A 57,671-nucleotide genomic window follows, 5' to 3' on the forward strand; every position below is an offset into this window, starting at 1 on the left:
TATCCTAAAAAAATATTCAATTACAAAACGCCTAGAGAATTATTTTTATGTGGCTAATTTATTCTTGCAATTTAGTATTACAAAGAAAAAAGAGATAAATTTTAATTTTTTAAAATAAAGTATTTATTTAAAATCAAAAATGTAGTATAATAGATATAATTGAAAAAATAAAAGGAGGAAATTTGTATGCATCCAATGTTACAAAAACATGTAGACTCAGGTTATATGAAAGAAGAACATGGTCTATATATCGAAGAAGCTATTGCTAAAGGAGAAACTTTAATTATTTCAGGTCATAGATCTGCTGGAATAAGACCATTTATGGCAGCTGTTATGGCTGTTGCTAAAGGTTCACATAAGACTGTTCAAGTTAAAGATGAAGCTGGTATCGAAGCTGCAAGTGATGTAGATTATATTTTAATTCCTGCACTTACAGAAGAAAACTGTGAATCAATGGTTCAAGCTGCTTTCAATAAAAAAGGAATGAGCACTATAACTTTCAAAGAAACTGAACTTAAGTACTCAATGATGAAAATCATGAAAACTCAAGCTAAAGAAGTTGGAGATTTAAGCAAAGTTGTTCATTTAATTGAATGTAGAAAGATTAATATGATACCTCACTTAATTAACTTCAGTAAAATGACTTACGATGAAAAAGGTAAAGTTAAGAGAGAAGATTTACTAAGCTGTGAAGATTACGAATAATATTTAAAAAGCAAGATTTAATTCTTGCTTTTTTTGTGCAATAAATATAACTTTCTTTAATTGAAAAAATATGTGTTTTATGTTATTATAAGGGGTAGTATTGGAGGATTTTTTGTGATTATTTTTGGATTAGACCCTGGGATTGCAATCGTTGGTTATGGAATTATTGAAGCGATTGGTAATAGAGTTAGACTTATTGATTATGGTGTTATTGAAACTAAGGCAGGAGTTCCACTTCCTGATAGACTTAAGATTATTGATGAAGAATTGAATAAATTGATTGATTTACATAATGTTGATGAACTTGCGATTGAGGAACTGTTTTTTAACAAGAATGTTAAGACGGTAATAAATGTTGCACAAGCTCGTGGTGTTGAAATTTTATCTTTTATAAAGAAAAATATTTTAGCTTATGAATATACTCCTTTACAAGTTAAACAAGCTATTACCGGCTATGGTAGGGCTGATAAAAAGCAAATGCAAGAGAGCGTTAAGATGATTTTTAAACTTAAAGAGATTCCAAAACCTGATGATGCGGCAGATGCCTTGGCTATTGCTCTTTGCCATTTTTTTAGTTTGAAATTTAAAGAAGAATTTAGAATGAAATAGGTGTTTTATGTACGAATATATTAGTGGTGAACTTAAATTTATTTATAATGACTATATTGTTATAGATAATAACGGAATAGGTTATAAGATTTTTACTTCCAACAATACAATTTTTAATGTAAATGTTGGGGATTTTTATACGATTTTTACAGACTATATTGTAAAGGAAGATTATGTCGCTCTTTTTGGTTTTAAAACTCTTGATGAGCTTGAGATGTTTAAAATGCTTGTTAGTGTAAATAGTATAGGCCCTAAGGTTGCCTGTGGCATTTTATCGTCAATGTCTGTTGACAGTTTGAAACTTACTATTGTAAATGGAGATGCTGTTTCTCTTTCAACTGCAAAGGGAGTTGGCAAAAAAACTGCTCAAAAAATCATTTTGGAATTAAAAGACAAGATTTCAATCGACAGTATCAGTAGTAAAGATATTTCAACCGGAGAAATGGAAATCACAACAAGTGGTAAAGATTTTGAAAAGAGAGAGCTTGTCTTAGATGCTTTGGTTAATTTAGGGTTTATGAAAAATGATATTGAAAAATTCCTTTCAAGCATTAATATTGATGAAATGGAAATTGAAGATATTATTAAACTTAGTATGAAAAAATTATAGGTGTTATTATGTTTGAAGATTTTGAAGATAGAATTATCGGAACTGGTTTTTCGAGGGAAGATGTTGATATAGAAACAAGTTTAAGACCGAAGTGGATTGATGAGTACATAGGTCAAGAAAAAGCAAAAGAGAGATTAAAGATTTTTATAGAGGCTGCTAAGACTAGAAACGAGCCTTTAGATCATTGTCTTTTGTATGGGCCTCCGGGACTTGGAAAGACAACTCTTGCAAATATTATTGCTAATGAAATGGGAGTTAATATTAGAGTTACTTCAGGTCCTGCTATTGAAAAGCCGAGCGACCTTGCAAGTATTTTGACTAATTTAAGTAAAGATGATGTCTTATTTATAGATGAAATTCATAGAATAAATAAAAGTGTTGAGGAAATTTTATATCCTGCTATGGAAGATTATGCTTTGGATATAATAATCGGTAAAGGTCCAAGTGCCAGAAGTCTTAGAATCGACCTTGAAAAATTTACTTTGATAGGGGCAACTACAAGGACGGGACAACTTACAGGACCTCTTAGAGATAGATTTGGGATTATGCTTAATCTTGAATTGTATAGCATTGAAAATTTACAAAAAATTATTACTCGTTCAGCAGGTATTTTAGGTGTTGAAATTGATGCTGATGGGGCTATAGAAATTGCAAGACGTTCTCGTGGAACGCCAAGAATTGCAAATAGACTTTTAAAAAGGGTTAGAGATTTTGCACAGGTTAAAAGAGATGGAAAGATTGATTTGCAAACGAGTAAAGACGGACTTGATATTTTAGAAGTAGATGCTTTAGGTCTTGATACGATAGATAGAAAAATAATTACTACAATAATAGATAATTTTTCAGGTGGGCCTGTTGGAATTGATACAATCGCTGCTTCCACAGGCGAGGAGAGAATAACAATAGAAGATGTTTATGAGCCATATTTATTGCAAATAGGATTTTTAAGTAGAACAAGTAGAGGAAGAATTGTAACGGATAAAGCATATAAACATTTTGGTAGAATAAAAAAGTAACGATTATTTAACCGTTACTTTTTTTGTTGTGGAACAACAAGGTTCCCGGGGACCCAACCGATGCAAAGAATCGGAGAATGGTTCGCTCTATACTATTAAGTTAGTTCCAATTATTGTTAGTATTAAGGTTACAATTATAGTTATAATTATATCATTTTTATTGTATTTATAATTCTTGTTTTGTATAAAATTTAATACTACAATCGTTGAAAATATAGTAATTAGTGTTGATATAAAAGTTATTTTCACTGTTAAAATCAATCCGACTTTAAAATAAATTACAGGAAACATAAAAATCGTTGAAATAAGATGAAGTTTTATATTATCTGTTATTTTAAGTTTGTTTATATTTTTTAATGAATTTTTATCATATATAAAATTAAAACGATTATGTTCTATTTTGAAAATAGCAAATAAATTTGAAATTCCATTTAAAACAACTGAAATAGTAAAAGCAATTATTGCATTTTCAATTGTTTCTCTATAAATCGTCAAAATTGATATTGTATAAAATAAGGATATGTTCCTTAGAAAATTTCCATTTCTTATAACATATAAAAAATTATATCCAAAATATTTTTCTGAATTTGTTAAAAATTTTGAAAAATTATGTTTTTTAATATAATTTGACTTTATAGAATTTAATATTTTTATTGATATATGGACAAAGGCAAAAAATACTAAAAAGTAAATAAAAAAAGAAATTTTATTTGCAAAATTTTTTATAATCTCTCCAGTTCCTTTTTTTACAAATACTAAAAGCAAAAACATTATACTAAATCTAATCAATAGTAAAAATGACTGAAAATCAACTTTATTGAATATTTTTCTAAGTCCTATAACAACTAAAAATAGCAATGATACAATTGTCATATAGAATAGGCTTACATTTATCAAATCTAATCTGTATGGAATAAACACAAAAAAACCTATTATCAAAGATCTAATTAAACTTTTTGAAGAATAGTATCTTTCTATTTCTTCAGTTTTTAATTTTCCAAAAAATGATTTTAGTTTTAATTTATTGTTTAAATTATAGTTTGGGAAGACAAACTCAATAATTATTGTAAAAAAGAATAAACTTTTTAGAAGATACATATCTTCATACTTGCCAAATAGAATAAATCCAATATGTATTAATGAAATCATAAATAGTATTGATACAAAGAATTCTATTAGGTTAAAAATATTTTTTATTTTAAATCTTTTCCTAAAAACTTCAAAATTTATCTTAAATACATTCAAGAATTTCACTCTCCAAATTTTCTGTACTTTTATCTAAAATTTTTACAATTTTTCCATCTTTCATTATAAAAAATTCATCACATATATCTGAAAGAGTATCTAAAATATGTGAAGAAATCAAAATAGCACAATCTTTAGAAATCTCTTTTAGATAGATTTTAAGCTCAAATATATAGTTTATATCTATACTGTTAAATGGTTCATCCAGAATTAAAAAATCAAAATTTCGTATAAATATAGGAGATAGAGCGATTTTTTTACTCATTCCCTGTGAAAGATTTGCAATTAATTCATTTTCTTTGTTTTTTAAATTTAATTTTTCTATAACATAATCGTAATTTGAGTTTGTATCATTATGTTTTAACAAAAGATTTATAAACTCTTTTACAGTTAAAAACTCATAGGCGTTAAGTTCAGTTGGAATATAAAGAATTTTATCTTCATCAATATCCATTTCAATATTTCCGTTTAAATTTAAATTTTTTGTTATTGCATTCATTAATGTCGTTTTACCTGCACCATTTTTTCCAATGAGTGCATAAATTTTTCCCTTATCAAAATTTATATTTTCAACATAAATTGAAAAATTTTCAAAAGAATGGCTTAATTTTTTTAAAATCATAAAACTCTCCTAATAAAATATGTAAGAGGATACAGTTAATGTAGCCTTGTTGTTTAGCCAAACATTTGACTCAATAGAACAAATGCAGCTGCTCCCATTTGAATTAGCATAGGACCATTTGCTATAACCCATGCTACAGCTTGAGGACCATAAACCCATGCTGCTGCTATCAATGCTGACATAAAAACTCATATCCTTTTTTAAAAGATATTCTATCTGCAGACACAAATATAGAAAGCACACTTCCTATCAACCTGATGGTAGCACAAAAAAATTTTTTTGTCAATAATTTTTATAATTATAATCTATTGATATAAAAAACAATTTAAAAAATTTGAAAAATATTGAAAAACAATATATAATATAATCTTGTAGATGTATTTTATATTTTATATAGAAGGAAGAGAGTTAATGAAAAGTTTAAAAACGGATGATTTTGATTTTGAGCTTGATGAGTCTTTGATTGCTCAGTTTCCGCTTAAGGATAGATCAAGTTCAAAACTTTTAGTTGTAAATAGAGAAAATTTCGATTTAGAACATAAAGTTTTTAAGGATATAGTAGAATATATAAATTCAGGTGATGTACTTGTAATAAATGATACGAAAGTAATTCCTGCAAGACTTTTCGGTTCAAGACCGAATAAGGAAGAGGTAATCGAAGTTTTACTTTTGAAAAAACATGAGGATAATACTTGGGAAACTTTGGTAAAACCGGGTAAGAAAATGAAAATCGGCTCAAAGGTAGAATTTGGAAATGGAAAATTAGTCGGAGAAGTTGTTGGAATAAGCATTGATGGAGAGAGATTTGTTAAATTTTCTTATGATGGAATTTTCGAGGAGATTTTAGATGAACTTGGAACAATGCCACTACCACCTTATATTCACGAAAAATTGGAAGAAAAAAATAGGTATCAAACCGTTTATGCAAAACATAATGGTTCTGCTGCTGCACCAACTGCAGGACTTCATTTTACAGATGAACTTTTGGAAAAATTAAAGGAAAAAGGTGTTAAGATTGCAAGAGTAACACTTCATGTTGGACTTGGCACTTTTAGACCTGTAAAGGTTGATAATGTTTTGGAACATAAAATGCATGAAGAATATTATGAAATTTCTAAAGAAAGTGTTGAAATTATAAATTCTGCAAAAGAAAATGGAAATAGAGTTTTTGCTGTTGGAACTACAAGTGTTAGAACTTTGGAAACAGTTTATAAAAAATATGGGAAATTAGTTGCTTGTAACGGAGATACCGATATTTTTATCTATCCCGGATTTGAATTTGGAGTTGTAGATTGTTTGATTACAAACTTTCATTTGCCAAAGTCAACTTTAATAATGCTTGTTAGCGCTTTTGCATCAAAAGAAATAATAATGAATGCTTATAACGAGGCAACAAAAAATAGATATAGATTTTTTAGCTTTGGAGATGCAATGCTAATTAAAAAGGAGAAATAATGGAATTAAAATATGAATTAATAAAAAAGTCTAAGGATTGTAATGCAAGACTTGGAAAGATTTATACAAATAGAGGAGTTATTGAAACTCCAATCTTTATGCCGGTTGGAACTCGTGCAACTGTAAAGGCTATGAATGTTGATGAACTTAAAGACATTGGCTCACAAATAATACTTGGAAATACTTACCATTTATATTTAAAGCCCGGTCAAGAGATTATAAGAATGGCAGGAGGACTTCACAAATTTATGAATTGGGATAAGCCGATTTTAACAGATAGTGGCGGTTTTCAAGTTTTTAGTCTTGGAGATATTAGAAAAATAACTGAAGAGGGTGTTGAATTTAGGTCACATATTGACGGTTCAAAACATTTTATTTCTCCTGAAAAATCAATGGAAATTCAAAATGATTTAGGCTCAGATATTATGATGGCTTTTGATGAATGTGCTCCATATCCTGCTAGCTATGATTATGTTAAAAATTCTATGGAGAGAACTTTACGTTGGCTAAAGAGATGTAAAGATTATCATAAAAATACGGATAAACAAGCTCTTTTTGGAATTATTCAAGGGGGAATGTTTAAAGATTTGAGAAGAGAATCTGCTCTTGCTACTATTGATATGGATTTACCGGGTTATGCAATCGGTGGACTTAGTGTTGGAGAACCTAAGGAAATTATGGTTGAATATTTGAACTACACAGCACAATTTATGCCGGAAAATAAGCCAAGATACTTAATGGGTGTTGGAACGCCTGATTATTTATTTGAGGCGGTTGAGGCAGGAATTGATATGGCTGACTGTGTTCTTCCAACTAGAATTGCAAGAAATGGAACTGCGATGACTTCAAAAGGAAAACTTGTTATAAAGAATGCAAAATATGCAAAAGACTTTTCTCCACTTGATGATGAATGTGATTGTTATGCTTGTAAAAATCATACAAGAGCATATATTAGACATTTAATAAATGTTGATGAAATTTTAGGAGCAAGACTTTTATCAATCCATAATTTGAGATTTTTACTTAAAACTATGGAAAATATTAGACAAGCGATTAGAGAAGACAGATTTTTAGAATACAAAAAAGAATTTTACCAAAAATATGGATATGAGGATTAATATATGAATAAATTTTTAAAACTATTATTAATTTTAGCAATAACTCCAATAATACTTGCAACAGCAGGATTTATTGTATTGCCAGCATCTGTTTTGGCTTTTATTAAAAATGGAAAAGAAGTTTTTATCGGCTCATATATGATTTACACATTTGCAATCATAAATGTCGTTTTATCATTCTTTGGAATAACTTATTTAAAAAGAGTAAAGAAAAAATTTTCTGATGAAAATTATCCTACGGGAGTAACTGTTGTTGCCTTTGTAAATTTACTTATTTCCATTATGTGTAACTATTTTACTTTTTCAGTTTTAAAACTTATGTTAAAAAATTCAAAAATGGAAATTCCTTTTTTTGTAATTAGAATAGTTTTTTCTTTGATGGCTGTACTAATTGTATTTTATGGAATTTATCTTAGAAGAGTTAAAAAAGAAAGTGAATTTGCAATAAGGAACAAATGGACAATGAATAACGATATAGTTTTTAACTATGCAAATAAATTTTCAGGAGTTGTCTTTATTGCAGGAGGAATTTTTGTTTTGATTGTATCATGGATAATAGGAAATCAAAACCAGTTATATATTACAACATTGTTTACTCTAATAATTTGTGCAATATCTTCAAATTATATAAGCAGAACAATTGGAATGAAATACAAAACAATGTATAAAGGAAAAAATAAATAAATTAAATTTTAAAAGAAGTCGTTTAAGCGACTTCTTTTAATTTGTATCTTTTTATGAATATTCCTAGTAGTGTATAAAATACTATGAATATAACTTGTGATGCAACAAATAGTAAAAATTTTTCAAAATTTATTTCTTCTAAAAACTTTACAAAATAATATTGTGGCATAAATTTAGAAACATTTATTAATCCTTGTGGTAAGAATTTCATTGGTAAAAATACTCCTGATGAAAATGCCATTATTAATGTGAAAGCAGAATTTACACCATTTACAACTTTTACATCCTTTGAAATTGATACAAGTAGTTGTCCTAGTGAAATTGCAGTAAATGAAAATATAAATACTGCTAAACTCATATATATTAAATCAATTTTAGCTATTGATTTATTCACTCTTGATATTGAAACAGCTAAATAAAAACTTGATATTAATATAGATATTATTACCTGAGCTAAAAATTGTTGTAAAGTTTGTGATTTTTGACTATAAGGGGATAAAGCCATTCTTTTTAAAAGACTTTCTTTTTTAAATTCAGCATCAATATTTATAATTATTGAAATTATACTCGTAAAAACTATATAACTTAAGATTAAAAAAGTAGTGTTAAAGGCTTCTTGTCCTTGTTCTTGATTATATAATTTAGTATCTATTATCTTTACATCAATCTCTTTCTTTAATGTATTTATTACCTCTTGTTGATCAACATTTGAATTTATTGCAGACAATGTGTAATTGAGATAACTTTTTAAATCTATTTTTAAAAAGGTTATATATGAAGTTTTTGTTGGTGCTAAAATCGAAATTGCTTTTTTATTATTTAACAAATTTTGTTTAAAATCTTTATTAATTACCATATAAGCTATAATTTTATCCTCAACAATTTGTTTTCTTGCTTCGCTTTCCGTAATTTTTTCTTCTTTTACATTATGTTTTTCTTTTAAATAATTTATTAAGGCTTTTGACTCTTCGCTTTTATCTTCATCATTTATCATTAAGTTCAGCTTCATAGGTTTAAATTCAACGTCATTATTTTTTGAACTGGTAAATACAATCAACATAACCATAAAAATTATGAAAGAAACTAAAACGGCTTTTATATTTTTAATAAATATTTTCATATAATTTTTAAATATCATTATACTTATGCCTCCTCAAATATACTAATGCAATTCCAAATAAAACTAGAGTAAATGGAATTACATACTTAGCCATTGAAATCAAGTAGCTATTGTCATTTGCGATATTTACACCTAATAAGGCATTTTCCATATATATTGTAGGATTTATCTTTTTTATTATAGGGAAAGCTGAAGTTATAGCATTTGTTACACTTGAGCCCATCATTCCTGAAGTATAATTCATTAGAAGAATACATCCAAGTCCAACCATAGATTTAGTTTCTGTTTTAGTTTTTAGTGTAACGGCAAGGAACATTCCTAATGTAATTCCAAAAATCATAATAATAATTATTGTAATTATTGAAGCCAAATAGTTTGTTATCAGGGTTATCCCAAATACAAGTTTTAAATAAATAATCAATAATGTAGAATTAAAACCTGTAAGTATAAGTGCAGATATTATTCCGTTTAGCAAATAAGTTGATTTTTTTATTGGAGAAACTAACATTCTTACTGCAAAATCAGACGAATCATATAATATATTATCTATGTAGATAACGCCATCAAACATAGTATATAGACTTGCCATAATAATTATTGAAAAAAGTATGGGTTCAACACCTGTAACACCATGGTTTTTGTCCTCTATAAAATCTTTATCAATATTTTTTATAATTTCTTCCTGATTAATTTTAGTTTCATACATTTGTTTTATTTGGTCAAGGATATTTTTAACAACCATAACTTCTGAATTAGATGATATAATTTTTAAAGATAAATCATCTTCTATAAATGCTTTATATTCTTTATTTTTTAGATCTGTTTGAACATCTTCTTTTACTTCTTTAAGATTAAGATATGGAATTTGTTTTAAAATGTATTCATGTGGATTGTTTTTGTTAATTCCAACATTTACTTTATCAAAATTTTTGCCAATATTAGGAATTATAAGACAAAAAAACGTAGCTAAAATTATAGGGAAAAAAGTATTCCAAAATAAAGTTAGTTTATCTCTAGTTAAATGTAGCAAATTTACTTTTAAAGCAGATAAAATTCCCATTATTCTCTAAGCTCCTTTCCTGTCATTTCTAAGAAAATATCTTCCAGTTTAGGTTTCTTTGAAAAAATTTCTTCATAAACTACATTGTTTTCATCAAGTAAATGAATTAATTTTTTAATGTTTCCTGTATCACTAGAATAATTAAAAGTTACTTGATTTTCCTTCGCTTCAACATCAATTACTTCATCTTGTTTTTCTAAGATTGAAATAATTTCAGGTTTTATAAAACCTACAACTGTAATCTTTTCTTTTACACTTACTCCATTAATCAAAGTTTGCATATCTCCGGTTAAGATATTTTTTCCATTATCCATAATAGAAATTTTATTGCAAAGATATTCAGCTTCATCTAAATAGTGAGTAGTATAAAGAATTGATGATCCATTTTCAGCTAAATTTTTAATTCCATCTAAGATAAACTTTCTGCTTTGAGCATCTACTGCAACTGTTGGCTCGTCTAAAATTACAAGTTCAGGCTTATGTGAAATACCACAAGCGATATTTAAACGTCTTTTAAGCCCACCTGATAGCTTCTTTTCCAACATTTTTTCATGACTTTGAAGTCCTGTAAATTCAATAGCTTCATTTACAAGCCTTTTTCTTTCATTTTTATTAGATATATATAGACCACAAAAATAGTCGATATTTTCTTTTACAGTTAAATTATTAAAAACAGCAAGTTCTTGAGGAACAATTCCAATTTTTTTCTTAATTTCATATTCACTAGAAATATCTTTTTTTCCAAAAACTTCAATATTTCCACTGTCATATTTCAAAAGAGAAAGCATACACATTATTGAAGTCGTCTTTCCACAACCGTTTGGACCTATAAGTCCAAGTACATCTCCTTTTTCAAGAGATAAATTAAAATGGTCTAAAACAATTTTTTCTTTAAAACTTTTAATTAAATCTTCTATTTTTATAATCATAATTATCACCTCACCAATATTATATCAACAAATTTTTTAAAAAATTAGTGTATTATGTAATTTTATCAATATGACAAATGTAATTTTTTGAAAAATATGGTAAAATATATTTGGTGATGATATGGTATTTTTAAAATATTTTTTATTAAGTTTAATGTTTTTGTTTTCAGATAGCATAGGAGCAATTAATATTGCAATTTTTAGTTTAGTTTCTTTGAGTTTTATGCTCATTGTAGAAATTGAAGAAAATATTTATTACAGCTTTGTTTTGTCTGTGATTTTTTCTATTTTAATGTATTTTTTTCCGGAATTTAGATTTTTTAGCTTTGTTTTAATATACGCTTTGTATAAAAAATCGATATACAATGTTCCGATATTTTTGGTATTTTTAATTACCGGAGAATTTGATTTTTTAGCACTTTCTTTGCTTATAATTTGTCTATCTCAATATGATAGAGAACTTTATGAGAGAAAAATTTTCTATCATAGAGAATTTTTGAATTTTCATAAAGAAAAATATAAACTTCAAAAGAATTTAAAAAATTTATATCTTGAAGAAGAAAGAAAAAATTATGAAAATATTTTAAAAGAAAGAGAAAAAATTTCAAAAGAATTGCACAATTCGATAGGACATACAATTTCAGCGTCTATTTTAGAGCTTAGAGCTTTAGAATTTATAGTTGAAGACAAAGAGGTTAAAACTTCTATTGAAAGAATTAGAGAAAATTTATCCATCGGAATGGTTGATATAAGAAAAATAATTCACAATATGTATAAATCGTCTTTTGACTTGGAAAGTTATATTGGAAAATTAATTGATATTCCTAATGTTAAAACAAAATTGATTTATAAAGTAAAAACGAAAATGAATGAAAATTTGAGTTTTGATATTTTAAGTATTGTTAAAGAGGCTTTTGCTAATTTTACAAAACATTCAAATGGAGATAGCTTTACAGTTAAAATTATTGAAAATGAAAAGGCATATATTATCACAATTTTTGATAATGGAAAGGATATAAAATTTGAAAAGAGCGATGGACTTGGGATTTTGTCGATGGAGGAAATTGCAAGAAAGTACAGAGGACTTTTCAATGTAATTACAGATAATGGATTTAAGATAAATATTGCGATAGATAAGGGTGAAAAGTAATGAAAATTTTAATGGTTGATGACGATTCTTTGGTGTTAAACGCTTTAAGTACCATACTTGGAAAAAGTGGGTATGAGATTGTACTTGCAACAACAGATTCAAAAAAAGCGATTGAAACATACAAAGAAAATAAAATTGACGTAGTAATTTTGGATATAAGAATGAAAGAAGTAAATGGAGTTGATGTTGCAATAGAAATTTTAGAATTTGACAAAGATGCCAAAATAATGCTCTTAACAACTTTCAATGATAGAGATGATATAATTAGAGCTTTAAACAAAGGTGTTTTAGGAGTTATTTTAAAGGATAATGTTGCATCACTAATTCCTGCGATAGAAAGTGTAAGTCTTGGAAATAAAATTTTAGATAATGAACTGAATTTAAAAAATCTTTTTAATACTACAAAAAAAGATTTTAATCTTTTAACTCAAAAAGAGATTGAAATATTAGAACAAATTGCTAAGGGATTATCTAATAAAGAAATCTCTGAAAAATTATTTTTAAGTGAGGGAACTGTTAGAAATTATATTTCAGGAATTTTAGAAAAGTTAGAACTTAGAGATAGAACGCAACTTGCAATATATTATTATACGAAGTAATTGAAAGGAGAATATGGTGTTTAAAGAAAAATATTCTAAATTCTTTGAAAAAATCGGAAGAAGTAAATTTATGGTGTTATCAACTTCAAAAGATGACTTTGTAACATCAAGAATGATGAGTATAATTGTGATTGATGAAAAATTTTATTTTCAAACGGATAAAAACTTTAAAAAATATAATCAGATAATTGCAAATCCTAATGTATCTTTGTGTATTGATAATATTCAGATTAATGGGATATGTTGTGATGTCGGGAAACCTATTGAAAATAAAACATTTTGTGAAATATTTAAAGAAAAATATCCAAGTTCATACAAAAATTATTCACTTTTAGAAAATGAACGTTTATTGGAAATTGAACCTATATATATTGAATGTTGGAATTATATTGAAGGAGTGCCTTATATAGAAGTATTTGATGTTAAAAATAAAAAATATACTATGAAAAAATATGTAAGATAAAAAGCCAACATTTCGTTGGCTTTTTGTTTTGAAACAAGGAGATTTCAGATTTTTGTTATATATAACATATAGTAAATTGTTTTTCTAACTGTTTTCATGTTATTTTTTTATTTTTTATTAAAAAAATATATTAGATTGATTAAAAAATAAATTTTATTTTGTATAAATATTTAATTTTATTTGAATAAATTTGCTAATTTTGATATAATGAAAGTTACAAATAGAGAATTTCAAAATGAAATTTTTATTTCACCATATTTACCTTTGAAAAATTATCTAAATTGAAAATATGGTATAATACTTAATAAGTGGAGGTGTATTAATTATGAATAAAAATAAGTTTGAAAATGGTAGCATCAAAATATCTAACGATATTTTTTATATGATTACCGCTATGGCAACTATTGAAGTTGAAGGAGTAAAATCTATCGTTGGTGTTCCATCTGATGCTGAAAAAATTAATGCAAAAAATTCTAAAAAAGGAATAGAAATTAATTTTCTAGAAAGTGGAATAGAAATTTCTGTTAAAGTTTCTGTTGAGTATGGACAAAAACTTGAAGAAATTGTAAAGAAAATTCAAGAAAATATAAAATTAAAAGTAGAAGTAATGACAAGTATTAAAGTTTTAGGAGTTAATATTTGCATTGAGTCTGTTGAAAAGTAGAGAGGGTTTATGACTAGAAGTGAGGCACGTGAGTGGTGTATGAAGTTGATATATCAATTAAGTATCCACAACAGTTTTAAATGTGATGAGATAGAAAGTTTTATCGAATATTTTGATTTACCAAGTAATGAGCTTAAATATATTAGAAAAAACTGTAAATCTATAATCGATAATATTGATGATATTGACAACATAATAAAAGAAAATTTAGAGGGTTGCTGGAATTACAGTAGAATAGCTAAGATTGACTTGGCGATTCTTAGAGTTGCAGTTAACGAAATTTATTATTTAGACGACATTCCTGAGAGTGTTGCCATAAATGAGGCTATTGAGATTGCTAATAAATATTCCACTGACGCCTCATATAAATTTGTAAATGGAATACTTGGAACTATTGTTCGAGCAAAAAATAAAATTTAATTTTGGGAGTTTGCTATGGGTTTATTAAATACTTTATTGTTAATTGGATTTATTGCTATTCCTTTTATAGGGATTGCTGTGTCAACTTATTTAGTAGGAACTGCTGATAAAAGAAAATGGATTGTTTATCCTATTTTTAGTGCGATTTGTATTGCTATTTTCGTATTTTTTAAATACAGTATGAATGTAAACTTTTTACGTTGGAGACAGTTTTACTTAATGGTTGCTTTTTATGTTCCGGTTGTTTGTAGTTTAATGGCTTTCATAGCAGTACCTAAATTATCTATAAAATCATTGAAGGAACATATATTACCTATTTTGAGTATTTTTGTTATTTCAGGGGTACTTTTAATGGTTTATTAATAGGAGAATTTTGATGACAACATTTAAGGTAAAAGAGGTTAGTAAGTATATTTCCAATATACTTAGAAGAGATTCTTTTTTATCCAATATTAGTGTTGAAGGTGAAGTATCTAATTTTAAAAAGTCCGGTGGTCATAGTTATTTTAGTATCAAAGATGATGAAGCTGTGCTTAAATGTGTAGTCTTTAAAACAGTTCCGATTGCAAGTAGTTTAAATCTTACTGACGGACAAAAGGTTGTTGTAACCGGAACTATTATGACTTACGAAAAGGGAAGTTACTACCAAATACTTTGTAAAAATGTTGAAAGGGTTGGTCTTGGAAATTTATATGAACAATTTTTAGCCTTAAAGGAAAAGCTTTCAAAGGAGGGCCTTTTTAATGTTGAATTTAAAAAGCCTATTCCAAAGTTTCCTAAAAATATTGGAGTTGTTACAGCTAAGAATGGAGCTGCAATTCGTGATATTTTAAATACTTTAAGAAGAAGATATAGAATTGCAAATATTTATTTTTATCCTGCAAAGGTGCAAGGTATTGGTGCAAGTGATGAGATAGCTGAGGGTGTTAAGTACTTAGATTCGCTAGATTTTATTGATACAATTATAGTTGGTAGAGGTGGAGGTTCTTTTGAAGATTTGAATGCGTTTAATGATGAAAATCTTATTAGAACCATTTTTAATTGTAAAAAACCGATCATATCAGCTGTTGGACACGAGATAGATACAATGCTTACGGATTTTGTTGCAGATAAAAGAGCGGCAACTCCAACGGCAGGAGCAGAGCTTTCATCAGTTAGTATGGACGAAATAAGAGAATTTTTATCTCAGGCTGAGAAGAAACTTAATAAAAATATATTGGAAGAAATTTCTGCTGATAAAATTCAGCTGGAACATTTGAAAAAAGAATTGGAATATTATAATCCGGCTAATAGAATAACTACATTAAAGGAAAATTTGGAGAATTTGAAAAAGTCTTTAGATGAAAAGATTATCGCAGTTTTTAATTATAATAAACAGTTACTTGATTTTAAAAGACAATCTTTAGAGATTATTAATCCAAATAGTGTTTTACAAAGAGGTTATAGCATTATTTATAATGAGAATGATGAGATTGTAAATGATATTAAAGCTGTAAATGTAGGAGATTCTTTGAAACTTAAAGTTTCTAATGGAGAGATTATTTCTGATGTTAAGGAGATTGTAGATGGCAATTAAATTAGAAAATTACGATAAGGGAATAGAAGAACTTATAAAAATCGTAAATACTCTGGAAAAGGAACAATTAAGCCTTGAAAAGAGTATTGAATTATATAAAAAGGGAATGAAACTTCACAAAGAATTAGTTGAAATATTGGAAAAAGAAGAGGGCAGACTATTTTTATTTGATGAAAAAGCAGAAGATGAAGAGAAAAAATTTGTTGAAAAGACATTAGAAGACGGACAAGTGAGTTTGGAATTGTAATGGAAAAATTTTTAAGTTTAATTAAAAAAGATAAACAAATTATTGAAGATAGACTTAATTTAGTTTATAAAAATGAAAATGAGTTTGAAAAAATGTGTGCTTATTCTTTTTCCGTTGGTGGAAAGAGAATAAGGGCTATTTTGCTTTTAGAGGCTTATAAAAGTTACAAGGAAGTTTGTGATTTGGCTTTAGATTTTTCCGTTGCCATTGAGCTTATTCACAATTATTCTCTAGTTCATGACGACTTGCCTGAAATGGACGATGATAAATTTAGACGTGGAGTTCTGTCCGTTTATGGTAAATTCGGACAGTCAAATGCCGTTTTAGTCGGCGATGAGCTTTTAAATAATGCTAATTTGATTATGGTTAAGGCTATAAAAAGTCTTGAAAATATTGATGAAATCAAAAATGCACTATCTTCAAGTGAAATAATTTTAAATTCAAGTGGTATAAATGGAATGATTTACGGTCAATTTTTAGACCTTGAAAATAAAATAGACTCTTTAAACGACATTGAAATTATAAATTCTTTAAAAACAGGAGAACTTTTCAAGGCATCTATCTTAGCAGGGGCAAAACTTGCAGGAGCAGGCGATAAAGATTTAATTTGCTTGGAAAACTATGCTAAAAGTTTAGGACTTGTATTTCAACTTCAAGATGATTTGTTTGATTTTGATGAGGATATAAGACTAAATAAAAAAACTTTTGCTACAATTTTGGGAAAAACTGAAGTTGAAGAAAAAATAGAAAAGTTAAATAAATTTGCTTTTGAACAGATAAATAAAATTTCCGGAAAAAAAGAATTTTTTGTAAATTTTATAGATTTTATGAAAAAAAGGACTTACTAATGGAAAGAGCTGATATTTGTTTACTTAAACTTGGTCTTGCAAAGTCAAGAACTCACGCAAAGAACATTATTTTAGAAAAAAGAGCTTTTCATGACGGAAAAGTTATAGAAAAAGCATCTTTACTTGTTGATGATAATTTAGTTACTGTAAATTCTACTGTTGAAGATACATATGTTGGTAGGGGTGCAATAAAATTAGACTCAGCAATTAAAAATTTTGAACTTGATTTAAAAGATTTGGTTTGCATGGATATTGGAGCATCAACCGGTGGTTTTACTCAAATTATGCTTAACGAAAAAGCAAAAAAAGTTTATGCAATAGATGTCGGGACGAATCAACTTGTAGATAGTTTGTTGAATGATGAAAGAGTTGTGAGCTTGGAAAACACAAATTTTAGATATTTAGATTTTGAAGTGATAGGTGAAAAAGTAGATTTTATTTCTATTGATGTTTCTTTTATTTCTTTAAAATATATTTTTGAAAATTTGTATAAATTTTTAAAAGAGGATAGCAAAATTGTTGCACTTATAAAGCCACAATTTGAATGTGAGGGCAAAAGTTTAAATAAAAAAGGGATTGTAAAGTCTAAAAAAGTTATAGAAAATGTTGTTGAAAAAGTAAAACTTTATGCACTTGCAAATAAACTTGAAGTGATTGAAATAATTGATTCCCCAATTCTTGGTGGAGATGGAAATAAAGAAAAATTAGCGCTTATTAAAGGAATTTTTTAAGAGGATTTTATGAAAAAATATACAAGACAGAGAATTATTTTAGATTTAGTAGAAAATAACGAGATAAAGACACAAGAGGAACTTTCCGAGTGCTTAGAAAAAAAAGGTATTCATTCTACACAAGCTACTGTTTCAAGAGATATTAAAGAGTTAAAAATTTTAAAGGTACAAAATAAAAACGGAGAGTATAAGTACAAAGTTGTCGATTCTATGTATGACTCTTTAGATGAAAGACTTAATAAAATTTGTAAACTTGCCATTTTGTCTATGAAACATAATGGAGATATGATACTCATAAAGACAATTCCACATACAGCAAGTATTTGTGGAACTTACATTGAAAGTGCTAAACTTAAAATGGTAAGTGGAATTGTTACGGGAACGGATACGATTTTTATTGCAGTTGATGATAAATCATTTTTAGATGAGGTTATTGAAGATATAAAGAAACTTTTAAGGTAGGGATAGTATGTTATCTGAATTATATATAAAGAATTTAGCTATTGTTGATGAAACAAAAATTTCTTTTACTGAAGGACTTAACATTTTAACAGGAGAAACTGGAACTGGTAAATCTATAATTATTGGAGCCATTTCTTTGCTTTGTGGTTGTAGAGCTAATACTTCTTTCATCGGTAAACGTACTGACAATGCTTATGTTGAAGGAGTTTTTTTTCTATCAAATTATGAAGAAGAAATTTTGAAAAATAAATTTGAGATGCTTAATTTAGATATAGAAATTGAAGATAAAATGCTTGTTATTTCAAGGAATATAAATAAAAACGGACGTTCTGTTTCAAAGATAAATAACAAAACGGTAAACAATTCAATCCTATCTGAAATTATGATAAATATTTTAAATGTCTGTGGACAACATGACAGTTACACTCTATTTAATAGAACTAATTTTGTCGATGTTTTGGACAGCTTTTGTGATGATGTTTTTAAAGAAAAACTAAAAAATTTAGAATTGTTATACGGAAAAATAAAAAAGACAAGTTTAAATTTAAAGAAATTAAAAAATAAAGTAAGTAATTTCGATGAGAATATTGCTGAAATAAAGGAAGAAATTGAAGAGCTAAACGGTTTAGAACTTGAAACCTTAGATGAAGAATTTATCGAGAATGAAATTGATAAATTTAATAACAGTCAAACAATTTTATCATGTTGTTCAAATTTAGTTGAACTTTTTGACGGAGAAAATTCAGAATTGAATATTTTTTCTTTCTTAAATGAAATAAATAGAAATGTTTTGTTGTTGGAAGAAAATGATAAAAATGTTAAATTTAGTGAGGATTTAGAAAATATTTCTTTTGAATTAAAAGAACTTTTCGAAAAATTACAAAATTATCATTCAAGTATTTATATTGACGAAGAGAGTTTGATGATTTTACAAGAAAAATTTAATCTTTTGAATGACTTAAAGAGGAAACATAGAACGGATAAAAAAGGTCTTATAAAGTATAAAAATTCTTTGGAAGAAGATTTATATTTGCTTGAGCATTCAAAGGATATGCTTTTAGAAGAGAACAATAAACTTAAAACTTTGAGCAATGAATATAAAAATCTTGCAAATGAAATTTCAAATATAAGAAAAGAAATTGCAATAAAATTAGAAAAATTAATTGAGAAAGAACTTTTAGATTTGGATTTAAAAAATTCAATTTTTAAAATAGATATAAAGACGAACAATAAAATTACACATATTGGTTTTGATGAAGTGAATTTCTTAATCTCTACAAATAAAGGAGAGGCTTTACAAGAGATTTACAAGATTGCATCAGGTGGAGAAATGAGCCGTATTATGTTGGGCTTTAAAAAAGTTTTATCCGATAGAGATAAGATTTCAACTCTTGTATTTGATGAAATTGATACGGGTATAAGTGGTGTAACGGCTCAAATTGTTGGAGAAAAACTTGCTGAAATTTCTAAAAATCATCAACTTTTAGTAATTTCTCATTTACCACAAATTGCAGTTTTATCCGATACACATTTTATAATCAGTAAAGAAACTGTTGGATATACAACTTTGTCAAAAGTTTTATGTGCAGATTATGAAGATAAGGTTATGGAGATTTCAAGACTTATAGGGGGAGCAAATATCAACGAAACAACTATAAGACAGTCTAAAGAAATGATAAGAATAGCTGATGAGAAAAAGGAAAAATTAAGATGTATAAAAAAATAAAAACAGAAGAAATTTTTAAGGGTAGAATTTTAGATTTAAAACTCGAATATTTTGAAACTGAAGAAAAAGTTTTGAAAAGAGAAATTGTTGAGCATAAAGATGCTGTTGCCATTTTCCCGATTGACAAAGACGGTTATGTTTATTTAGTAAAACAATTTAGATTTCCGGTTGAAATGGACGTTTTGGAAATTCCTGCAGGACTTGTTGAAGATGGAGAAAATCACGAAGAAACTGCTCTTAGGGAATTGCAAGAGGAGATTGGTTTTAGTTCAAAAAATTTAGAAAAAGTTTTTGAAGGATATAATAGCATTGGATTTTGTACTGAAAAAACAGTAATTTATAGAGCTTGTGATTTGTTTTCTTCTAAATTACCTGAAGATGATGATGAGAATTTAAGTATTGTAAAAATTCATTTTGAGGATTTAAAGAAAATGTATTTTAATGGAGAGATAAATGATTTTAAAACGGCTATGGCTATTTTAAATGAAATGAATAGGAGGTAGTATGGACTTTTTAATGGAACATTTAGTTGTCGCTATTGCTATAATGTTTGTAATTATAGCTTGTAGAATTTTTCAAGCAAATGTTGCTTTGGCTTTAGGAGATGATACACCAAAACTTAACGGAGCAACAAGTTTAAATCCCGTTAATCATATTGATATAACTGGTTTTATTTGTTTCTTGCTTTTTAAATTTGGTTGGGCTAAGCCTTTACAAGTAAATGTGGGTAATTTTAAAAATAGATTTTGGGGAAAAATAATTTATTCTTTATCAAATGCTGTTATGTGTTTTTTAATAGCTTTGATTTCAGCAATAATTTATTTGATGATAGGCTCAAAAAGTGTATTTTTATTTATGCTTTTTAGAGATGTTTTTTCAATTAGCATTGTATTTGGAATTATCGGTTTGATACCTTTACCACCTTTTGACGGCGCAATTTTTGTAAGTGCATTTTTATCAAGAGAAGTTGAATATGAATATTTTAAACTTTCAAGCTATACAACTTTCATTTTACTTGCTCTTATATTGACTAGAACTTTCGGAATCTTTTTAACTCCTGCAGTTCAAACTGTTGGTGGATTTATCCTTAAAATAGCGTCTATGTTGGTAATGTAATGGAATTAGTTGTTAATTTAGATGCATATTCAGGACCTTTGGATTTGCTACTTGATTTGATTTCAAAACAAAAAGTTGATATATACGATATTGAGATAAGTAAGATTACAAAGTATTATCTTGAAGTAATAGAAAATTCCGTTTATGGAGAAGATACGGATATATCAGCTTTTTTACTTATGTCTAGCACTTTGGTTGAAATAAAATCGAGAAGTCTTATTCCAAAAGTTACAGATGAAGAAGATGAAGAGATTGTTACAAAAGAACAGCTTATCGAAAGACTTATAGAGTATAGAAAGTTTAAAAAAGTTGGAGAATACTTTAAAAACTTAGAAACCGAGGGAAGTAAAGCATATTCAAAAATGCAATCGGATATAACCGAGTACATTACAGAGAATAAGGAAATTATTTTAAATACTGATGTGAATTTACTTTTGACTTTAATGGAAAATATAATAAATCAATATAAGAACAAGATAGAAGAAAATTCTTTTGAAAAAATTATAGAAAAAGATTTGTTTCCAATAGAAAAGTATATTTCTATGATAAAGACAAAAATTTTTGAAAAGAAAGAAGTTTATTTTGAAGATTTAATTTTTTATAACGGAACAAAAAGTGAGCTTATAACAATTTTTATGTCTATTTTAGAACTTGTAAAAAATAATTTTGTAAGTATTTTTCAAGATAAAGATAAGAATATTAAACTTAATTTAGTGGGTGATGATGTTGAATAGTAGAGAATATAAACAAGTTATCGAGCAGTTGCTATTCGTTTATGGCGACCCTTTAAAGATTGATGATATAGCAAAAGTTTTGGAAATTTCTGTAAAAGAGGCGAGCGTTTTAGCTGATGAACTTGTAGAAGAATTTGAATTTCAAAAGAGAGGACTTTTTATTCAAAAAATTTCTAATCACTATCAGATAAAGACCAGAAAAGAATTTCACGAGATTATTTCAAAGCTTTTTGAAAAAGTAACGATGAAACATTTAACGAACTCTACTTTAGAAACTTTGGCGATTATTGCTTACAAACAGCCGATAACCAGACAAGAGATTGAAGAGATAAGAGGTGTTAAGTGTAACAGCTCAATAGAAACTTTGCTTTCAAAGGATTTTATTGCAGAGGCAGGCAGACTTGATAGAATTGGAAAACCGATAATTTATAAGACTACTCTAAACTTTTTAAATCAATTTAATTTGAAATCTTTAAAAGATTTGCCCGATATAGAGAAATTTATTTCTGATGAAGAAAAAAATCAAATAGTTGAAGATGAAAATATGGAAATAGAAGATGAGAATAAATAAATTTATTGCAAATTCAGGATATTGTTCAAGAAGAAGTGCAGATTTGCTTTTAGAAAATGGAAAAGTTTTTGTAAATGGAAAGGTTGCACAAAAAGGTCTTGACGTTTCACAAGAGGATGAAATTGTGGTTGAGGGAAAGAAGATTAGTTTAGAGAAAGAAAAGAGGTATTTTCTTTTAAATAAGCCTGTTGGTTATGCAAGTACTCTTAAAGACCCTTTCGAAGATAAAGTTGTAGTTGATTTAATAGAGTCTAAAGAGAGAATTTATCCAGTTGGACGACTTGATAAAGACAGCTTTGGACTTTTGCTTTTAACAAATGATGGAGATTTGGCTTTTAAGCTGACTCATCCAAGCCATAATGTCGAAAAGGAATATATCGTAAAAGTTGATAAAACTTTAAAAGAGAGCGATTTAAAAAAATTATCGAATGGAATAATGCTTGAAGGGAAAATTACAAGAAAAGCAAGATTTGAAATTTTTGATTTTAAAAATAATATGGCGAAAGTTTTTTTGAAAGAGGGCAGAAATAGGCAGATAAGAAAAATGTTTAAAACTTTGGACTATGAAGTTGTTTCTCTTGAGAGAATTGCCTTTGGGAAAATAAAACTTGGAAATTTAAAAATAGGAAATTATAGAGAACTTAATAGAGAAGAAATAGAATATTTAAGGAGTTTGTAATGATAGGATTGAAAAATGCTACCCCGGAAGAGTTTGAAGAACTTTATGTTAAATACGGAATTAGTGGCAGTATGGACTTATCCATTCCAACATTTTATTTCAGTTTGGTTATGGAAGAAAATATAATCGGATATGTAAAACTTACCTTTAGAGATGAGGACTATTATTTGGAAGAAATAAAATATGATGAGGGGATGGAAAGATTTAACAGATTTTTCTTAAAATGTATTGCTTATAAAATATATTTAAAAGAGAAAAAAACTTTTTATTCAAGAATATTTTTTGACGGAATTTTAGGAATAACTAAAAAAGAAGAAAATTTATATATCTGTGATATTGAAGAAATTTTAGAACAAGGAAAGAGTTGCAGTGGGTGTAAAAATAAATAATACAAAAACTTTAATAGAATTTTTTATGCAAAGTTATGTTGAAAATGTCGAAGTTGCTGTGGATATGACAGTTGGAAACGGCTTTGATTCTAAAAATATTTTAGAGATTTTAAAGCCAAAAAAACTTTATTGTTTCGACATACAACAAGATGCTTTGGATAATTCAAAAAAATTGCTTGAAGATTTTTCAAATTATGAATTAATTTTAGAAAATCATAGAGATTTTGACAAGTATGTAAAAGAAAATATTGATTTTGCAATGTATAATTTGGGATATTTGCCAAAAGGAGATAAGAATATAACTACAAATGCAGTCGATGTTGAAAAAAGTTTGAAAAAATTATTGGGAAAATTAAATAAAAACGGAGTAATTTTTATAACTTTCTACATAGGACATTTATGTGGACAAATAGAGAGTGCAGAGATTTCAAGGTTTTTAAAAAATTTGGAACAAAAAGAATTTACCGTTCTTAAATTTTTGTTCGAAAATCAAAAAAATAATCCACCTTATGTGGTTATGATTCAAAAGCGTTAGAGGTATTTATGATTGAGATTTTAGTTGTTGGATTAGGTGGAGCTATTGGAGCAATTTTAAGATATTCAATTAGCTTAATTCCATATAAAAATACATTTCCGATTTTAACACTAATAACAAATTTGCTTGGAGCAATATTAATTGGAATTGTTGTTGGTATTTCGGTTAAAAATAATTGGTCAAAAAACTTAACTTTGTTTTTCAAAACTGGAGTATGTGGAGGCTTTACAACTTTTTCAACTTTTTCACTAGAAGCAAATAACTTATTTCAAATTAATAAGCCCGTTATGGCAATAATTTATATAATATTGAGTGTTGTATTATGTTTGCTTGGCGTTATGTTTGGGATTTTTATTTCAAGTAGAAATTAAGGAGATAATTTTATTAAATATGGAGAAAATATATTTTTTATCTGGATTAGGTAGTAAAATTGAAACTACAACAGAGTTTAATTTAGAATTAAATAAATATGGATATGAAATAAAATATATAGATATTCCGGGACAATATTCAAATATTGATGTAAATATAAAAAATGAAAAAGAATTTTTAGATTGGATTAAATCGGTTATTCCAAAAAATTCTTTAGTAATGGGTTATTCCTTAGGAGCAGACTTATTATTAAAGTTTTCAAGATTTTTATATGCGAAAAAAATAATTATCTTAGATGGTGGAATTTTTGAAGATGATTATATGAAAACTACCTTGGAGGAAGAAAAAGAATACTCAAGAAATTATATTTTAGAAAATGGTTTGAATATGGATATAAATATAATATCTTCTTTATTTGACATAAGGTATGATGATTACAAAGATATATTTTCACTAGGATTGAAAGATGAAATTTTATTGCTTTTATCTGATTTACCTAAAGATGCTCATGAGTATAAAAATAAAAAAGTTGAAAAATATAAAAAGACAGGAAGTAAAAATATAAAAGTTTATTTTATAGAAAATACTACACATAATTTTTATACAGAAAAGCCAAAAGAAATAGCAACTAAAATTTCAGAGTTTTTAAAGCGAAATTAAAAATTGTTGACTAAATTAAAAAAATACTTTATAATATATAAGTATTGTGGAGAGCTGTCCGAGTGGTCGAAGGAGCACGATTGGAAATCGTGTAAACGTCAAAAGCGTTTCGAGGGTTCAAATCCCTCGCTCTCCGCCATGCACTAGGTGGGGTGTTAGCAGTACCCTGTAACCTGCAATCTGCTATAGCAGGACTGAATTCCCAAGTTAGATTTTCAAGGGGTGTAGCCGACTTTTGAAAGTGGTGTTGACGAGTGGGTCCTTACGCAATAGAGCTTTACGAACCTGGTCAGGTCTTGACGGAAGCAGCCATAAGTAAAATACTCTATGTGCCGTAAGATTGCTTACTCTGAGCTAACTACAAAGGTACCGTACATTTTTTGTTAAGCAACCTTGGGTGTGCTTACATAGTAAAGAGTTATCTGTAAAGATAGCTCTTTTTTTATACGAGTTTAAATTTTACATTATTTATGATAAAATATACTAAAGAGGTAGAGTATATGAAAGTAAAAGATAGCATTAAAGATTTATTGGGAATTAAATCTGAATTATCAGAAATTGAGTATTCAAGACATGGATTGAAAAGACATATAGAAAAAAGAAAACATTATGATGTTATAAAATATATTGATGATGTTGAGAATATAATAGAAAATCCGGATTATGTTGGAATAAATCCAAATGAAAATAAAATAAGTTTGGAGTATGTGAAATGCCTTGAAAAAAATGTTTTGTTGGCTTTAAAACTAAACAAAACAAAAGATAAATTTTTTATTGCCAGTATGTATACCATAAATGATTATAAATTAGAGAGCAGAAAATTTAGTGGAAGATTGAAAAAAGTTGACAAAAAATAAAAAAATGGGTATAATATAAGTAACAAATAAGTAGTTGAGGGCAGAAAGGGTTCCTGCCACACCTTGCAAAAGGTATCTGAGATGTTGGATACACCGACCAACCGACTACTTAAATCAAACACAGGAGAGTTAGAGCAATCTGGCTCTTTTTTTGTGGGAAATTTTAAGGTACATTAAAAAATGATATTAAATAATAAAAATATTGACAAAAATCGTTTATATACTTATAATTTAACTATGCTATGATAAAAGGTTTTCTTGGTATTAAAATAGTTTTAAAAATTGCAAGAATAAATTAGTCACATAAAAAAATTTCTCTAGGTGTTTTGTAATCGAATATTTTTTTAGGATAATCGTTAATCCAATCTTCAATAAATGCTACTTATCAAGTGAGTACCCGTGAACCTTGTTGTTTTACAATAAAAAAACTCACTTTCGTGAGTTTGACCTAAACATATAGGTTAGCCTTTATGGCGATTTGAATAACTTTTTATTTGAACTCGTAATGTAATTCACAAAGGTATTAAGCTATTCTGTAGCAATTATAATATAAAAATTTAAATTTGTCAAATTTTTCGGAAAATTTTATTAATAAAGGAGGATTTATGAAAGGAAATATTGAAAAAAAGAAACAAGAATTTAATGATTATTACTTAGGATTTGATATTGGTACAAATTCTGTAGGTTGGGCAGTAAGTGATTTATCTTATAATCTTCTTCGTTTTAACAAAAAAGATATGTGGGGTGCAAGATTGTTTGATGAGGCTAAAACTGCAAAGGAGAGGAGAGTAAAACGAAATTCTAGAAGAAGATTAGAGAGAAGAAGTAAAAGATTAAAATATCTTGAAGAAATTTTTGAAACTGAAATTTGTAAAATTGATAAAAATTTCTTCAGAAGGCTTGAAGAAAGTACTTTGCATAATGAGGATAAAACTTTTGATTTTAGATTTCCTATTTTTAATGATGAAAACTATACAGATAAGGAATATTATAAAGATTTTCCAACTGTATATCATTTGAGAAATGAGCTAATTAAAAATGAAAATAAAAAGTTCGATATAAGATTGATTTACCTTGCTATTCACAATATATTAAAATATAGAGGACACTTTATATTTGAAGGTCAAGATTTTGATAGTGTAACTGATTTTAAAGAAGTATTTTCTGAATTATCTGCTTATTTAAGTGAGAATTTAGAAGAAAATTTAGATATTAATTTATGTGATAATATAAAAGATATAATTTGTAGTAAAGAGAATAAAACTTCAAAGGGAAAATCATTTGTTTCACTAATTGATAGTAAAGTTATACAGAGTGTTTTGCGTTGTTGCATAGGGTATAGAGTTAAATTTAAGGACATTTTTATTGATTATGAAGAAAAAGAAAAAAATGAAGGAATAAATTTATCAGAAATTGAATATGATGAAAAAAGAGATGAAATAGCATTAAGTCTTGGAGAAAATATTTTACTTATCGATATTTGTAAAAAAGTTTATGATTTTATGATTTTAAATAATATTTTGAAAGGGAATAAATACATTTCAGAATCAAAAGTTAATCTTTATGATGAGCATAAATGTGATTTATGTAATTTAAAATATATTTTTAAAAAATATTTACCTAAAAAAGACTATTTTGAATTTTTTAGAAATGAAAACAAGGAAAAGAATTATGTATCGTATATTTCATCTAGCTTAAATAATGGTAAAAAGAAAAACACTTGTACTCAAGAGGATTTAAATAAAGAAATAAAAGAATATATTGCTAAGATAAAAGAATATGACGAAAATGACGCAGTTTTAGAAAAAATAAACTTGAAATTAAATGAAAATAAATTATTACCAAAACTAAAAACTAACGATAATGGTGTTATACCATATCAAATTCATAAAATAGAACTGGAAAAAATTTTACAAAATCAAAGTAAATACTATGATTTTCTTTTAGAAAAAATTGATGGAATTACTAATATTGAAAGAATAGAAAAACTTTTTACTTTTAGAATTCCTTATTATATTGGGACTTTAAAAGGTAAATTTTCTTGGGCTAAACTTAAAGAAAATAAAAAAATTACTCCTTGGAATTTTGAAAAAATAGTAGATATGGAAGAAAGTGCGAAAGCATTTATTGAAAGAATGTCTAATAGGTGTAGTTATTTGAAAACAGAAAATGTACTTCCTAAAAATTCTTTACTATATTCAGAGTATGAATTATTAAATGAATTAAATAAAGTAAAAATTAAAAATGAATTTATAAATGTTGTTTTAAAAAATGAAATTATTGATGAGCTTTTTAAAACAACTTCTAAGGTTACAAAGAAAAAATTTGTAGATTACTTAAAAACTAAACAAATTTTTGTGGAAAAAGAAGATATTTCAGGGCTAGATAATGAATTTAAATCAAAATTAGATAGTTATATAAAATTTAAAAAGATAATTGGAGATAAAATAGATACTTTAAGAGGATATAATTTTGTTGAAAAATGTATAGAATTTAAATGCTTTTATGGTGATGATAAAAAACTATTTAAAAATGCAATAAATAATACAGAGTTTAAAGACTATGTTTCAGATTATGAATTAAAAAAGATAAATAAAATGAAATTTAACAAATGGGGTAGGTTATCTAAAAGGTTATTAACAGAAATATGCTTTGAAAATGTGATAGAGTCTGAATCATTTGAAAATATAATTGTTGCATTAAGAAGTACAAATTATAATTTTATGGAATTTACTTCTAAAAAATTTAATCTATCAGAGAAAGTTGCAGAAAAAAATCAAGAAAATACTTTAGAAAAATTTAATATTAATGAATATGTAGATGAATTATATGTTTCTCCATCTGTTAAACGTTCTATAATTCAAACTTATAAAATTGCTATGGAAATAAAGAAAATTACAGGTAAAAATCCTAAAAAAATATTTATTGAAATGGCAAGAGGTGGAGGAGAAAAAGGGAAGAAAACTGAAAAGAGAAAAGAGCGTATAAAAACTTTATATGCGAATATGAAAGATTCAAATGAGGAATTTTTGAACAATTTAGATAATTTAAAATTATCAGTTGACAATTATGATGATAATAGATTAAGAGAGAAAAAATTATTTTTATACTTCATGCAACTCGGAAAATCTATGTACACAGGTAAAAATATTGATTTAAATGAACTATTATTTGCTAATACTTACGATATAGATCATATAATTCCTCAATCTAAATTAAAAGATGATAGTTTTGATAATATTGTTTTAGTTGAAAAAACTATAAATAAAGATAAAGATAATAGGGATTATTTGGACGAATCTATTAGACTTAGGATGAATAAATTTTGGAATTTTTTAAGAGAAAAAGGATTTATTACTATTGAAAAATATAATAGATTAAGAAGAAATACTTATTTTTCAGATGATGAATTATCAGGATTTATTTCTAGACAATTAGTAACTACAAGGCAGTCAACTTTAGAAGTAAAAAAACTTTTTGAGTTTATTTTCCAAAATACTGATGTTGTTTGTTCTAAAGCTAATTTAGTGAGTGATTTTAGAGAAAAGTATGGGATAATAAAAGTTAGAGACTTAAATGATGCACATCATGCTCAAGATGCCTATTTGAATATAGTTGTTGGAAATGTCTTTGATACAAAATTCACCAAAAATTATTGGAAATTTATAGAAGATAGAAGAAAAGTTGATAATACTAGAGAAACTTATAATTTTAAGAAAATATTTGATTATGATGTTTCAAGAGGAGAAAATGTTGCTTGGCTAAAAGACTATTCTATAAATACTATTTCCAAAATGATAAATAAAAAGACGGCTAATATTACTCAAATGATTACTGAGGGTAAAGGACAGTTGTTTGATTTGACAATACTAAAAAAATCTAAAATCGATAAAAAATTAACTGTAATTCCAAATACTCCTAAATTATTGAAATCAAGTTTAAAAGATAGTTGCAAAATTGCTGAAAAATATGGATATTTTAGTACGCTTATGCCTGCATATTTTGTTGTTTTTAAATATATTGATAAAAATAAAGAAGTGTTTGGATTTGATAGAATTTTTATATTTGATAGAGAAAAAATAAATTCTAACGAGGATATTGAAAAATATTTAGAAGACAAAGGATATAATAGTCCTAAATTTATTAGAAAAGTAAATTTAAAACAAAAAATTTTATTAAATGGTTATCCATATAGAATTGTTGGATTTACAGATAATAAATTAGAAATAAAAAATTCAAAACAATTTTATTCAGATGGAGAACATTTAAAATATATCAAACATTTATCCGCTTTTTATAATAACAATAATAATGTTAAAAATGGAGAATATAGAATTAATTTCTTGAAAAAAACTTCAGAAAATGATAGAAATGAAACAACAGATGAGGCAAAAGAGAGATTAAATATAGAATTTATAAAGTTGTATGAATATTTTTGTGAAAGATTAAATTCAAAGATTTATGCTAATTATTATAATAGTAAAAAATATGATGAATTAATAGAAGTGTTTGATTGTTTTAAAAATTTGAATTTACTTGATAAAGCAAAATTATTATTAGAATTTTTAAAAATTTTCAAAAAAGATACTTATGGTAATTTTAAATTATTAGAAAAACCTGAATTAGATAAAAATGGAAAACAAAAATTAGATAAAAATGGTAATCTTTCATTTGAAGGATTAAGCATGGCTTTTGGGAAATTACATGGTAAAAAATTTAAGCAACTTGTTGAAAAAGATATTCAATTTGTGGATGAATCTGTTACAGGACTTTTTGAGAAAAAAGAAGGATTAGAAAAATGGCAGGATGGAGAACAATAGTAATAACTGATAGATGTAAACTTGACTTAAGATATAATAATATGAATATAAGAAAAAATGATAAGTTAAGTCAAGTAAATATTGGAGAAATAGGTGTGCTTATAGTAGAAAGCACATCTGTTTCTATAACTACTGCTCTTTTAAGTGAGCTTGTAAAAAACAAAATAAAAGTTATTTTTTGTGATGAAATGCATAATCCTCAAAGTGAACTCATCTCTTATTACGGCTCTTTTGATTGTAGTGAGAGAATTAAATTTCAAGCTAATTGGAAAGATGAAATAAAAGGCAAACTTTGGGCTATTATAGTATTCGAAAAAATAAAAAATCAGAAGGAGCTTTTAAGATATTTTAATATTAAGCAATATAAATTATTGGAAGAATATATGGTAGAAATAGAAAATTTTGATAAAACTAATAGAGAAGGACATTCTGCTAAAGTTTATTTTAATGCTATTTTTGGAAATTCATTTTGTAGGGAAGATAAAGAAAATCCGATTAATATGGCATTGAATTATGGATATTCTATAATACTTTCTATTTTTAACAGAGAAATTGTTTCTAATGGATATATAACAAATCTAGGAATATTTCATAAAAATAAGTTTAATCCATTTAATTTATCCTGTGACTTAATGGAGCCTTTTAGGCCAATAATAGATAAAAAGATTGTTGAGATGAATATTGAAAATTTTGGAACAGATGAGAAGAGAGAAATACAGAAAATTTTATCTAGTCAAGTTATAATTAATGGACAAAAATATTTTATTCAAGACGCAATAAGAATTTATACAAAAAGTTTATTAGATGCTTTGGATAGTGAAGATTTTTCAAATTTAAGGTTATATGAAAATGAGTTATAGATTTATGAGAATTTTATTATTTTTTGATTTACCAACAATAGAAAAAGAAGATTTAAAAGAATATAGATGTTTCAGAAAATTTTTAATACAAAATGGATTTATTATGTTACAGGAATCTTTGTATGTAAAAATGTTGTTGAATTCTACTTCAGCTGAAAATTTTATATCAAAATTAAAGAAAAATTTGCCACCAAAAGGACTTGTTCAAGTAATTAATATTACAGAAAAACAGTTTCAAAAAATGCAAACTTTAGTAGGAGAATATAATTCAAATATGTTAGATAGTGATGAAAGGATAGAAATATTTTGAAATTACAAATAAAAAATTTTAAATTTCATTTAGATTTGAATGAAAAAATTAATGTATTAATTATTGAAAATAAAAAAGAATATAGAGAAGTAGTTGATTCTTTTGTTAATAAACTTGATATAAAAGATGGTAAAATTTTACTTTTCGATAGAAATGAGTTGATTGCACCTTCAAAATTTTTATTTACTTTTAATGATTACTATTCTTTTGATATTAATAAATTGTGTTTAACAAAAATGTATAAAAAAATTAAAGAAATAAGTTTGTTAGAATATTCTGATGAAAGTTTTAAAATAAAGTCTGAAATCGAGAATTTTATATATAAAATTATATCTCAATATGATTTATATTTGGAAATTGATAGTGAAATGGACATACTAGATTTATTAAAGTCGGTTAAATTAAAAATAAAAAATTATGAAAATTTAGATTTAGATAGAATAATTAATTATATGAATATAATAAACGAATTATTTGGAATAAAAAATTTTATATTTATAAATTTCAAACAAAATTTTAGCGAAAAAGAAATAATTGACTTTTATGAGTATGTGATATATAATGATTTTAATATAGTTTTAGTTGAAAGTATTACTATTAGTAAACTACAAAAAGAAAGTATCTTTATAATAGATGATGATTTATGCGAAATCTATTGATTATACAATGGCTCGTAACCATAAAAACTCTCACAAAAATTTTTATTTGAGGTTTGAGAGTAGTGTAATTCACAAAGGTACTAAGACGAGTAGCAAAGTTTCAAGTGCTATGGCTAGTTTGAGAGTAGTGTAATTCACAAAGGTACTAAGACTTTTTAGATGGACTAAATACAAACAACGCAGTTTGAGAGTAGTGTAATTCACAAAGGTACTAAGACTATTTATCTTGTAATAGCTCATTTATTATTGTTTGAGAGTAGTGTAATTCACAAAGGTACTAAGACCAAGTTATATCAAGAGTTGAGGGACTTATAGTTTGAGAGTAGTGTAATTCACAAAGGTACTAAGACCAATAAAGCTAAAACAGCAATACCCGGCAGTTTGAGAGTAGTGTAATTCACAAAGGTACTAAGACTTCGACCCAAACTGCTCATCGGACATATCGGTTTGAGAGTAGTGTAATTCACAAAGGTACTAAGACTTCAAGAGAGGAAAAAATATCGACCTATACGTTTGAGAGTAGTGTAATTCACAAAGGTACTAAGACGCACAGGGGCAATTCTTTGAAATGGCTATGTTTGAGAGTAGTGTAATTCACAAAGGTACTAAGACGAGAATAAAATTTCAACTGAAATAGCACAAGTTTGAGAGTAGTGTAATTCACAAAGGTACTAAGACACAGCAGATTTATTAAGTAAAAAATACAATGTTTGAGAGTAGTGTAATTCACAAAAATGTTAAATTAAAAGTGACAAAAGAATATTTTTGTATTTTATCAATCGATTTCATATTTGGTGTGTTAACTTAGGAGGTGGTTTATGAAAAATTTAAAACTTTACAATGTATTTTTTCCGGTTTGGTTGTTAATTTTAATTCCATTTACTTGGGTAATTGCGATTCCTGTAAATTTCATTGTGGATTCACTTGTAATTTTTATATCTTTGAAATTTTTAAAGATAGAGGAGGCGTTTTTAAAATATAAAAAAGTTATTTTTAAAGTATTCATATTTGGATTTTTGTCGGACTTTATCGGTTCTGCATTTTTACTTTTAGTAACTTATTTAGGAACAATAGGAGGAGAATCGAGTGCTTTTATAAAATGGTTTGAAAAAAATATTGTTAGTTATATGATGTCAAATCCTATTGCAAATATTTATGCATTTACTATTGTTGCATTGGCAGTTCTGTTAGCCGGAATTTGTATTTACTTTTTCAACTTGAAAATAAGTTTTAAAAATCTTGATATTGATGAAAAAGATAAAAGAAAAATGGCTTTAATTATGGCGATATTTACTGCACCGTATTTATTCTTCTTTCCTGTATCTTTAATATACAGTGGTTATGCTATGTAATAAAAAATTTTTTGAGTTAGCTTAGGCTAGCTCTTTTTTATTTATAAAAGTAGTTTTTTAATGGGAAATATGGTACAATTTAGGGGGAATATTGTTTTAATTAATATAAATTTGGAGGAATAATTAATGAATATAAATTGGTATCCGGGTCATATGAAAAAGACTATGGATAATATAAGAGCGTCTTTAAAATTGGTTGATATTGTTGGAGAAATTATCGATGCAAGAATTCCGATAAGTAGTAAAAATCCGGTTATCGACGACGTTTTAAAAGACAAGCCAAGAATAATGATTTTAAACAAATCGGATATGGCAAATGAAAATGAAACTAGAAAATGGCTTAATTATTATAGAAGTAAAGGCTATGGTGCAGTTGTTATTGACGCACTTCATTCTAAGGGGTTAGATAAGATTTATCCACTTGCAAAGGAAATGTTGGCTGATAAATTTAAAAAACTTGAGGAAAAAAATCTTTCTTCAAAGACGATTAGAATGATGATTGTAGGTATTCCAAATGTTGGTAAATCAACTTTCATAAATACTGTTTCAAAAAGAAAAAGTGCAAAAATAGGAGATAGACCCGGCGTTACAAAGCAAGTTCAATGGATAAAAACGAAAAATGATTTGGAGCTTTTGGATACTCCGGGGGTATTGTGGCCGAAGTTTGAAGATGAGCAAACGGGTTTACATTTAGCTTTTACCGGTGCTATTAAAGATGAGATTATGGATATTGAAAATTTAGCTTTTCGTTTCATTGATGAGTTAAATAAAAGAGATATAAATATTTTGAAAAATAGATATAATTTATCTGAAGATTTTTATGAGGATACTTTATTTTTAATGGACGAAATAGGTAGAAATCGTGGAGCGATCTTAAAGAAAAATGAAATTGACTATTTTAAAGTTGCAAATTTAGTTTTTGATGATTTTAGAAAGGTTAAACTTGGTAGGATCACTTTAGAAACTGTTGAGGACCTTGAAAAAGTTGAGGAAGAAAATGGAAATTAAGGAAGAATTAGAGAAAATTTATGAAAATTTTAATTTAATCATAGGTGTTGATGAAGTTGGTCGTGGTTGCCTTGCAGGGCCTGTCGTTTCTTGTGCAATTATAATGAAAAAAGATAGTGCAATAGAGGGAGTTACGGACAGTAAAAAACTTTCTAAAAAGAAAAGACTTGCACTTTATGATAAAATTTTAGCTGAATGTGTCGGATATGGGATTGGAATTGTAGATAATGTAAAGATTGATGAGATAAATATAAAACAAGCAAGTAGGCTTGCGATGAAGATTGCAATTTCAAATATAAAAGACCTAAATGGAAATAAAGTTGTGGGTGATTTTTTAATAACTGATGCTGAAAAGGTTGATGTCGATATTCCACAGATTAATTTGATTCATGGTGATGAACTTTCTTATGTGGTTTCTTGTGCCTCAATAATTGCAAAGGAATTTAGAGATGCTATGTTTGTTGAGTATGAAGAAAAGTATCCGAACTACAATTTTATAAAAAATGTGGGTTATGGTACAAAGGCACATTACAAAGGTCTTGATGAAAGTGGAATTACTCCGATTCATAGAGTAACTTTTTTGAAAAAATATTTTGAAAAGAAAAAAGAATATGAAAGCTAAAAATATTGGAAATTTGGGAGAGGATTTAGCAGTTAAATTCCTTTTAGAAAAGGGATATGAGTTGCTTGAAAGAAATTTTTTTAAGCCTTTTGGAGAGATAGATATAATTGCAAAAGATAAGGATTATGTAGTTTTTATTGAGGTTAAGGCTAGAAAAAATGTGAAATTCGGTTTTCCCAGAGAATTTGTAAATAAAAATAAGATAAAAAAGATACAAGATGTTGCACAAATGTATATGCTCGAGAAAAATTTGTTTGGAATCAAAATTCGTTTTGATGTTATAGAGATAATTTTTGATGAGCATAAAATTACACATATAGAAAATGCTTTTTAGGAGGTTTTTATGTTTACTGCTTATGTAATTACTGTTTCTGATAAAGGATCAGTTGGAGAAAGAGTTGATACTTCAGGAGAGGTAATCGTTGAAATACTAAAAGAAAATAATTATGATGTTATAGAAAAGATAATAATTCCTGACGAGAGGGAGATAATTGAAGAAAAGTTAAAATATGCTTGTGATACTTTGGGTGCGAATTTAGTTTTAACAACCGGTGGAACGGGTTTTAGTAAAAGAGATGTTACGCCTGAGGCGACTTTGAATGTTGCGACCAAAAATGCTTTTGGAATTTGTGATTCAATCAGACAATATAGCTTAACTATAACTAAGAGAGCGATGCTTTCAAGAGCAGTTTCAGTTATAAGGAATGATAGTTTGATTGTAAATTTACCTGGAAGTCCGAAAGCTGTTAGAGAATCTTTAGAGTATATTATTGATTCGGTAGAACATGGACTTCAAATACTTCTTGGAACGGCATCAGAATGTGCTAGAAAGTAGGTAAGATATGTATTCTAAGACTAAGACTTGTGTGTTAAATGGATTGAATGGTTATGATATTGATGTAGAGGCTGATTTATCAACCGGACTTCAGGCTTTTAATATCGTTGGACTTCCTGATTTGTCAATAAGGGAATCAAAGGAAAGAGTTAAGTCTGCGATTTCAAATAGTGGATATTTTCTTCCACCAGGTCGGATTACGATTAATCTGGCTCCTGCAAATTTGAAAAAAGACGGCTCACAAATGGATTTGGCAATAGCTGTGAGTTTATTGCTTGCTATTGGTGTGATTGAATATTTACCTGATGAAAAGACAATTTTTTTAGGAGAACTTTCTCTTGACGGAAGAATTATAACTTTTGATGGAGCTTTACCGATGATTATTTCATTAAAAGAGCTTGGTTTTAAAAAGTTTTTTATTCCACAAACTATAAAAGATGAGGTAAATATCGTTCAGGGAATTGAAATTTATCCTGTTTCACATTTAAAGGAATTAGTTGATTGTTTAAATGGAATTACTGAAATAAAAAAAGAAGAAATTATTAATGTAAATTTAGATGAAGAAGTAAAATATGATATAGATTTTTCGGATATAAAAGGTCAGGAAAATTTAAAAAGAGCAATGGAGATTTCTGCAGCAGGTGGACATAATTTGTTAATGGTTGGGCCACCTGGAAGCGGGAAAACTATGATTGCAAAGAGATTGCCAACGATTTTACCAAAACTTACTTTTGATGAGTGTATTGAATGTACTAAGATATATTCGGTTGCAGGAAAACTTAAAAATAATAAGTTGATTACACAAAGACCTTTCCGTTCTCCACACCATACAAGCAGTCCGATTTCACTTGTTGGTGGTGGAAAAATTCCAAAACCGGGAGAAGTTTCACTTGCACATAACGGAGTTTTGTTTTTAGATGAATTTCCTGAGTTTTCAAAACAAGCTATTGAAGTTTTAAGACAGCCGATGGAGGACGGAAAAGTTACAATTTCTCGTGTTAATTCATCAATAACATATTATTCAAACTTTGTAACTGTTTGTGCTTTAAACCCTTGTCCTTGTGGGAACTATGGCTCACAAACTGAAAAATGTACTTGTTCACAATTACAGATACAGAGATATTTAAGTAAAATTTCAGGGCCAATACTTGATAGAATTGATATTCAAGTTGAAGTTGAACCTGTAAAATATGATGATTTATCTTCCAAAGAAGTTTTAGAAACTTCTGCTGATATTAGAAAAAGAGTTGAAAAAGCTAGAGAAATTCAACTTAAAAGATATAAAAACGAAAAAATTTATAATAATGCAAGTCTTTCTGCAAGACAGATAAAGAAATATATTGTACTTGATGAAAAACTTGAAAAAATAATTGAATTTGCTTTTAAAAAGTTCAAATTTTCAGCAAGGTCTTTCAATAAAATTTTAAAATTGACAAGAACTATAGCAGACTTGGACGGAAGTGAAGAAATCAAGGAAGAACATTTGTTAGAAGCTATCAGATATAGAAGTTTGAGTAATAAATATTGGAGTTAGTTATGAAAAATGAAGATGCTTTACTGTTTTTGAGTTTTTTAAATTTTGATTATAAAATTAAAGATGAATTGTTAAATCATTTTACTTTGGAACATATTGAGGAGATTTTTGAATTATCTGGAGAATATTTTAAAGAAAATAAGCTTTTAACTAAAAATAATATTGAAAAATTAGTTGAAGAGAGAGAAAAATTTAATTCAGATGCTTATAGAGATTTTTTAGAGAAAAAGAAAGTTAAATATGTAAGTATTTTGAGTGAAGATTATCCTATTAATTTAAGAGATATTGAATATATTCCACAAGTTATTTATTATAAGGGAGATATTTTGCCGGAAGACGAATTTGCACTTTCCGTTGTAGGCTCAAGAAAGTGTACGAATTATGGTGCTTGGGCAACAGAATATTTTGCAAGATCAATTTCTGAACTTGGGATAAGAATTGTATCAGGAATGGCTTTAGGTATTGATTCAATTTCACATAGATCAGCTTTAAAATCAGGGGGAAGAACAATAGCAGTCTTAGGTTGTGGTGTAGATATTGCATATCCACAAACAAATTTTAGATTGTATAATGAAATTATAGAAAATGGTGCAGTGATGAGTGAGTTTCCTGTTGGAATGCCACCACTTGCACATAATTTTCCGGTTAGAAACAGAATTATTTCAGGACTTTCAAAAGCCTTGCTTGTAATAGAGGCACAAGAACGCTCAGGAACACTTATAACTGCAAGATTTGCAAATGAACAGTCAAAAGAAATTTTTGCACTTCCTGGAAATATAAACAGTCTATACAGCAAAGGAACGAATAAATTGATAAAAGACGGGGCGTTGATTGCTACGAATTATCAGGATATTATAGACGGTGTTATGGATTTTTCAGAATTTATTTTAAATAAAAATAAAAAAGAAAAAGATTTGGATATTTTAGATGCAAAAGAACTTTTGATTTATAATTTAATTAATGAAGAGCCGAAATCTCAAAATAAAATTTCAACAATAACAGGTTTTTCAATTATAGAAACAAATACAATTTTAACTGCATTGGAACTTAAGGGATTTATAAAAGAGCTAAATGGAGGAATTTTTGTAGTTGATTAATTAAGAGATGAAATTTATCTCTTTGTTTATAAAAATGGAGGATTTATGATTAAAATAATTTTTTTAATTTTACCTTTTATAATTATGTTTATACCAAATAGAGATTATGACTTGATGTCTAAGGAAGATACTTTAGTGTTTAAAGGAATTTTTTCGATTATAGTAATTTTACATCATGTTTCGCAAGTGGAAAATAATTTACCAATAATTCATTACTTTGCAAATTTTGGAATGTATGCTGTTAGTGTATTTTTCTTTATTTCTGCTTATGGAATGACTAAACAGGTAAATCTTAATAGAGAAAAATATTTAAAAGGATTTTTTAAAAAGAGATTTTTTAAATTGTTATTACCAATATTTATAGTAACTATTATTTATATAGTTTTAAATATTTTGATTTTCCATAAAGCATATACTATAAGTTCAATAATTAATGTATATAAAAGTGGATCATCTATAATAAATAATGGTTGGTATCTAAATTCCATATTAGTAATATATCTAATATTTTACTTTAGTTTTAAATTTTTCAAAAATATAAAAATATCATATCTTATTTTCTCATTTTTGATATTTGTTTATATCTTTGTTTTAAAAAGAATAGGCTTTGGAATTTGGTGGTATAACAGTATGATAGGTATGATATTTGGAATATATTTTGAAATATTTGAAGAAAAAATTAAAAGAGTGTTAAGTACTCATTTTTATAAAATACTGTTGATTATATCTATTTGGTCATTCTATATAGCCAATAATAGAGAGTATAATATTATTAATATGTTTTCAAAGATGGGAATATATACTAATTATGCAATTATTCAAAATATTCTTTGTTTGAATTTTATAATCATGATATTATTAATTTCAAAGAAGATCAATTTTAGGGAACTTGTAATTCATAAAAGTTTTTACTATAAAAAAACAAAATCCATTGGGAAATACAATGTGAATTTCATTGCAGAAAGTAGTAAGGTCTATTCTAAATTTGTTTTGATAAGAAATAGAGTATTATCTTTTTTAGGAAAGATTTCTTTTGAAATGTATATGATTCATGGACTTGTTATGAGAATATTAGCTCTATATTTAAAAGTAGATATAGTTTATCTTCTAACTCTATTTGGATTGACAATAATAAGTTCGTATTTGTTGAATTTATTATTTAAAAAATTATATATAATTTTAAACTTAAATAAATAGGAGAATTTATGAATTATACAGTTTTTGATTCTTTAGTTGGAAAGATAAAAATAATTGAAGAAGAAAATAAAGTAATTGAGATTAAATTTGTAAAGAATGAAAAAAATATTAATCCCAAAACTGAAGTATTAAAATTGGCAAAAAAAGAATTAGAAGAATATTTTTGTGGAAAAAGAAAAAACTTTATATTCCCATTTAAAGTGGATGGAAGCGAGTTTGCATTAAAGGTATATAAGGCTTTAACGGAAATTCCTTATGGAAAGACTTGCAGTTATAAAGATATTGCAAGAAAAATTGGAAATGAAAATTCGCAAAGAGCTGTTGGTGGGGCGAATAATAGAAACAAATTGCCGATTTTAATTCCCTGTCATAGAGCGATAGGAAGTAATGAAAAAATTGTTGGCTATGCAGGTGGAATTGAAATAAAACAAAAACTTTTGGAGCTTGAAAGAAAAAATATTAAGTTTTTGTAAAAATATGAAAAAAAATCTAAAAAAATCACAGTAAAGTGTTGACAAATATAATTTAATAGTGTATAATGTAGTTAATCAAACAAGATGACGCGTTAAATAGTTTGAAACTGGAGGTAAGACCAATGAAAATATTAAAAACAATTTCGTCAGAGTTGCTGAATAGTTTGTTTTTAGTAAAAACTTACGATTCCAGCAACTTAAAAAACAGTTAATAGATTTTGTGAACAGATAGGTTGGTAGAGTGTAATTTTAAAGTTAGAAACAAAAAAGAAAAACTAATCTAAAAAATCACTGTGTTAAGTTGTATGATGATAGGACTAATATGTAAATAGAATATAAAAATATTTTAAAATGAAAGATTTTTAAGTATTTCAATATTTGAAGGTGATTGTTTATAAGGGTAGTATTAAACAAAAAAGATTGGTTGAATATGAATTACACAGGATACAATGTGAAGTAATATAGGCACAAAAGATATTACAAACAGTTGTGGTTGTAGATTTATCATAAATAATGTATGTATAGAATATGAAAGTAGAGGGTTGTTGATAGAATAAAATATATCGGTAATTAGCTTAAAGTATGCTAAAGGTATTGACTTGATAAATTTACAAAAACTAAAATTGAAGTTCAAGTGTAAAGAAATTTGAATTTCGCTAAAACTAAAATTAAATATTTAGATATAAAAAGTGCATCGAAAGATGCACTTTTGTTGTTCTATCTATTGTTTGCTTTTTGTTTTAACTCTCTTAAATGTGTTACTGTATCTCTATCTAATTCTTTTGCGTATTCAAATCTTAGGTTTATTGCTATTTGTAGTGAAAGTCGTCTAAATAGTCCGCAGATATTGAATAGTGCGACCCAAAGTGAATCTAACTCTAGTTTTGAGTAGCAAGTTAGATATTTTTCAAAAATTTCTGTTTCTACATAATTGAATACCAACTTATTTTCTTTTCCAAGGTCTATAATATATTTGTTTTCAGATAGTACATAATGTTTTAAATGTTCATCTAATAGAGCTAAGATTTCTCTGTATTCTTCAGCGATATTTAAAATTTCTTTTGAGCATAATTTGTTTCCGAATTTTAAAACATTCCAGAAAAATGAACAAGTATTTTCTAAAAATTCATCTTCTGTGATTTTATGAATATTTTTTTCAATGTATATGCCTGCTTTTTGATTTTCATCTTTGTTAAGTACACAAATATATTTTTCTTCAAGGTATTTTAAAGTTTCAGTATCTTTTTTTGATACAATTCTAAAAATTCCTTGTGTAAAGTTTTCGTAAATTATTTTGTATTCTATTACTTTTTCATTTTCAGTATTTTCAAACATAGTTAGTACATCACCGAAACATTGAATAAATTCAAGTGCTGTATCGTCAAATGATAAATCTTTTACTAAATACAAGATATTAAAAAAGTTTACATCGCTGGACATGCTTTGTGTTTCAAGTTGTTCTATGTATAGTTTTTCAACTCTGTCGTCATCCATTGCTATTTTCTTTGCTATTTCTTTAAGTTCATTAAATGTTAAAATCTTTTTCAAAATAAAATCCTCCTAAATTTCTTGTGCTTTAAATCCACGACCTTTTACTTCATAGGCCTCTGATATTATTAAAAACGCAGTCGGGTCAACTTCATCCAGTATTTTTTTAATAGTTACAACTTGTCTTGTACTAACGATACAATATACTACATTTTGTTGTTTATGTGTAAATGCACCCTCTCCATGAAGAAGTGTAACACCTCTATGTAATTCTGATAAGATTCTATCTGTAACTTCTCTTTGCTTTGAGGTTACAATCATAATTTGTTTTGTATCTCCAAAACCCATTTGAATTTTATCTAACATTTTATATGCAACATACATTGACACGATAGTCAAAAGTCCTCTTTCAAGACTGAAGATATATGATGCTATTCCAATTATAATTGCATTTATTGCCATTAGTGATGAACCGATATTTACATTTAGTTTTGTTTTAAAAATAGTTGCAAGAATATCAAGTCCACCTTGGCAAGCGCCATGTTTGAATAAAATCCCCATTCCAACACCATTTACAAAGCCACCAAAAATTGCATACAACATATTATTGTTAAGTTTAAAATCCAATGGAATATGACGCATAGCAACCAGTATGAAAGAATAGATAAAAGTAGATAAAAATGCGTAGGTCATAAATTTTTTATTTAAAAAGAATGCTCCAACAATCATCATCGGTAAATTTAAGATGAAAACTGAAATACCGGTAGGTATGCCTGTCAAATATTCAATCATAAGTCCGATACCACCGAGACCTCCTGAAAGTAGTCCTGCCGGAACTAAAAGTTTAACAACGGCGAAAGAGCAAATCAAGTCGCCAAGGAGAATATAAAAAATAGTTCTTAGAAAATATTTTTTATCTCCAAAAAAATCTTCTAACATAAATACCACCTCTGTTTAATAATTTTAATTAAAACTAAGTCATAATAATTATATCACATAATAGAAAAATATGATATAATTACTATATACAAAAAAATCGTTTTAAGGAGGTTTTTATGAATTTATTTTTTTGGAGTATTTTATTTTTAATTTTAGTAATTTATTTATTTTTACAAGTATTTACTTTTAAAAAGGAAAGAAAGGCTAGAAAAGTTTTTAGAAACGGAAAGTTTCCTCTTGTATTTGCACATAGAGGGTCAAGCAATTTATTTCCTGAGAATACTGAACTTGCTTTTGTAAATTCTTTTGCTATGGGAGTTGATGCTTTTGAAACGGATATAAGACTTACAAAGGACGGCAAGATAATTACTCAACATAATGAAGATATTGATGAAACGACTGACGGAACAGGAAAAGTAATTGACTATACTTATGATGAAATAAAAGAATTTAATTTTGGTTATAGATTTAAAGACATTAACGGAAATGCTCCTTATGTTGAAAATAGAGTTAACGGTCTTTATCCAATGGAAGTTTCGGATTTTTTTAGAAAGTTTGGAGATAATGTTGTTTATAGTATCGACATTAAAGATGACGGAGAAAACGGAATAAAGTCAGCAGAGCTTTTATATAAATTTGTTAAGGAATATAAGTTAGAGAAAAATGTAATTTTTGCCAGCTTTAATGAAGAAAATCTTAAACATTTAAGAAAAATCAGTCATGGAGAAATAATCATTTCAGGCTCTATGGAAAAGACTAAAGAGGTTGTTTATTCTTCATATTTCGGATATGACGGTTTTAAAAAGTTTAATACTCATGCAATGATGATTCCAAGATTTGAAAAACTTCCTTTGGATACAAAATATTTAATTTACAAAATTCATAGACATAATATGGCTGTTTGTTATTGGACAATAGATACAGAAGAAGAAATGAGAATGTTGATAGATAAAAAAGTTGACGGAATTATAACAGATAAAGTTGACTTGCTATTGAAGATAAAAGAAGAAATGATTAGGAAAAATTAAACTTAAATTATTGACTTTTTTTGAATAATTTAGTATTCTATTAACAATAGAATATATACATTGAAGAGGGAGAGAAACAACGGTTTTTAGAGAGGTGTTATGTGGTGAAAGACATCGTGTTGAAGGTGCACCCTTGGAGTATTGTTTGCGACTTTATAGCAATTTAAGTGGAGTTTTCAATATAGAGTGGAACCGCGGAATTTTTTCGTCTCTTGTTTTTCAAGGGGCGATTTTTTATAATATTTAAACAGAGGTGTGAAATGAAAATTTATAATACATTAACTAGAAAAAAAGAAGATTTTAAACCGATTAATCCGAATAAAGCGTTGATTTATGTTTGTGGTCCAACGGTTTATAACTATATTCACATTGGAAATGCAAGACCGATGATTGTTTATGATACTCTTAGAAGATATTTGTTATATCTTGGATATGACGTTAAATTTGTTAGCAACTTTACAGATATTGACGATAAGATTATAAATAAAGCTAGGGAAGAAAATATTGCATTTACAGATGTTACAAAAAAATATATTGATGCATACCTTGAAGATAGTATTGCTTTAAACTTGTTTGAAAGTCATACTATTCACCCAAGAGCTACTGAATGTATCGAAGATATGATTGAATTTATAAAAACTCTTGAAGAAAAAGACATTGCTTATAATGTTGACGGTAATGTTTATTTTGACATTACAAAAGTAAAAGATTATGGAAAATTATCAAGAAAAAATATTGACGATTTAAGAGCTGGAGCAAGAATAGATATTTCTGATGAAAAGAGAAATCCACTAGACTTTGCACTTTGGAAAAAACGTAAAGAAGAAAGTGAACCTGCTTGGGAAAGTCCATGGGGTCTTGGTAGACCGGGTTGGCATTTGGAATGTTCGGTTATGGCGAAAAAATTACTTGCCGATACTATTGATATTCATGCAGGTGGAGAAGATTTACAATTTCCTCATCACGAAAATGAAATAGCACAATCAGAATGTTGTAATGGCAAAACTTTTGCTAACTACTGGATGCATAACGGAATGATAAATGTTGATAATGTAAAGATGAGTAAGTCAAAGGGCAATTTCTTTACGATAAAGGAAATTCAAAAAGAATTTTCTCTTGAAGTTGTAAGACTTTGGATTCTTTCAACTCATTACAGAAATCCACTTAATTTTAGTAGAGAAGTTATGGAGCAAACTAAAAACGGTCTTGAAAGAATGTATAATGGAAAAGAACATATCGAAAGACTCTTGGAAATTTGTGAAGAAAAAGAAGACGGAGATATTTCTAAGTTAGTTGAGCTTAAAAATGAATTTTTAAATTGTATGGACGATGATTTGAATACATCAGATGCAATTTCTAAAATTTTTGAACTTATTCGTTATACAAATACTTTTGATGAAAATACGGATTTGAAAGTAGTTAGAGGAGCATTTAAATTACTTTCAGACTTTGCGTCAATCTTAGGACTTTTATATAAAGAGGAAGATGATAACTTAGATGAAAAAGTTGAAAAGTTAATTGAAGAAAGACAACAAGCCAGAAAAGATAAAGATTTTAAAAGAGCAGATGAAATTCGTGATATTTTAAAAGAAATGAATATTGAATTAAAAGATACTAGAAATGGTGTCGTTTGGAAAAGGGTGTAGTATGAGCGATTATATATTTGGAAGAAATGCTGTTTTAGAGGCATTGGAAAGTGATAGAAAAGTAGAAAAGATTTATATCTTAAAGGGAGATTTAAAAGGCTCTATAAATAAAATAATTGGAAAAGCAAAAGCAAATGGAATATTAATTTCAGAAATTGATAAATATAAATTGGAAAATATGTCAGAGGGAGTTGTTCATCAAGGAGTTTGCGCTTTAGTTTCAAGTTTCGACTATTCAAGTGTTGAAGAAATTTTACAAAGTGCAAGAGATAAAAACGAAGATTTGTTTTTAGTAATTCTTGATGAAATCGAAGACCCACATAATTTTGGAGCGATAATTCGTACTTGCGAGGGAGCAGGAGTTCATGGAATTATAGTTTCAAAGAGAAATCAAGCACCGGTAACCTCAGTTGTTCAAAAATCTTCAGCTGGAGCAATAAATCATATGAAAATAGCAAAAGTTTCAAATATTGCAGATACGATTATGAAATTACAAAAAGAAAATATATGGATTTACGGAGCTTGCGGAGAGGCGGAAAAAACTTATACGGATATGGACTTTAAAGGAAATATTGCAATAGTAATTGGAAATGAAGGAAAGGGAATAGGACAACTTATAAGAAAAAGATGCGACTTCTTAACTAAACTTCCAATGAAAGGTAAAGTTTCAAGTCTTAACGCATCAAATGCCTGTGCGATTTTTATTTATGAGGCTTTAAGACAGAGAGATGAAAACTAAAAAATTAATCATAATCGATGGTTACAATATTTTAAACGCTTGGGAAAAATATATTCCATTTCTAAAACTAAGTTTTGAAAATGCGAGAAATGAATTAATTTACGATATGGGAGAATTTTCAAAACTTACGGGAATAGATTTGCTACTTGTTTTTGATGCATATAAAATTAATTTTAAAGCAAGTTCTGAAATAATAAAAGGAATTGAAGTTGTTTATACGAAACAAAATGAAACAGCAGACCAATATATTGAAAAAAAATTAGACGAGCTTGGCAGAAAGATTTTAGTTTCAGTTGGAACAGACGACACTCTTATTCAAAAACTCGTTACACAAAGAGGAGGAGTTGTTTTAACGAGCAAAGAACTTCTATTCAGATATGAAAATTTAAAAAACAAAAGTAACCGTTATGAAACAAAAAATAGAATTACAAACAAAAGCTATTTCAATACTCTAGACGACAAAACTTTAAATCAACTGGATGAAATAGAGAAAAAATTATTTGGAAAGTAGGACCAAGTTTTGAGTGGAGTTTTAGATAATAACGCAAAACCTTTTTTAAAATGGGCGGGTGGAAAGACTCAAATTTTAAATGAAATAAGAAATTATTATATTTTTAATAGTGAAATAACAAAATATGTAGAACCATTTATTGGTGGAGGAGCTGTTTTGTTTGATATTTTAAATCAATATGATATAAAAGAAGTTTATATAAGTGATATAAATGCAGATCTTATAAATACATATTCTTGTATAAAGAATAACGTTGAAGAATTGATTTTATTATTAGAAAATATGGAAAGAGAGTTCTTAAAATTAGATATTGAGAAGAGAAAAGAATATTATCTATTGAGAAGAGATGAATTTAATATAATTAAATTTATTTGTGATGAACATGCTGTAAAAAAATCAGCACTGATGATATTCTTAAATAAAACTTGTTTTAATGGGTTATATAGAGTTAATAAATCTAACAAGTTTAATGTACCTTTTGGAGACTATAAGAATCCTAAAATTTGTGATACTGTAAATTTAATTAATATTTCAAAAAAATTAAAAAATGTAAATATAGTTTGTGAAGATTATAAAAAATCACTTGATATCATAGATAATAGTACATTTGTTTATATCGATCCACCATATAGACCGATATCGTTGACATCAAGTTTTACATCATATAGTAAGGATTCTTTTGATGATAAAGATCAGATAGAACTTTCAGATTTTGTAAATAAGATAAATAAGATAGGAGCAAAATTTTTATTGAGTAATTCTGATCCAAAAAATAATAATTCTGATGATAATTTTTTTGATGATTTATATTCTAATTATAATATAAATAGAATATTTGCAAATAGGAGTATTAACTCAAAAGGAAATTTAAGAAATAAAATAACTGAACTTTTAATTTCAAATTTTTAGGAGAAAATGTATGAAACGTAATTTTAAAGAATGGATATCAAGTTTTAGACCAAATATTGTTGACTATAGTTATTACACAGATTTTAAAAAGGTATATAAAAATGTTGATGAACTAAAGGTTGAATTAAATATTTTAAATTCATTAATAGGCTCTAAAAATATAGAGTCAGATTTTGAAAATTTATTAAGAAAGTACCCTGAAGTTTTGAGATGTATTCCAATATTAATAGCAGTCAGAAAAAAAGAAATTTATGCTGTTGATGAATTTGGGGAATTTAATTATTCTTTTAAGAAAACAAATTTACCAATAGAACAATATAGTATGTTTATGAGAAAAACAGGATTATTTGATTTGATTCAAAATCATATAATTACAAATTTAGTAGATTACGTTACAGGAGTAGAAACTGGATTAGACTCAAACGCAAGAAAAAATCGCGTAGGGCATGTGATGGAAAATTTAGTTGAAAAATATATCATAAATGCTGGATTTATTAAAGATATTAATTATTTTAAGGAAATATATATAAGTGATATTACTAAAAGATGGAATATTGATTTGTCTTCAATTTCTAATACTGGAAAAACTGAAAAAAGATTTGATTTTGTAGTTAAAACAGAAGATATGATTTATGTTATAGAAACAAATTTTTATAGTAGTGGAGGAAGTAAACTTAATGAAACTGCTCGTAGTTATAAAAATATAGCAATAGAATCGAATAATATAAAAGGATTAAAATTTATATGGTTTACAGATGGAAAAGGTTGGGAAAGTGCTAGACATAATCTAGAGGAAACTTTTGATATTATGGAACATCTGTATAATTTAAATGATTTGGAAAACAATGTTATTAAAGAAATTTTTGTTTAATAGAAGGTTATAGCTATGAAAAAAGAAAAAAACTGGGAACCTGAAGATTTTGAATTGGAAATGACTACACATTGGTCTTTTCCAAATAGAGGAAATTGGGCGACTCACGATGCAAAGTGGAGAGGAAACTGGTCCCCTTATATACCAAGAAATATAATTCTTAGATATTCAAAAGAAAATGATGTTGTATTAGATCAATTTGTTGGTGGGGGTACAACCCTTGTTGAAGCAAAACTTTTGAACAGAAATATTATAGGTGTCGATGTTAATGATATAGCAATACAAAGATGTAAAGAAAAAGTAGATTTCGAATATAAGCAATCTAATAGCAAAGTTATAATTAAAAAGGGAGATGCAAGAAATTTGTTTTTTCTTGAAAATGAAAGTATAGATTTGATATGTACTCATCCACCATATGCTAATATTATAAATTATAGTGATGATTTAGAAAATGACTTGTCTAGATTAAATATAAAAGATTTTTTAATACAAATGGAAGAAGTTGCGAATGAGAGTTATAGAGTCCTTAAAAAAGGAAAGTTTTGCGCTATATTAATGGGTGATACTAGACAAAAGGGTAATATGATACCAATGTCTTTTAAAGTTATGGAAATATTTAAAAAAGCAAGATTTACTTTGAAAGAAATTATAATAAAAGAGCAACATAATTGTAAAGCTACAGGATTTTGGAAAACTAATAGTATAAAATATAACTTTTTATTAATAGCACATGAATACTTATTTATTTTTAAAAAATAAATAAACTTTAAAATTATTAAATAGTGAAAATAGGAGTGAATATGAGAAAACCTTGGGAAGAATATTTTATGGATTTGGCGAAAATGGTTGCTACAAGGGGTACTTGCGACAGAGCTTATGTTGGTTGCGTTTTGGTTAACCAAGATAACAGAATTGTTTCGACCGGATATAACGGCTCAATCTCAGGAAATCCACAATGCGATGAAGTTGGACATACAATGAGGGACGGACATTGTATTGCAACAATACACGCAGAACAAAATGCACTTTTATATTGTGCAAGAGAGGGAATAAAAGTAAAAGGTTGCACTTGCTATGTAACACATTTTCCTTGTTTAAATTGTACAAAAGCATTAATACAAGCAGGAATTTCAAAAATCTATTACGAAAATAGTTACAGAATGGACGAATATGCAATAGAATTGTTAGAAAGAAATAAAATAGAATATATAAAACTTTAAGAATAAGGAGTATTTTTTAATACTTCTTTTTCGCTAAATTTTTGATCTAAATTTTTGGGAGTTGATACAAATTTATGTGTTTTTTTATTGATAAATATTTTATATAGTGCTATAATATTTATATCGAAAATCACTTTATATAAGGAGGTGAAATTATGAAAAGGATATTTGTTGTTTCTAACACAAAATCTATAAATTCTATTTTGGAATTATTTATAGCACGTTATCCAAATGGAAAAAGTGGCGGAGTAGAACCACCTGAATATTAAAATCTATTTTAAATTTAACATTTATATTTGGCTGAGTATAATAATATACTCAGCTATGTTAAATTTATATAAAATATATTGAATAGGAGGATTTATGGAATTTTTAAAATATGATTATAAATATTTTATTCGAGATGATAAGGTCTTGATAATATTTCCTGAAAAACCATTTTGGTTTGTAGGTGATTTGTCTATCTTAGAAGTAGTTAAGTATTTTTCAAAAGAAATCGATTACGATCTATTAAAATATAGATTAAAAAATAAATTTAATTATTTAGATGTGGAAGAAAAAGAAGTTTTGTTATTCGTCAAAGAACTATTTAAATCTGCTGAATTATTTGCTGATAAAGTAAATATTGAGGATAAATTACTTGAAGTATTTCCTAATGCAGTAATAAATTTAACCAAAAATTGTAATTTGAAATGTAAGCATTGCTATGCAAATGCTGGAAAGCATCATTTTGTTGATGAAATGAGTTTTGAAGAATTAAAGGGTATTATAGATATAATAATAAATTTATATAACAAATATAGTTATGATAAGAGAGTTTTGTTATCTGGAGGAGAACCTTTTTTAAGAAAGGATATTATTAATATAATAGAATATATACACAGTAAAGATGCAATTCCTGCAATAAATACGAATGGATTATTAATTTTAGAAAAACATTTAGAAATTTTAAAAAGATGTAATTGTGAGTTACTTATTTCATTAGATGGAGCTAACCAAAAGAGTCATGAATATATTCGAGGTAGAAATACATATTACAACACTTTAGATAAAATAAAGATGCTTAGAGATTATGGGGTTAATACTAAAATTTCTATGACAGTACATAAAGATAATCTTTGTGAATTGGAAGCTTTTTTAGAAATTGCAAAAAAATATAAAGTTAATGGAGTTGCTATAAATCCATTAAATATATTTTGTAGAGCTGAAGAGAGCGGGTTACAAAGAGTAGATATTAGTGAGTTATACAAGGAATTAAAGAGATTGAGTCAAAAATCTGATTCTAATTTTTATTATATTTCAAAAACAGATTATGCAAATTTGGGAGCTATTTTACTTATGAATATAAGATTTCATTATTGCGGAGTTGGTAGTGCATCTTTAGTAGTTGATTATAACGGCGATATATATCCTTGTTATAATACGATGTGTTCTGAATTCAAGTTGGGAAATATAAAAAAAGATGATATTTTAAAAATTTGGAATAGTTCTGAAATTTTAAAAAAATTGAGAGCTTTAAATGTAAATGATTTTTCATATGATTGTAAATGTTGTGAAGTTAAATATTATTGTGGAGGAGGATGTAGAGGAGAAGCTTTATATCAGAATAAAAAAATTATTTCTAAATGTCCTTATTGTTCAGAAATAAAAAAAAGCATATTAGATTTAATGTTTGAATTAGGAAATGGTAATAATGAATTATTTAAGAATAGAATGAAATTTTTTGAATATGCAAAATCGTTATATAAGCATTAGGTGATTATTATGAGTAAATATTTTAAATTTTTAAATTATTGTTTTAGGATAGATAGCAAATTTTTTTCTATTTATATTATACTTGGGATATTCTCTATTTTTACACCTTATCTTTATATAAATGTTTTTTCTAATATATTTGATAGTCTGATGAAAAATTTATCTAATAATATATTCGATAGAAATATAGTTTTATATTTTATTCTATTAGTTTTATTAACTGTATATATGTGGTTTTTTGAAACTGTTGAAAGTAAAGTTAAAGATCTATTTGAGTTGAGCGTTGATTCTAAGGTTGTAATAAATCAATTGGAAAAACTATCTAAGTTAAAACAAGATAGTTTTGAGGATAAGGAAGTATATGATTTAATAAATAGAGTTTGTGGTGAAGATAGAAAGTTTATAGCTTTAACCTTTGTTTCGATTATAGGTCTTTTTGTAATTATATGTCAATCCATGATTTATTTTTATTTCATTTCTAAAATTAGTTTTATTTTAGCTTGTGTTTTGGTATTAATAGTTATGCCTATTTTTTATTTATCTAATAAATTTGGAAAAGTAAATTATGAATTCAATAAATCTTTTACATATATATTCAGGAAAAATAAGTTTTTATATAATATTTTTATTGAAAAATCATTTGCTAAAGAAAAGGAAATATTTAATTTTGGAGAATTTTATAAGCAAAAATGGAATTTGCAAGATAATATCATAAGGAAGAAATATAATATAATAAATTTAAAGTGGTTTGCCTCTATAAAGTTTTCTAATATTATAACAGAAATTATTACTTTTATTATAATTTTTTCTGTTTTGTTTAATTTTAGTTCTAATAATGTTACTATAGGATTTGTTGTGGCTTTTATTTCTTCTATATCTAAGTTTATAAATTCGATTTCTTGGGGTGTTCCCTATTATTTGAAGGACATTTCTGAGGGTATGGAATATTTTATTGAAAGTATGTTGTTTTTTAATTTAGATGAAGAAAATTATGAAAAAAATGATAGTTTATATAATTTAGAAAAGATAGAATTTAAGAATGTTAATTTTAAATATCCAAATGGAGAAACGTGTGTGTTAAAAGATGTATCATTCACTTTTGAGAGGAGTAAACATTATGCGATAGTAGGTTTAAATGGCTCTGGGAAAAGTACTATTGTTAAGTTGATTTTAGGCATATATAGTAATTTTAGTGGAAATATACTTTTGAACGGACAATCAATTTCAAAATTTAATTATGATAGTTTAAGAAAAAATATTGTTGTTTTAAATCAAGATTTTAAAAAATATAATCTTAGCTTTAAAGATAATATTATTTTAGGAGAACAGTTTGATGAGAAAAAATTTAATTCTATTATATCAAAATTAGAACTTGGAAGTTTAATTAATAAATTAAAAGATGGAATAGAAACAAATTTAGGTAATTTTGAGATAGGAGCTTCCGATTTATCAGGAGGAGAATGGCATAAAATAGCTTTTGCAAGAATTTTATATAGAGATTCACCATTTTATATTTTTGACGAGCCAATTTCATCTTATGATTCTATTAGTGAAAAAGAATTCGTTGATAAAGTAAACAAATATTTTAAGGATAAAATGTGCTTAATAATATCTCATAGATTTTCTATAATAAAAGATTGTGATTATATCTATGTTATACAAGATGGAGAAATTTTACAAAGTGGTACACATAGTGATTTAAAATCTGTTGATGGTATATATAGAAAGATGTTTGAAAGTCAAAAGGGGTTATTTTATGAATAGTTTTTTAAAAAATTTATCGATTATATTTGATTTGTTATTTAAAAAATCATTATTATATTCTGTTAGTTTGATAGTTACATATTTAATGCAGGTTGTAATTTCATTTTTATATGTTTATTCGATAAATGAATTTTTTCAAAGTATATATATTTTCTATATGGTTGATAAGAGTAAAATTTTAAATTCATTTTTACTATTTGCATCTATTGTTTTATTAAAACATATTGTAGATGGAATAAATGTTTTTACTATAAATACTTTTAATAAAAAAATTGTTTCTGTAACAAAATTTTTTATTATTGAAAAAATGAATAATGTAAAATATAGTAATTTTGAAAATGTAGATAAGTTAAATTTTATAGATTCGATAAAAAATGTTAGAATGGATTCTATATTAATTTTTTATTTGAGTATGTTTTTTTACTATATTCCATATTCTCTTGTTTTAGTTTTTTATTTGTATAAAATTAATTATGTTTTAGCAGTAGCTGGGATGTTTTTGTTTTTACCGATTTTATGTTCTAAAATTTTTCAAATTAAATACTCTGATAGTTTTGAAGAACAAGTAGTGAATATTAGAAGAAAGTTTAACCTTTTTATAGATTATTTTTTTGAAATATCAATTTTAAGAGATATAAAAAGTTTTTGTGCAGAAAATTATTTTATAAATTTGTGTAAATTTCACAGTAAAAAATATGTTGATGAAAGATATAATTTTCAAAAGAAGATATTAAAAATGGAGATAGTTTTTAAATCAATAGTTTGTATTTTATTTGGTATTATAGTATATATACTAATTAACTTAATTTTTAGTAATGTTATAAATGTTGCTACTTTTTCATCAACTTTGATAATAATTTCTGAACTTATTTCAGCTTCAGTTAATTTAATAGTTTATGATTCCGAGCTGTTAGTTGAGAATTATTCTTCATTTAAAAATTATTTCAAATTATATTTAGACGAAAGCTATTTTGATTATATTAATAAAGAAAAAGAAAGTAGCTTGATAAAATTTGAAAATGTTAATTTTAGCTATATAAATTCAAAAATAGACGTTTTGAAAAATTTGAATTTTTCTATAAAAAATGGAGAAAAAGTTGCTATAATAGGAAAAAACGGTTCTGGAAAAAGTTCTCTTTTTAAATTATTAACAGAGTTGTATTATCCTACAAAAGGTAAAATTTCAAATATTTCAAATAATTCTGTTGTTTTTCAAGATTATTGTAAATATAAATTGAATTTAAAAGAAAATATAATTTTATCAGATACAAAAAAAGATTTTGATTTAGAAAAATTTGATAATATTTTTAACCTTACAGGATTATCAGAAAAATTTGATGATACTAATGTAGAACTCAGTTTGGAATTTAATGGTATAACACCATCAGGAGGAATGTGGAATAATATATCAATAGCACGTTGTTTATATAAAGATGCTGAATTATTTTTAATGGATGAGCCTATGTCAAATTTTGATTCAATCAAAGAAAAAGAGATATTTGATAAATTAATTGAATATTTTAAAGATAAAACATTAATATTTACAACACATAATTTAGGAATAGCAAAAAAATTTGACAAAATAATTTTAGTTGATAATGGAGAAATCGTTGCTGTTGGTAATCATAAAATTTTAATGAAAAATTCTCAGTTATATAAAGAGCTTTTTGAAACACAAAAAGAAATGTATGAGTAGGTGATTATATGGAAATAAATACTAAAGATTGTTATGATTTTATATCCTCTTATTATGATGAAGTTTTTTATAGTGAGTTTAATGAAGAAAATTTAATAATATCATTAATAATAGATTACTTTATTAAAACGAAAAATCCAAAAGTTGTAAGTGAATTTGGGACAGGGAGCGGTTACTGGTTAAAAAATTTCTTAGAAAATAATGTAGAAAATATTTTTGCTTTTGATTGTTCTGAAAAAATGCTAAATATATGTAAAATAAAGTTTAAAGATACTAACATTAGTTTTAAAAATATAGATTTTACAAATACAAGTTTATTAATAAAAAATGATTTAATATTAACCGCTTTTTTCTTTGATGCTATAGATATTAAACATTTTGAAGATGTGATATTTGGAATAAAGAGTTCTTTAAATGATGGGGGAATTTTTATTTTTGTTGATAATGTTCCTACTGATTCAAAAGATTTTCAAGAACTTATATTAAGTGAAAATTGGGCAGGAAAGAACATTAATTGTAAATATAACTTATATAGCTTTGAATTTTTAATTGAAACATTCAAAAAATTTAATTTTGATATTATTTTTAAAGTAAAAATAGGTTTTGATATTCAAATATTGGTATGTAAAAAATAACAAATAAAGTGATAAAGAGAATGGTAAAAGAATTTAAGATAAAGCTAAAAAATTTTCTAAAAGTGTAATATATGTATTGATTTTTTAGAGTGAAAAATTTAAAAGGATATTTGTAAATGATGTGAGACTTTTTTAGAGAAAAAATAGTATTAATTTGGTAAAATAGTTGTAGATTAAACTCCAGCTATTTTTTGGGTCAATTACTATTATACCTCTTTGAGATGTTTTTTTATATACCTACCGGCTAACTTAATTTTACAATATGCGGTGTTTTGAATAGAAAGAGTATTAGTCAACCTTATTTTTATAAAATAATTTATTAAAATATACTTTGTTACTTTTGGAAAATGAAAAATTGGATAAATTTTTACATTATGTTTAGAAAAAAATGTTGCTAAAATTTTTCAAATATTTTATCTATTTAAATTAATTTGACTTAAATTATTTTTTATGGTATAATATATAAAAGGACGGTGCTGTTATGAATACAAAAGAAAAGTTAGCAATGATTAAAAAAGTTTTGGGAAACAACATTGGGAGAAAGGTATCGCTTACTATAAGAAGAAGTAAAGAAGAATATGTTGAGATTAAGGGAGTAATTGAAGATGTGTTTATATCGTTTTTTACTGTTGAGGTTGAAACTGAGGAACAAAAAAAAAGAACTGTTTCATATTCTTATTTTGATGTTTTAACATCACAAGTGAGTTTAAAGGCAAGTTAATATGTATCTAATTAGAGCTTTGAGTTTTCAAAGCTCTTTTTTTATTGCAAAACATTGCGGGAGTGTTAGGGGATAATGATTTTTAATTATGGCATTAGAAAAAAATTAAAAAAATTTGTTTAATATTTTAAAATTTTTATAAAAAATTTTAAATTTTTAATAAAAATCTATTGAATAAAGATTTATTTGTGATATAATATTTATTGTTTAATATAGAGATATTATTTGTTTAATATAGTGTTATAAAAGAGGGAAATAAAAATGGATATTGGTGAAAAGATAAAAAATTTAAGAACCATTTTAGGACTTACTCAAGAAGAACTTGCAGAGAGAGCAGAGCTTACAAAAGGCTTTATTTCTCAGCTTGAAAGAGGACTTACTTCTCCTTCAATCAGTTCTTTGGAAGATGTTTTGGAGGCTCTTGGTACAAATATTTCTGACTTTTTTAAAGAAGAAAAGGAAGAAAAATTTGTTTTTCAAAAAATTGATGCTTTTGAAACAATTTTTGAAAATGGAAATAGTAAATTAGAGTGGATTGTTCCAAATGCACAAAAAAATGCAATGGAACCAATAATTATAACTTTGAATGAAAATAAAAGTTTTTCAAGAACTTACGAGCCTTTTGAGGGTGAGGAGTTTGGATATGTTTTGAAGGGAAAAGTTGAACTTCATCTTGGAGCTAAGGTTTATGTTTTAACAGAGGGTGAATGTTTTTATACAAGTGGACAATTTGAAAGAAGTATAGTGAATTTGTCTAAAAAAGAATCTAAGGTGTTATGGATTACAAATCCACCAAGTTTTTAGGAGGTATTTATGGGAAATCATGCAGTTGAGTTAGTTAATATAAATAAAAGTTTTGGAGATAATATTGTTCTTGATGATATAAATTTATATATCAGAGATAAGGAGTTTTTAACTCTTTTAGGACCTTCAGGTTGTGGAAAGACTACAACTTTAAGACTTATTGGAGGATTTGAAACTCCAACAAGTGGAAAAATTTTATTTGAGGG

Annotated in this window: 64 protein-coding genes, 1 tRNA gene, 1 other RNA gene and 1 CRISPR repeat array (1 of these 67 running past the window's edge); of the genes, 59 read left to right on the top strand and 7 right to left on the bottom strand. The window is 26.4% G+C overall.

What is annotated here, in order from left to right:
- Positions 1-186 precede the first annotated feature (186 nt).
- The 4 genes from IBJ83_RS03085 to ruvB all read left to right on the top strand — a co-directional run bounded on the left by IBJ83_RS03085 (position 187) and on the right by ruvB (position 2,940).
- Complete coding sequence (locus IBJ83_RS03085) at positions 187-705, top strand: hypothetical protein (RefSeq protein WP_201275259.1); 519 nt, start codon at positions 187-189, stop codon at positions 703-705.
- Between the two features lie 114 nt (positions 706-819).
- Positions 820-1,314: a crossover junction endodeoxyribonuclease RuvC gene (gene ruvC, locus IBJ83_RS03090; RefSeq protein ID WP_201275260.1), complete on the top strand. Its 495-nt coding sequence runs from the start codon at positions 820-822 to the stop codon at positions 1,312-1,314.
- 7 nt (positions 1,315-1,321) lie between these two features.
- Positions 1,322-1,924, top strand: a complete 603-nt coding sequence (gene ruvA, locus IBJ83_RS03095) for a Holliday junction branch migration protein RuvA (RefSeq protein WP_201275261.1) — start codon at positions 1,322-1,324, stop codon at positions 1,922-1,924.
- Between the two features lie 8 nt (positions 1,925-1,932).
- Positions 1,933-2,940, top strand: coding sequence for a Holliday junction branch migration DNA helicase RuvB (gene ruvB, locus IBJ83_RS03100; RefSeq protein WP_201275262.1), 1,008 nt, complete (start codon positions 1,933-1,935; stop codon positions 2,938-2,940).
- A gap of 87 nt (positions 2,941-3,027) precedes the next feature.
- Here ruvB and IBJ83_RS03105 read toward each other — a convergent pair whose 3' ends face one another.
- Positions 3,028-4,185: a hypothetical protein gene (locus IBJ83_RS03105; RefSeq protein ID WP_201275263.1), complete on the bottom strand. Its 1,158-nt coding sequence runs from the start codon at positions 4,183-4,185 to the stop codon at positions 3,028-3,030.
- A complete protein-coding gene (locus tag IBJ83_RS03110) occupies positions 4,172-4,807 on the bottom strand; it encodes an ATP-binding cassette domain-containing protein (RefSeq protein ID WP_201275264.1) in 636 nt (211 codons plus the stop codon). Before IBJ83_RS03110 ends, IBJ83_RS03105 begins: the two co-directional genes overlap by 14 nt.
- 411 nt (positions 4,808-5,218) lie before the next feature.
- On the opposite strand from IBJ83_RS03110, the gene queA reads away from it, so the two are divergent.
- Genes queA through IBJ83_RS03125 form a run of 3 tightly spaced genes read left to right on the top strand, consistent with a single transcriptional unit; the run spans position 5,219 to position 8,064 of the window.
- Positions 5,219-6,262, top strand: coding sequence for a tRNA preQ1(34) S-adenosylmethionine ribosyltransferase-isomerase QueA (gene queA, locus IBJ83_RS03115; protein WP_201275265.1), 1,044 nt, complete (start codon positions 5,219-5,221; stop codon positions 6,260-6,262).
- Entirely contained in the window at positions 6,262-7,380 is a 1,119-nt protein-coding gene (gene tgt, locus IBJ83_RS03120; RefSeq protein WP_068472787.1) for a tRNA guanosine(34) transglycosylase Tgt, read from the top strand. Before queA ends, tgt begins: the two co-directional genes overlap by 1 nt.
- Before the next feature lie 3 nt (positions 7,381-7,383).
- The gene (locus IBJ83_RS03125) at positions 7,384-8,064 is read left to right on the top strand and encodes an SdpI family protein (protein WP_201275266.1); all 681 of its coding nucleotides are present in this window, start codon (positions 7,384-7,386) and stop codon (positions 8,062-8,064) included.
- Between the two features lie 22 nt (positions 8,065-8,086).
- Here the strand turns inward: IBJ83_RS03125 and IBJ83_RS03130 are convergent, their stop codons facing one another.
- From IBJ83_RS03130 to IBJ83_RS03140, 3 genes are read right to left on the bottom strand one after another with little or no spacing between them, the layout of a single operon-like run.
- The gene (locus tag IBJ83_RS03130; RefSeq protein ID WP_068472783.1) at positions 8,087-9,202 is read right to left on the bottom strand and encodes an ABC transporter permease; all 1,116 of its coding nucleotides are present in this window, start codon (positions 9,200-9,202) and stop codon (positions 8,087-8,089) included.
- Positions 9,192-10,244: an ABC transporter permease gene (locus IBJ83_RS03135; protein ID WP_068472780.1), complete on the bottom strand. Its 1,053-nt coding sequence runs from the start codon at positions 10,242-10,244 to the stop codon at positions 9,192-9,194. The genes IBJ83_RS03130 and IBJ83_RS03135 overlap by 11 nt, the downstream gene beginning before the upstream one ends.
- A complete protein-coding gene (locus IBJ83_RS03140; protein ID WP_201275267.1) occupies positions 10,244-11,173 on the bottom strand; it encodes an ABC transporter ATP-binding protein in 930 nt (309 codons plus the stop codon). The genes IBJ83_RS03135 and IBJ83_RS03140 overlap by 1 nt, the downstream gene beginning before the upstream one ends.
- 121 nt (positions 11,174-11,294) lie before the next feature.
- On the opposite strand from IBJ83_RS03140, the gene IBJ83_RS03145 reads away from it, so the two are divergent.
- The 37 genes from IBJ83_RS03145 (at position 11,295) to IBJ83_RS03325 (ending at position 40,739) form a co-directional block, all read left to right on the top strand.
- Positions 11,295-12,323, top strand: coding sequence for a sensor histidine kinase (locus IBJ83_RS03145; RefSeq protein ID WP_201275268.1), 1,029 nt, complete (start codon positions 11,295-11,297; stop codon positions 12,321-12,323).
- Positions 12,323-12,922, top strand: a complete 600-nt coding sequence (locus tag IBJ83_RS03150; protein ID WP_068472776.1) for a response regulator transcription factor — start codon at positions 12,323-12,325, stop codon at positions 12,920-12,922. The genes IBJ83_RS03145 and IBJ83_RS03150 overlap by 1 nt, the downstream gene beginning before the upstream one ends.
- Before the next feature lie 13 nt (positions 12,923-12,935).
- On the top strand, positions 12,936-13,385 hold the full coding sequence (locus IBJ83_RS03155) for a pyridoxamine 5'-phosphate oxidase family protein (protein WP_201275269.1): 450 nt from the start codon (positions 12,936-12,938) through the stop codon (positions 13,383-13,385).
- Positions 13,386-13,710: 325 nt separating this feature from the next.
- Positions 13,711-14,049: an Asp23/Gls24 family envelope stress response protein gene (locus IBJ83_RS03160; RefSeq protein ID WP_068472772.1), complete on the top strand. Its 339-nt coding sequence runs from the start codon at positions 13,711-13,713 to the stop codon at positions 14,047-14,049.
- Between the two features lie 9 nt (positions 14,050-14,058).
- Positions 14,059-14,469 carry a transcription antitermination factor NusB gene (gene nusB / locus IBJ83_RS03165; protein WP_068472771.1) on the top strand — a complete coding sequence of 137 codons (411 nt, stop codon included), beginning with the start codon at positions 14,059-14,061 and terminating at the stop codon, positions 14,467-14,469.
- Positions 14,470-14,484: 15 nt separating this feature from the next.
- Positions 14,485-14,832: a hypothetical protein gene (locus IBJ83_RS03170; RefSeq protein WP_068472769.1), complete on the top strand. Its 348-nt coding sequence runs from the start codon at positions 14,485-14,487 to the stop codon at positions 14,830-14,832.
- Between the two features lie 13 nt (positions 14,833-14,845).
- A complete protein-coding gene (xseA, locus tag IBJ83_RS03175; RefSeq protein WP_201275270.1) occupies positions 14,846-16,045 on the top strand; it encodes an exodeoxyribonuclease VII large subunit in 1,200 nt (399 codons plus the stop codon).
- Complete coding sequence (gene xseB, locus IBJ83_RS03180) at positions 16,035-16,292, top strand: exodeoxyribonuclease VII small subunit (protein WP_068472765.1); 258 nt, start codon at positions 16,035-16,037, stop codon at positions 16,290-16,292. Before xseA ends, xseB begins: the two co-directional genes overlap by 11 nt.
- On the top strand, positions 16,292-17,140 hold the full coding sequence (locus IBJ83_RS03185) for a polyprenyl synthetase family protein (protein WP_201275271.1): 849 nt from the start codon (positions 16,292-16,294) through the stop codon (positions 17,138-17,140). The genes xseB and IBJ83_RS03185 overlap by 1 nt, the downstream gene beginning before the upstream one ends.
- On the top strand, positions 17,140-17,871 hold the full coding sequence (locus IBJ83_RS03190) for a TlyA family RNA methyltransferase (protein WP_201275272.1): 732 nt from the start codon (positions 17,140-17,142) through the stop codon (positions 17,869-17,871). Before IBJ83_RS03185 ends, IBJ83_RS03190 begins: the two co-directional genes overlap by 1 nt.
- Before the next feature lie 9 nt (positions 17,872-17,880).
- Positions 17,881-18,333 carry an arginine repressor gene (locus tag IBJ83_RS03195; RefSeq protein WP_068472758.1) on the top strand — a complete coding sequence of 151 codons (453 nt, stop codon included), beginning with the start codon at positions 17,881-17,883 and terminating at the stop codon, positions 18,331-18,333.
- A 7-nt stretch (positions 18,334-18,340) separates the two neighbouring features.
- A complete protein-coding gene (gene recN / locus IBJ83_RS03200) occupies positions 18,341-20,059 on the top strand; it encodes a DNA repair protein RecN (RefSeq protein WP_201275273.1) in 1,719 nt (572 codons plus the stop codon).
- A complete protein-coding gene (locus IBJ83_RS03205; RefSeq protein WP_201275274.1) occupies positions 20,044-20,562 on the top strand; it encodes an NUDIX hydrolase in 519 nt (172 codons plus the stop codon). The genes recN and IBJ83_RS03205 overlap by 16 nt, the downstream gene beginning before the upstream one ends.
- A 1-nt stretch (position 20,563) precedes the next feature.
- Entirely contained in the window at positions 20,564-21,175 is a 612-nt protein-coding gene (locus tag IBJ83_RS03210) for a site-2 protease family protein (protein WP_201275275.1), read from the top strand.
- The gene (locus IBJ83_RS03215) at positions 21,175-21,909 is read left to right on the top strand and encodes a segregation and condensation protein A (protein WP_201275276.1); all 735 of its coding nucleotides are present in this window, start codon (positions 21,175-21,177) and stop codon (positions 21,907-21,909) included. Before IBJ83_RS03210 ends, IBJ83_RS03215 begins: the two co-directional genes overlap by 1 nt.
- Positions 21,899-22,480 (top strand): SMC-Scp complex subunit ScpB, encoded by a 582-nt coding sequence (gene scpB, locus IBJ83_RS03220; RefSeq protein WP_374044725.1) that lies wholly within the window; start codon positions 21,899-21,901, stop codon positions 22,478-22,480. Before IBJ83_RS03215 ends, scpB begins: the two co-directional genes overlap by 11 nt.
- Positions 22,467-23,159 carry a pseudouridine synthase gene (locus IBJ83_RS03225; protein ID WP_068472744.1) on the top strand — a complete coding sequence of 231 codons (693 nt, stop codon included), beginning with the start codon at positions 22,467-22,469 and terminating at the stop codon, positions 23,157-23,159. Before scpB ends, IBJ83_RS03225 begins: the two co-directional genes overlap by 14 nt.
- The gene (locus IBJ83_RS03230) at positions 23,159-23,548 is read left to right on the top strand and encodes a hypothetical protein (protein ID WP_068472743.1); all 390 of its coding nucleotides are present in this window, start codon (positions 23,159-23,161) and stop codon (positions 23,546-23,548) included. Before IBJ83_RS03225 ends, IBJ83_RS03230 begins: the two co-directional genes overlap by 1 nt.
- A complete protein-coding gene (locus tag IBJ83_RS03235) occupies positions 23,529-24,083 on the top strand; it encodes a tRNA (mnm(5)s(2)U34)-methyltransferase (RefSeq protein ID WP_288868100.1) in 555 nt (184 codons plus the stop codon). The genes IBJ83_RS03230 and IBJ83_RS03235 overlap by 20 nt, the downstream gene beginning before the upstream one ends.
- 8 nt (positions 24,084-24,091) lie before the next feature.
- Positions 24,092-24,454, top strand: coding sequence for a fluoride efflux transporter CrcB (gene crcB / locus IBJ83_RS03240; protein WP_068472742.1), 363 nt, complete (start codon positions 24,092-24,094; stop codon positions 24,452-24,454).
- A gap of 19 nt (positions 24,455-24,473) precedes the next feature.
- Positions 24,474-25,115, top strand: a complete 642-nt coding sequence (locus tag IBJ83_RS03245; RefSeq protein WP_201275277.1) for an alpha/beta hydrolase — start codon at positions 24,474-24,476, stop codon at positions 25,113-25,115.
- A 48-nt stretch (positions 25,116-25,163) separates the two neighbouring features.
- Positions 25,164-25,254: transfer RNA gene (locus IBJ83_RS03250), tRNA-Ser, on the top strand.
- Positions 25,254-25,520, top strand: an RNA gene (ffs, locus tag IBJ83_RS03255) — signal recognition particle sRNA large type. The genes IBJ83_RS03250 and ffs overlap by 1 nt, the downstream gene beginning before the upstream one ends.
- Positions 25,521-25,615: 95 nt before the next feature.
- The gene (locus tag IBJ83_RS03260) at positions 25,616-25,972 is read left to right on the top strand and encodes a PBECR3 domain-containing polyvalent protein (RefSeq protein ID WP_068472741.1); all 357 of its coding nucleotides are present in this window, start codon (positions 25,616-25,618) and stop codon (positions 25,970-25,972) included.
- Positions 25,973-26,577: 605 nt separating this feature from the next.
- Positions 26,578-30,792 (top strand): type II CRISPR RNA-guided endonuclease Cas9, encoded by a 4,215-nt coding sequence (gene cas9 / locus IBJ83_RS03265; protein WP_201275278.1) that lies wholly within the window; start codon positions 26,578-26,580, stop codon positions 30,790-30,792.
- On the top strand, positions 30,771-31,652 hold the full coding sequence (gene cas1 / locus IBJ83_RS03270) for a type II CRISPR-associated endonuclease Cas1 (RefSeq protein ID WP_201275279.1): 882 nt from the start codon (positions 30,771-30,773) through the stop codon (positions 31,650-31,652). Before cas9 ends, cas1 begins: the two co-directional genes overlap by 22 nt.
- 4 nt (positions 31,653-31,656) lie before the next feature.
- A complete protein-coding gene (gene cas2 / locus IBJ83_RS03275; protein WP_068472733.1) occupies positions 31,657-31,962 on the top strand; it encodes a CRISPR-associated endonuclease Cas2 in 306 nt (101 codons plus the stop codon).
- Positions 31,959-32,621 carry a type II-A CRISPR-associated protein Csn2 gene (csn2, locus tag IBJ83_RS03280; protein ID WP_201275280.1) on the top strand — a complete coding sequence of 221 codons (663 nt, stop codon included), beginning with the start codon at positions 31,959-31,961 and terminating at the stop codon, positions 32,619-32,621. Before cas2 ends, csn2 begins: the two co-directional genes overlap by 4 nt.
- Before the next feature lie 51 nt (positions 32,622-32,672).
- A CRISPR array of direct repeats spans positions 32,673-33,365; the repeat unit is 36 nt; unit sequence GTTTGAGAGTAGTGTAATTCACAAAGGTACTAAGAC.
- Between the two features lie 74 nt (positions 33,366-33,439).
- Positions 33,440-33,973: a hypothetical protein gene (locus IBJ83_RS03285; RefSeq protein WP_201275281.1), complete on the top strand. Its 534-nt coding sequence runs from the start codon at positions 33,440-33,442 to the stop codon at positions 33,971-33,973.
- A 126-nt stretch (positions 33,974-34,099) separates the two neighbouring features.
- On the top strand, positions 34,100-34,981 hold the full coding sequence (ylqF, locus tag IBJ83_RS03290; protein WP_068472729.1) for a ribosome biogenesis GTPase YlqF: 882 nt from the start codon (positions 34,100-34,102) through the stop codon (positions 34,979-34,981).
- A complete protein-coding gene (locus IBJ83_RS03295) occupies positions 34,971-35,603 on the top strand; it encodes a ribonuclease HII (RefSeq protein ID WP_201275282.1) in 633 nt (210 codons plus the stop codon). The genes ylqF and IBJ83_RS03295 overlap by 11 nt, the downstream gene beginning before the upstream one ends.
- Positions 35,593-35,937 (top strand): YraN family protein, encoded by a 345-nt coding sequence (locus IBJ83_RS03300; RefSeq protein ID WP_201275283.1) that lies wholly within the window; start codon positions 35,593-35,595, stop codon positions 35,935-35,937. The genes IBJ83_RS03295 and IBJ83_RS03300 overlap by 11 nt, the downstream gene beginning before the upstream one ends.
- Positions 35,938-35,946: 9 nt before the next feature.
- Positions 35,947-36,438 carry a MogA/MoaB family molybdenum cofactor biosynthesis protein gene (locus tag IBJ83_RS03305; RefSeq protein ID WP_068472723.1) on the top strand — a complete coding sequence of 164 codons (492 nt, stop codon included), beginning with the start codon at positions 35,947-35,949 and terminating at the stop codon, positions 36,436-36,438.
- 7 nt (positions 36,439-36,445) lie between these two features.
- Positions 36,446-37,972, top strand: a complete 1,527-nt coding sequence (locus tag IBJ83_RS03310; RefSeq protein WP_201275284.1) for a YifB family Mg chelatase-like AAA ATPase — start codon at positions 36,446-36,448, stop codon at positions 37,970-37,972.
- A gap of 2 nt (positions 37,973-37,974) precedes the next feature.
- Entirely contained in the window at positions 37,975-39,069 is a 1,095-nt protein-coding gene (gene dprA / locus IBJ83_RS03315; protein WP_201275285.1) for a DNA-processing protein DprA, read from the top strand.
- A gap of 45 nt (positions 39,070-39,114) precedes the next feature.
- Complete coding sequence (locus IBJ83_RS03320; protein WP_201275286.1) at positions 39,115-40,266, top strand: acyltransferase family protein; 1,152 nt, start codon at positions 39,115-39,117, stop codon at positions 40,264-40,266.
- An 8-nt stretch (positions 40,267-40,274) separates the two neighbouring features.
- Positions 40,275-40,739, top strand: a complete 465-nt coding sequence (locus IBJ83_RS03325) for a methylated-DNA--[protein]-cysteine S-methyltransferase (protein ID WP_201275287.1) — start codon at positions 40,275-40,277, stop codon at positions 40,737-40,739.
- Positions 40,740-41,456: 717 nt separating this feature from the next.
- Here the strand turns inward: IBJ83_RS03325 and IBJ83_RS03330 are convergent.
- Together IBJ83_RS03330 and IBJ83_RS03335 are read right to left on the bottom strand one after the other, a co-directional pair.
- Entirely contained in the window at positions 41,457-42,287 is an 831-nt protein-coding gene (locus IBJ83_RS03330) for an aminoglycoside 6-adenylyltransferase (RefSeq protein WP_201275288.1), read from the bottom strand.
- Positions 42,288-42,299: 12 nt separating this feature from the next.
- The gene (locus tag IBJ83_RS03335) at positions 42,300-43,166 is read right to left on the bottom strand and encodes a YitT family protein (RefSeq protein ID WP_201275289.1); all 867 of its coding nucleotides are present in this window, start codon (positions 43,164-43,166) and stop codon (positions 42,300-42,302) included.
- A 116-nt stretch (positions 43,167-43,282) separates the two neighbouring features.
- Here IBJ83_RS03335 and IBJ83_RS03340 point away from each other — a divergent pair, with 116 nt between their 5' ends.
- The 15 genes from IBJ83_RS03340 to potA all read left to right on the top strand — a co-directional run.
- Entirely contained in the window at positions 43,283-44,194 is a 912-nt protein-coding gene (locus IBJ83_RS03340; protein WP_201275290.1) for a glycerophosphodiester phosphodiesterase, read from the top strand.
- 260 nt (positions 44,195-44,454) lie between these two features.
- Entirely contained in the window at positions 44,455-45,840 is a 1,386-nt protein-coding gene (gene cysS, locus IBJ83_RS03345) for a cysteine--tRNA ligase (RefSeq protein ID WP_068472710.1), read from the top strand.
- A gap of 1 nt (position 45,841) precedes the next feature.
- Positions 45,842-46,579, top strand: coding sequence for a 23S rRNA (guanosine(2251)-2'-O)-methyltransferase RlmB (gene rlmB, locus IBJ83_RS03350; protein WP_201275291.1), 738 nt, complete (start codon positions 45,842-45,844; stop codon positions 46,577-46,579).
- Entirely contained in the window at positions 46,569-47,090 is a 522-nt protein-coding gene (locus tag IBJ83_RS03355) for an NYN domain-containing protein (RefSeq protein ID WP_201275292.1), read from the top strand. The genes rlmB and IBJ83_RS03355 overlap by 11 nt, the downstream gene beginning before the upstream one ends.
- 9 nt (positions 47,091-47,099) lie before the next feature.
- On the top strand, positions 47,100-47,999 hold the full coding sequence (locus tag IBJ83_RS03360) for a DNA adenine methylase (RefSeq protein ID WP_201275293.1): 900 nt from the start codon (positions 47,100-47,102) through the stop codon (positions 47,997-47,999).
- Between the two features lie 10 nt (positions 48,000-48,009).
- Positions 48,010-48,870 carry a type II restriction endonuclease gene (locus IBJ83_RS03365; RefSeq protein WP_201275294.1) on the top strand — a complete coding sequence of 287 codons (861 nt, stop codon included), beginning with the start codon at positions 48,010-48,012 and terminating at the stop codon, positions 48,868-48,870.
- Between the two features lie 15 nt (positions 48,871-48,885).
- Complete coding sequence (locus IBJ83_RS03370) at positions 48,886-49,629, top strand: TRM11 family SAM-dependent methyltransferase (RefSeq protein WP_201275295.1); 744 nt, start codon at positions 48,886-48,888, stop codon at positions 49,627-49,629.
- A 41-nt stretch (positions 49,630-49,670) separates the two neighbouring features.
- Positions 49,671-50,090, top strand: coding sequence for a deoxycytidylate deaminase (locus IBJ83_RS03375; RefSeq protein ID WP_201275296.1), 420 nt, complete (start codon positions 49,671-49,673; stop codon positions 50,088-50,090).
- Between the two features lie 363 nt (positions 50,091-50,453).
- A complete protein-coding gene (locus tag IBJ83_RS03380; RefSeq protein WP_201275297.1) occupies positions 50,454-51,845 on the top strand; it encodes a radical SAM/SPASM domain-containing protein in 1,392 nt (463 codons plus the stop codon).
- Between the two features lie 9 nt (positions 51,846-51,854).
- A complete protein-coding gene (locus IBJ83_RS03385; protein WP_201275298.1) occupies positions 51,855-53,609 on the top strand; it encodes an ATP-binding cassette domain-containing protein in 1,755 nt (584 codons plus the stop codon).
- Positions 53,602-55,305, top strand: a complete 1,704-nt coding sequence (locus tag IBJ83_RS03390) for an ATP-binding cassette domain-containing protein (protein ID WP_201275299.1) — start codon at positions 53,602-53,604, stop codon at positions 55,303-55,305. The genes IBJ83_RS03385 and IBJ83_RS03390 overlap by 8 nt, the downstream gene beginning before the upstream one ends.
- An 8-nt stretch (positions 55,306-55,313) precedes the next feature.
- Entirely contained in the window at positions 55,314-55,940 is a 627-nt protein-coding gene (locus IBJ83_RS03395; protein ID WP_201275300.1) for a methyltransferase domain-containing protein, read from the top strand.
- A gap of 481 nt (positions 55,941-56,421) precedes the next feature.
- Positions 56,422-56,661, top strand: a complete 240-nt coding sequence (locus IBJ83_RS03400) for a Veg family protein (protein WP_201275301.1) — start codon at positions 56,422-56,424, stop codon at positions 56,659-56,661.
- 261 nt (positions 56,662-56,922) lie between these two features.
- On the top strand, positions 56,923-57,465 hold the full coding sequence (locus IBJ83_RS03405) for a helix-turn-helix domain-containing protein (RefSeq protein ID WP_201275302.1): 543 nt from the start codon (positions 56,923-56,925) through the stop codon (positions 57,463-57,465).
- A gap of 9 nt (positions 57,466-57,474) precedes the next feature.
- Positions 57,475-57,671, top strand: the beginning of a protein-coding gene (gene potA, locus IBJ83_RS03410; protein ID WP_201275303.1) for a spermidine/putrescine ABC transporter ATP-binding protein. It continues 853 nt past the right edge of the window; only the first 197 of its 1,050 coding nucleotides appear in the window; the start codon lies at positions 57,475-57,477; the stop codon falls past the right edge of the window.

Origin of the sequence: Parvimonas parva (assembly GCF_016552165.1) — a bacterium.
In the GTDB taxonomy this organism is placed as follows: Bacteria; Bacillota; Clostridia; order Tissierellales; family Peptoniphilaceae; genus Parvimonas; species Parvimonas parva.

Bases quoted from the DNA above. Each gene is read 5' to 3' on its own strand.
- IBJ83_RS03320 (WP_201275286.1), top strand. From the start codon at position 39,115: ATGATTAAAATAATTTTTTTAATTTTACCTTTTATAATTATGTTTATA.
- ruvA (WP_201275261.1), top strand. From the start codon at position 1,322: ATGTACGAATATATTAGTGGTGAACTTAAATTTATTTATAATGACTAT.
- IBJ83_RS03405 (WP_201275302.1), top strand. From the start codon at position 56,923: ATGGATATTGGTGAAAAGATAAAAAATTTAAGAACCATTTTAGGACTT.
- IBJ83_RS03365 (WP_201275294.1), top strand. From the start codon at position 48,010: ATGAAACGTAATTTTAAAGAATGGATATCAAGTTTTAGACCAAATATT.
- IBJ83_RS03375 (WP_201275296.1), top strand. From the start codon at position 49,671: ATGAGAAAACCTTGGGAAGAATATTTTATGGATTTGGCGAAAATGGTT.
- IBJ83_RS03395 (WP_201275300.1), top strand. From the start codon at position 55,314: ATGGAAATAAATACTAAAGATTGTTATGATTTTATATCCTCTTATTAT.
- IBJ83_RS03190 (WP_201275272.1), top strand. From the start codon at position 17,140: ATGGAAAGAGCTGATATTTGTTTACTTAAACTTGGTCTTGCAAAGTCA.
- IBJ83_RS03135 (WP_068472780.1), bottom strand. From the start codon at position 10,244: ATGGGAATTTTATCTGCTTTAAAAGTAAATTTGCTACATTTAACTAGA.
- IBJ83_RS03325 (WP_201275287.1), top strand. From the start codon at position 40,275: ATGAATTATACAGTTTTTGATTCTTTAGTTGGAAAGATAAAAATAATT.
- crcB (WP_068472742.1), top strand. From the start codon at position 24,092: ATGATTGAGATTTTAGTTGTTGGATTAGGTGGAGCTATTGGAGCAATT.
- IBJ83_RS03160 (WP_068472772.1), top strand. From the start codon at position 13,711: ATGAATAAAAATAAGTTTGAAAATGGTAGCATCAAAATATCTAACGAT.
- recN (WP_201275273.1), top strand. From the start codon at position 18,341: ATGTTATCTGAATTATATATAAAGAATTTAGCTATTGTTGATGAAACA.
- cas1 (WP_201275279.1), top strand. From the start codon at position 30,771: ATGGCAGGATGGAGAACAATAGTAATAACTGATAGATGTAAACTTGAC.
- IBJ83_RS03215 (WP_201275276.1), top strand. From the start codon at position 21,175: ATGGAATTAGTTGTTAATTTAGATGCATATTCAGGACCTTTGGATTTG.
- ruvB (WP_201275262.1), top strand. From the start codon at position 1,933: ATGTTTGAAGATTTTGAAGATAGAATTATCGGAACTGGTTTTTCGAGG.
- scpB (WP_374044725.1), top strand. From the start codon at position 21,899: ATGTTGAATAGTAGAGAATATAAACAAGTTATCGAGCAGTTGCTATTC.
- IBJ83_RS03155 (WP_201275269.1), top strand. From the start codon at position 12,936: ATGGTGTTTAAAGAAAAATATTCTAAATTCTTTGAAAAAATCGGAAGA.
- IBJ83_RS03335 (WP_201275289.1), bottom strand. From the start codon at position 43,166: ATGTTAGAAGATTTTTTTGGAGATAAAAAATATTTTCTAAGAACTATT.
- IBJ83_RS03260 (WP_068472741.1), top strand. From the start codon at position 25,616: ATGAAAGTAAAAGATAGCATTAAAGATTTATTGGGAATTAAATCTGAA.
- IBJ83_RS03355 (WP_201275292.1), top strand. From the start codon at position 46,569: ATGAAAACTAAAAAATTAATCATAATCGATGGTTACAATATTTTAAAC.
- IBJ83_RS03170 (WP_068472769.1), top strand. From the start codon at position 14,485: ATGGGTTTATTAAATACTTTATTGTTAATTGGATTTATTGCTATTCCT.
- IBJ83_RS03205 (WP_201275274.1), top strand. From the start codon at position 20,044: ATGTATAAAAAAATAAAAACAGAAGAAATTTTTAAGGGTAGAATTTTA.
- IBJ83_RS03385 (WP_201275298.1), top strand. From the start codon at position 51,855: ATGAGTAAATATTTTAAATTTTTAAATTATTGTTTTAGGATAGATAGC.
- IBJ83_RS03225 (WP_068472744.1), top strand. From the start codon at position 22,467: ATGAGAATAAATAAATTTATTGCAAATTCAGGATATTGTTCAAGAAGA.
- IBJ83_RS03300 (WP_201275283.1), top strand. From the start codon at position 35,593: ATGAAAGCTAAAAATATTGGAAATTTGGGAGAGGATTTAGCAGTTAAA.
- IBJ83_RS03380 (WP_201275297.1), top strand. From the start codon at position 50,454: ATGGAATTTTTAAAATATGATTATAAATATTTTATTCGAGATGATAAG.
- ylqF (WP_068472729.1), top strand. From the start codon at position 34,100: ATGAATATAAATTGGTATCCGGGTCATATGAAAAAGACTATGGATAAT.
- cas2 (WP_068472733.1), top strand. From the start codon at position 31,657: ATGAGAATTTTATTATTTTTTGATTTACCAACAATAGAAAAAGAAGAT.
- IBJ83_RS03400 (WP_201275301.1), top strand. From the start codon at position 56,422: ATGAATACAAAAGAAAAGTTAGCAATGATTAAAAAAGTTTTGGGAAAC.
- IBJ83_RS03145 (WP_201275268.1), top strand. From the start codon at position 11,295: ATGGTATTTTTAAAATATTTTTTATTAAGTTTAATGTTTTTGTTTTCA.
- IBJ83_RS03110 (WP_201275264.1), bottom strand. From the start codon at position 4,807: ATGATTTTAAAAAAATTAAGCCATTCTTTTGAAAATTTTTCAATTTAT.
- IBJ83_RS03305 (WP_068472723.1), top strand. From the start codon at position 35,947: ATGTTTACTGCTTATGTAATTACTGTTTCTGATAAAGGATCAGTTGGA.
- IBJ83_RS03370 (WP_201275295.1), top strand. From the start codon at position 48,886: ATGAAAAAAGAAAAAAACTGGGAACCTGAAGATTTTGAATTGGAAATG.
- IBJ83_RS03295 (WP_201275282.1), top strand. From the start codon at position 34,971: ATGGAAATTAAGGAAGAATTAGAGAAAATTTATGAAAATTTTAATTTA.
- IBJ83_RS03125 (WP_201275266.1), top strand. From the start codon at position 7,384: ATGAATAAATTTTTAAAACTATTATTAATTTTAGCAATAACTCCAATA.
- nusB (WP_068472771.1), top strand. From the start codon at position 14,059: ATGACTAGAAGTGAGGCACGTGAGTGGTGTATGAAGTTGATATATCAA.
- xseA (WP_201275270.1), top strand. From the start codon at position 14,846: ATGACAACATTTAAGGTAAAAGAGGTTAGTAAGTATATTTCCAATATA.
- dprA (WP_201275285.1), top strand. From the start codon at position 37,975: ATGAAAAATGAAGATGCTTTACTGTTTTTGAGTTTTTTAAATTTTGAT.
- IBJ83_RS03150 (WP_068472776.1), top strand. From the start codon at position 12,323: ATGAAAATTTTAATGGTTGATGACGATTCTTTGGTGTTAAACGCTTTA.
- IBJ83_RS03195 (WP_068472758.1), top strand. From the start codon at position 17,881: ATGAAAAAATATACAAGACAGAGAATTATTTTAGATTTAGTAGAAAAT.
- rlmB (WP_201275291.1), top strand. From the start codon at position 45,842: ATGAGCGATTATATATTTGGAAGAAATGCTGTTTTAGAGGCATTGGAA.
- tgt (WP_068472787.1), top strand. From the start codon at position 6,262: ATGGAATTAAAATATGAATTAATAAAAAAGTCTAAGGATTGTAATGCA.
- IBJ83_RS03310 (WP_201275284.1), top strand. From the start codon at position 36,446: ATGTATTCTAAGACTAAGACTTGTGTGTTAAATGGATTGAATGGTTAT.
- cas9 (WP_201275278.1), top strand. From the start codon at position 26,578: ATGAAAGGAAATATTGAAAAAAAGAAACAAGAATTTAATGATTATTAC.
- IBJ83_RS03085 (WP_201275259.1), top strand. From the start codon at position 187: ATGCATCCAATGTTACAAAAACATGTAGACTCAGGTTATATGAAAGAA.
- IBJ83_RS03245 (WP_201275277.1), top strand. From the start codon at position 24,474: ATGGAGAAAATATATTTTTTATCTGGATTAGGTAGTAAAATTGAAACT.
- IBJ83_RS03340 (WP_201275290.1), top strand. From the start codon at position 43,283: ATGAATTTATTTTTTTGGAGTATTTTATTTTTAATTTTAGTAATTTAT.
- IBJ83_RS03185 (WP_201275271.1), top strand. From the start codon at position 16,292: ATGGAAAAATTTTTAAGTTTAATTAAAAAAGATAAACAAATTATTGAA.
- IBJ83_RS03285 (WP_201275281.1), top strand. From the start codon at position 33,440: ATGAAAAATTTAAAACTTTACAATGTATTTTTTCCGGTTTGGTTGTTA.
- IBJ83_RS03210 (WP_201275275.1), top strand. From the start codon at position 20,564: ATGGACTTTTTAATGGAACATTTAGTTGTCGCTATTGCTATAATGTTT.
- queA (WP_201275265.1), top strand. From the start codon at position 5,219: ATGAAAAGTTTAAAAACGGATGATTTTGATTTTGAGCTTGATGAGTCT.
- IBJ83_RS03390 (WP_201275299.1), top strand. From the start codon at position 53,602: ATGAATAGTTTTTTAAAAAATTTATCGATTATATTTGATTTGTTATTT.
- IBJ83_RS03230 (WP_068472743.1), top strand. From the start codon at position 23,159: ATGATAGGATTGAAAAATGCTACCCCGGAAGAGTTTGAAGAACTTTAT.
- cysS (WP_068472710.1), top strand. From the start codon at position 44,455: ATGAAAATTTATAATACATTAACTAGAAAAAAAGAAGATTTTAAACCG.
- IBJ83_RS03140 (WP_201275267.1), bottom strand. From the start codon at position 11,173: ATGATTATAAAAATAGAAGATTTAATTAAAAGTTTTAAAGAAAAAATT.
- IBJ83_RS03130 (WP_068472783.1), bottom strand. From the start codon at position 9,202: ATGATATTTAAAAATTATATGAAAATATTTATTAAAAATATAAAAGCC.
- xseB (WP_068472765.1), top strand. From the start codon at position 16,035: ATGGCAATTAAATTAGAAAATTACGATAAGGGAATAGAAGAACTTATA.